This is a genomic window from Myxococcus sp. NMCA1, from assembly GCF_026810205.1.
Lineage (GTDB): Bacteria > Myxococcota > Myxococcia > Myxococcales > Myxococcaceae > Myxococcus > Myxococcus xanthus_A.
On record NZ_CP113950.1, the window covers coordinates 5,485,259 to 5,541,630 of the forward strand.

Genomic DNA, 56,372 nt, shown 5'->3' on the forward strand with positions numbered 1-56,372 from the left:
GTGATTCTGAAGCTGGACCCGGATGTGCTGCCCGAGCTGCCGGAGATGAGTGACTGACGTCCGGGCGTGGCTGTCCAAGCTCCCGGTCCCGAGCTCCCACGCCCATGCGCTGCCCCACCTGCCATCGCCGCGTGGCCGAGCGCTGTCCTCGCCACGGCCCGGTCGAAGCGCGTGCCCCAGGCTCCTTGCCGGAGCCTCCGGATGTGGCGGGCCATGTCCTGGGAGCGCCCTTGGGGCGCGGTGGGTTTGGACGGGTGTTCGCCGCGCGGCGTGAGGTGGATGGGCAGGACGTCGCGCTGAAGGTGCTGGAGCCGCTCGCGGGCGAACGGCTGGGGCGGGAGTTGGAGGCCCTGCGCCGCATCGGTCCCCCCGCCGTGCCACAGCTGCTGGGCGAGGCCACGACCCGCGCCGGTGAGCGGGTGGTCATCATGGAGCGCATCGAGGGCCCGACGCTGGCTCGGCGGTTGGCGAAGCTGCCGGGCGCCGGGGCCCTGCCCTGGGCCGATGCGGCCCCGCTGATGCGAGCCCTGGCGGAGGCGCTGGCCCAGGTCCATGCGGCGGACGTGGTGCACCGGGACCTGAAGCCGGAAAACGTCGTGCTGTCCGAAGGGCGGCTCGTGCTGCTGGACTTCGGGCTCGCGCGGCTGACGGCCCAGGATGATGGGGAGGGGCTCTCGCCAGGGCTCACTCGCACGGGTCAGCGGCTGGGAACCCATGAGTACATGTCACCCGAGCAGTGCCGGGACGCGCGGTACATCGACGCGCGCGCGGACCTGTATGGGCTTGGGGTCATGTTCTTTGAGTTGCTGTGTGGTCGGCCTCCCTTTGTCGGAGAGGCGGCGGCGGTGCTCCAGGCGCATGTCTCGCGGCGGCCTCCGGCGATACGGACGCTCGCGCCCTGGCCGGTACCCGCGGCGGTGGAGACGTTGGTGCAGCGGCTGCTGGCCAAGGCTCCCGAGGACCGGGGGGACAGTGCGCGGTCGCTGGCGGAGGAGTTGCGCGAGCTTCAGGGCGCTGGCGATGTGCTGGGCACACATGCGGTGTCCGGGGCCTTGGCGGAGAACCCGCGCCGCGCCACGGAGGCGTCCCGGACGGACGCAGGCCCTTCAACCGCCCCCACCCCAGACACCAGCCGAGCCACGCACGAGGTGGCGGTGCTCGGTGTGAAGTCCTCACTGGACGCACCGGCCTTGCAGGCCTGCCTCGCCGGAAGCGGCGGCATCCTCGCGCGCGTGGAGCCGGGCCTTTGCCTCTTCGCGTTCCCCCACGAAGTGGCAGTGGAAGCCGGGCTGCGCGCCGCGCTCCGGGCCGCAGAGGTGCTGAAAGCCGCCCTCCCCCCAAACGCAACGCTCGCGCTTCATTGCGCACCGCTGCGCATTCGTGAGCGTGCAGGTCGATTGACGGTGGGTGGCGCGGCGGTGGAGCGGCCCGAGCGGTGGTGGCCATCGTTTGAATCCGCCTCCACCACTGAGACCGTCGCACTGACGGCTAGCGCCCGAGCCCACCTGGGCGACCTGCCCTACAGCACGCCGCATGGGGCCGCGCTGATATCTCCTGACGTCCTCCTGGGCCGGGACACGGAGCGGCAGTGGCTGCGCGAAGCCCTGTCGCGCGTGCAGGCACACGGCGCGCCCGTGCTGCGCACCCTGCTGGCGGAAGAGGGCCTGGGCAAGACACGCCTGCTCACGACGTGGCGGAGCGAACTGGAGGGCACGCCCGGCGTCTCCGTGCGCTTCATCGAGGCGATCCCGGATGAAGGCAGCGCGAGCGAAAGCGGTCTGAGAAGTCTCATCAACACCGTCCTCGGCCTGCCATCTCAGACTCCCTCGGATGAAGCGCTGCGCCGGCTGCTCGCGGACGCGCGTCCCCCGTTGGATGTCGCCACCGTGCACCCGGCGGCGCGCAGGCAACTGGTGGCGAGGGCCATCGCAGCACACCTGTGGCGGCTCGCGGCCGCTCAGCCCCTGGTGCTGCTGGTCGATGACGCGCACACGCTGGACCCCACGGCCCTGGATGCACTGGAACTAGCGACGCTCTCTGGCGAGGGTGCCCCCCTGTGCGTGGTGCTCGCCGGCCGGCACCGGCTGCTAGGCCTACGCCCCTACCTGGGGGAACGCGCACGAGACGCCGAACAGCGAGAGCTTTCTCCCCTTCCGGAACACGATGCGCGCGAGCTGCTTCGCCAGTGGCTGCGCCCCGTAGACCTGATTGCCGAAGGCGTGTTGCGAGAGCTGGTGGAGCGCTGCGGCGGCTCGCCACTGCGCATGATGGAGACGGTGCGAGCCCTCCGAGGCGCGGGCGCCATCCGCACCCGTCCAGATGGGGGTGGCTACCTCGCCGCGGACGCGCTGAACGGGCTGGCTCCGGACCGCCCGGGCGCGGATGAACGGCTCGCCGAGCGCAGCCTCGCGGCCCTGCCCCCTGGCCTGCGCGCCCTGCTCCAGGTCGCGGCGCTCTTGGGAGACGACGTGCGGCTGGAGGAACTCACCGCCACGCTCGCCCACCTGGAGGCAGACCCGTCCCTGGACCTGTCGCTGGACCCGGGCGTCGCGCTGGAGCGGCTGGCACGCGCGGGCATGGTGGAACCCCGAGGGCCGCGGCGCTGGCGCTTCGAACACACCACCCTGCGCGAAGCCTTCACCGCACTGCTCCCTCCGCCCCTGAAGCGGCGCATCTGCACGGCCGCCTTGCGCGCCCTGCCCGCTACGCCCACCGCCCGAAGGGCGCGTCTGGCCGAGGCCGCCGGAGATTCCCTCCAAGCCACGTCCCTCCACTGGAACCTGGCCGAATCCGCTCGCCACGCGCACCGGCTCCTGGAGGCGGAACGGCACTACTCGGCCGCCCTGTCGCTGGTGCCGCGCACCGAAGAGGCCGTCCGGCTGGAGCTGCTGTCGGGACGAGGACGCGTGCGCTACCGCCTCCAGCGCATCGACGATGCCGTGGAAGACCTGCGCGCCGCCCGCCTGCTGGCCAAGGCCCACCGCGATGTGGTGCGCGAGGCGGACTTGCTGCTGGAAGAAGCCACCGCCCTCGACTGGCAGGACGACGCGATAGGCTCCACCGCGCTGCTGGAGCAGGCCCTGCACTGCCTGAAGGACGCGGTCCCCCCGGAGCTGGCCGCGCGCCATGCCCTGGCCCAGGCGCGCGTCTTCGTGCGGCAGGAGGACATCACTGGGGCCGTGCCCGCCCTGGAGCGAGCCGTGGAGGCCGCGCGGTCCGGAGAGGACTCGGAGACGGAGGCCATCGCCCTGGCCATGCTGGGCGCGATGCTGGCGTGGACCGACCGGCTGGACGAAGCCTCGCGCCGCTTCGACGAAGCCATCGCCCTGTGCGAGGCGACCGGCGACACCCTGCACCTGGGCGTGGCCCTCAACAACCGGATGGTGCTGCATGTCCAGCGCCGGGACGCGGCGGGCGCTCACGCGGACCTGGAGCGCGCGGTGACCCTGGGACGCGAGCTGGGCAACGTGCAGATTGAACGGACCTCCGCCTTCAACCTGGCGCTGCTGCTCGGCTACCAGGGCCGGGCCGTGGAGGCATTGCCCCTGGCGCGGCGGGCCGGCGTGCTCAGCCAGCGCTTCTTCCCCCGGTCCATGGCCCAGGATGCCCTGCTGGTGGCGCGCCTGTGCTGCGAGCTCGGAGACATGTCCGAAGTCGCACGTCAGCTCGCCTGGCTCGAGGAGCCGGACACGCGGCAGCGTCTGTCACCTTCGGACGCGCTGATGCTGTCCGTGGTCCGGCGCGTCGTGAACGAGGCTCGCGACGCCCTTCCCTACGGCGCCGATGCCTGGGCCCACCTGGTGGATGAGTCACGCCGGTTGGCCACGCCTGATGAGCGGCTGGAGATTCTCGTCTGGGCGGCACGCGCGGCTCGCAAGGCCGGAGACGCGGTGACGCTGCGGGCGCGGGTCGCGGAGGTCGAGGAGACCGCACGCGAAGCGCCGCTGTGGACGGACCGCGTCCGCGCGCTGGCGGCCCCGGCCGAAAGCCCCTAGCGGGACGGCCACGCCCAGTGCCGGGGCCAAGAACCGTGTTAGCACGGGGTGTCGCCGCAAAGGCACGGAGGGACGTCCCATGGCCGGTGGGCCCCCACGCGAACACGCCATATCGTTATATGGAGACGAACTGGAACCCGGAGCGCTGGTGGGCGACTGGGTCATCGAGTCACGCGTCCACGCGGGTGTGACCGCGTTGCTCTATCGCGCGTCGCACCTGTCCACCCGGGCTCCCGCCGCGGTGAAGGTGGTCCGTGCCGAGTTCAACCACGTCACCAACGTGCTCCGCCGCTTCCAGCAGGAAGCGGACACGCTCCGGGCGCTGCGCCATCCCCACATCGTGGAGGTGCTCGAGCATGGCGACCTTCGCGACGGACGCCCCTGGCTGGCCATGGAATGGCTGGAGGGCGAAAGCGTGGACCAGTGGCTCACGCGCCGAGGCCCCTTCTCCCTCGCGGAGACGCTGACGGTGATGGAGGAACTGGGCGCCGCGCTGCACTTCGCCCATGGCCGCGGCATCCTGCACCGGGACCTCAAGGCCCAGAACGTGATGGTCATCCCCCGGGCGGAGGGCTTCACGGTGAAGCTGGTGGACTTCGGCATCGCCCGCGTGGAGCCACCTGAAGGACTCTCCGGCCTGACGTCCGGCGGCGCAGTGCTCGGCACTCCCGTGTCCATGGCCCCCGAGCAGATTCGCGGGCAGGCCATGGACGCACGCACCGACCTGTACGCGATGGGCGTGCTTCTCTACCAACTCCTCACCGGGAGCCTGCCTTTCGAGGGCACCAGCGTGGTGGAGGTCGAGGAGCAGCACCTCCATGCGCCGCCGCCGCACCTGAATGAACGGGGGCACGCACCGCCAGCACTGGACGCCGTGGTCCAGCGGTGTCTCGCGAAGGCCCCTGGGGACCGCTGGCCGGACGTGCCCGCCTTCCTCGATGCCTTGCGCGCGGCGCTGGCGCCCGCCCCGGATGAGACGTGGGCCGTGGCTGTCTATGTGGACCTCCGCTTCCCAGTGGCCCTGGACGAGCACACCGACGCGGACCTGGATGCCAGGGACGCCGCGCTGGACGCGACGCTCACCGAACTGGAGACCCGTGGATGGGCGCTCGCCATGGAGAGTGGAAACGCCGTGCTCGCGTGGCGGTTGCTGCCTCCCGCGGCCGAGGCCCGTGTCCCCACATTGGTGGAAGCGCGCCATGTGGCGGACGCGCTGTTGCGACAAGCGTGTGAGGCCGCGGGTGACAGCGTGGAAGTCCGCGTCTATGCGCACGCGGCCCTGTGTGAGCTGAACACGGACGCCCAGGGCCTTCCGCGGCTGGCGGGCGGTGAGTTGCTCCGCCTGGAGTCCTGGGCTTCGGGAGGTACCGCGGGCGAAATCCTACTGTCGGATGCACTCGCCAGCCGCTGAGCGAGCTACGTCCGCAGCCGGTGCCGGCGCAGCAGGCGGTACAGGTACACGCGGTCCATGTCCGCGGCGGTGGCGGCCTGCGACACCTTGCCTCCGTGGAGCTTGAGGAGCGCATCCAGATACTCGCGCTCGAAGACCTCCAGCGCGCGGCGACGGGCCTCCGCGTAGGGCTGCTTCGGGTCCACCAGGCTGCGCAGCACCGCTTGCGCGCTCACCTCGTCGGCGTCAGGCGGCATGGCGTCCTGGAAGACGAGGCAACGCTCCAGGTGGTTGCGCAGCTCGCGCACGTTCCCCGGCCACGCGGCGTGCTGGAGCTGCGCGATGAACTCCGGAGTGCTCAGCGCCGCCAGCTGCTCGGAGCCGGCCCCGAAGGCCGTGAGGATTCGCTCCGCGATGAGGGGGATGTCCTCGGGCCGCTCCCGCAGCGCGGGGATGATGATGCGCACCACCGCGAGGCGGAAGAACAGGTCGGAGCGGAAGCGCGCCGCGTTCACCTCGGCGCGCAGGTCCCGGTGCGTGGCGGCGATGACGCGCACGTTGACGGGCTGGTACCCGTTGGCGCCCAGGCGGCGAATCTCCTTGTTCTCCAGGACGCGCAACAGCTTCGGCTGCAGCTCCGCGGGTAGCTCGCCAATCTCGTCCAGGAAGATGGTGCCGCCGTCCGCCTCCTCGAAGGCACCGATGCGGCGCTGGATGGCGCCGGTGAAGGAGCCCTTCTCGTGGCCGAACAGCTCGCTCTCCAGCAGGTTGCCGGGAATGGCGCCGCAGTCCACGGTGAGGAAAGGCCCTGAGGCCCGGGCGCTGGCCTGATGGATTGCGAAGGCCGCGCGGCTCTTGCCCGTGCCCGTCTCCCCCTCCAGCAACACCGTCGCGTCGCTCGCGGCGGCTCGCTCCATGAGGGCGAAACTGGCGCGCGTCACGGGCGACGAGCCCACCAGCTCACCGAACGTCGTGCGGTCGGAGATGAGCAGCCGGTTCGTCTCCGGGCTGAAGTCGAACCGGACGCTCACCCGGCCCAGGCGCAGGATGCTGCCGCCACGAAGGTACGCGTCGCGCACGTGGACCCCGTCGAGCACGGTGCCGTTTCGGCTGTCCAAATCCCGCAGGCGGGCACCGTCGTGGTCGACCTTCACCTCGCAGTGGAAGCGCGAGACGGTGGGCTCCTCGATGACGAAGTCGTTGAGCCCATGCGAACCGATGGAGAACGTGTCCGCGTTGCTGTCCTTGGACTGCCCAGGCTGCGGACCTTCGAGGACGGTGAATCGGAAGCGGCGAACAGCGCCCGAGCTCCCGGGCCTTCCTGTACCTGTGGGCCGCGTCTGCTGGACGGAATCAGGCCCTTCGGCTGGACGGCCCGCCCCCTGGGGTCGCTCGGTGTGACTCATAAGGGATGGACGCTATCACCGTGGACGTCACGCCAGCGGGCCCCGTGGCCACTTGACCTACCGGAGGCCCCATTCGACGACGAAGTCCGGCATGTCCTCCGCGCGGGACAGCCGGGCAAACGACTCCGGGCGTTCGTCCCCCGTCCACAGACCGACGAGGTCGCCCAACAGCCAGTGGGACAGTGAGCGCGCCACCCGCTGCACCCCGTCTCGCGGCACACCCGACAGCGAGCGCTGCGATTCCATCATCGCGCGCACCGTTCGCGACGGAACCACCCAGCACTCGGCCCGAGGAAACGGAGGCGCCAGGAACAGGCAGAACGCGGCATCGGTCCGCAGCAACTGCGCGTCCAGGTGCTCCCGGCCCAGCCGGAAGGCGGGCAGCCACTGGCCTTCTCCGCGCTGTTCGAGCTTCACCACCTGCACGGACACCACGCGCCGCGTGCGCAGGAAGTCGCCCACCGCCACGTCGAGGACGAAAGCCACCTCCACCCCCAGTCGCGCGGCGGCCAAAGGCGGAGGTACGGCGTCCGGAGCCGCCTCGCCGTCCACCGGGACAGGCTCGGGCTCGGGCTCCGGTTCACGGCGCCGAACCGTCATCGACAGCTCCCACGGCGAGGGCTGCCCCTGGGACATCAGCGCGGCGACGTCCGCCTTCACCCGCGCCAGCTCGGCGCGTAGCGCTTCGAGCAGGTCCGCCGCCAGCGTCTCGGTGTCCTCGCGGAAGCGCTCCGGATAGCGAGAAGAGAACTCCGCCTCCACTCGACCGAAAGCGCCCAGCAACAGCTCCTCCAGGTCCCGGTCACGCAGCCACGTCCGGCCGCCGAGCGGCACCGCGCGCGTCACGTGCAGGTGCCGCAACGCCTCCGTCAACGTCGCGGGGCCCGAAGCCTGTGAAGGCTCCACGGGGGCGCCCGGCTTCCCCTTCGCCGACGAGCCCTGGAACCAGGACTGGAGCGTCCGGACGCGGAGGCGAACGCGTGAAGACGGGTGCTCCTTCAGCCGCTTCACCTGTCTCCGGTCGGTCGCGGTGCGCACCAGCGCCAGCACCGTGAGCTCCGCCTCGGACGAAGCGGCATCCGGCGCGCACCAGAGGAAAAACTCGATGGCCGCCTTGCGCAGCACGGGCTTGCGCCCCACGCGGTCGGCGACTTCCTGACGCCACGCCGCCAGCTCGTCCAGACCGGGCCGCACGGCACCGGGCATGAAGCGAGGCCACAGCTCGGCACATTCTTCCGCCAGCCAGTGGAGCTGGTCGAATCCCGGCGCCCCCGGCTTGAGCTTCGACAGCGCGCGCTTGCGGCGGTCGAAAGCATCTGGCGCGCCCTTGCGCACAGCGGCACGGAACAACCGCTCCTCCAGCCACAGCAGCGTGAGCACCAGACCCGGCTCGCCCTTGCGCAGCGTGGCCTGGCAGTGGTCGAGCACGAAGCGCACGGGGCCCAGGTCCGCCGACGCCTCGAAGTCGCCGTTCACCAAAGCGCCCAGCGCCCCGCGCAGGCCGTCCACCGGCGGCGCATCGAAGCGCGCCAGCAGCTCGCACAGGTTCTCCACCACTTCGGGAGGACCGCCGACCTCCAGCGTGCGCGACAGCAGCAGCCCCGCCCGAGCGCACCAGTCCGGCTCCTTGCGTCCACCGGGGTAGCACGCCAGGAAGCCACTCATGCCGCTGCGGCCCTCCGGCGACGTCGCCAGCGAGAAGAGCCGCTCGGCCAGGACCTCCGAAGCTTCCCGCCACGGCAGCCGCGCGGCCCGTGTCCGGATGAACTCCGCCAACCGATCGCGCCCGTCCGCCGCCGTCGCTGGCATCAGCGCGCGCAGTTGCTCCAGCAGCGCGACAGACTTCGCGCCGGTGCCCAACACCTGACGCAGGTCCACCTCCACCGCGCCGTGGAAGCGCAGGGCCCGGCCGTCGAAGGTGCACGGCGCGTCGCCGACGAGGGACTGGAGCGCGTCCGGGTGCCGCTTCAGGATGCGCGTCAGCACCGTGGTGATGGTGGCCTCCGTCTCACGCCGCACCCGCGCGGCCGTGTCCGCGTCCCCCACCTCCAGCAACGCCGCCAGCATCGTCTCCTGCCGAGCCATCAAGCGCGGCAGCAGGCCTCGGGGCGGCGCGGCGTAGGGCCACAGCAACTCACTGCACGAGGAGAGCAGGAACAACAGCTCGCCGAGGGTCCGCTCGCCCTCGTCCAGTCGGCTCCAGGCCGCCGCTTGCGCCAGGGTGCGCTCATCCAGCGAAGCGCCTCGCACCCAGGCCGCGAAGGACTCGCGCCACTGGGCCGACGCGGTCATGGCATCCGCCGCGGGCGTCCCCGTCACCGTCTCATAGAGGGACCGGAGCGACTCCGGCCACCCGGTTTCATTGACGGGCTGCATGCTCTCTCACGCGCCTCATGCCACCGCGCCAGCGGGCAGGGCCCGCGCTTCTCCGGCCGGGGTGATGCTGATGATCACCGACTTCGACGTGGGCGTGCGGCTCTTCTCCGCGAAGCTGTTCACGGGGACGAGGACGTTGGCCTCGGGGAAGTAGGTGGCCGCGCACCCGCGCGGGATGTTGTACGGCACCACGCGGAAGCCACGCGCCAGCCGCGTCTCGCCTTCGAAGTGGCTCCGCAGGTCGACAAGCTGGTCCGCGGCCAGCCCCTGCGCCTTCATGTCGGCGGGATGCAGCAACACCACCCGGCGGCCATTGCGGATGCCCCGGTAGCGGTCGTCCAGCCCGTACACCGTGGTGTTGAACTGGTCATGCGTGCGAATCGTCATCATCAGGAGCTGACCCGGCTCCAGGGCGATTGGCTGCAGCGCATGCACCGTGAAGTGCGCCTTGCCACTCTTCGTGGTGAAGCGTCCCTCGCGCGGACCGTTCGGCAGCGCGAAGCCGCCCGGCTCCCGCACGCGGCGGTTGAAGTCGTCGAAGCCGGGGATGACGCGCGAAATCTGCTCACGGATGCGGTCGTAGTCCTCCACCAGCGTCAGCCAGGGCACGCGAGAGCGCTCCCCCAGCACCGCCGTCGCCAGCCGGGCGACGATGACGGGTTCGCTGAGCAGGTGCTCCGACGCGGGCGCCACCGAGCCCCGCGAAGACGACACCACGCCCATGGAGTTCTCCACGGTGACGAACTGGGCCCCACCGGCCTGAACATCGCGCTCGGTGCGGCCCAGGCACGGCAGGATGAGCGCCCGCCGTCCGTGGACCAGGTGCGAGCGGTTGAGCTTGGTGGACACGTGGACGGTGAGGCGCGTGCGGCGCAGGGCCTCGGCGGTGAACTCCGTGTCCGGCGTGGCGGAGAGGAAGTTGCCACCGAGCGCGAAGAACACCTTCACCCGGCCGTCGTGCATGGCGAGCAGCGTGTCCACCACGTCCATGCCGTGGTGCCGCGGCGGCTCGAACCCGAACTCCCGGGACAGCGCCGTCAACAGGGCCTCGGGCGGCTTCTCCCAGATGCCCATGGTGCGGTCGCCCTGCACGTTGCTGTGACCGCGCACCGGGCACAGGCCCGCGCCCGGCTTGCCGATACCGCCGCGCAGCAGCGTCAGGTTGACGATCTCCTGAATGCACGCCACGCCGTTGCGGTGCTGCGTCAGCCCCATGGCCCAGCAGAAGATGGTGCGCTCGGAGCGCGCGAGGATTTCCGCCGCCGCGAGCACCTGCGCGCGCGGCACCCCACTCCCCTCCTCGACGTCCTCCCACTTCACCGCGCGCATGTGGGCCGCGTAGGCCTCGAAGCCCAGCGTCTTGTCGTCGATGAAGCCCTTGGCCACCACCGAGCCGGCGTTCGCGTCCTCCATCTCGAACAGCGCCTTGGCGATGCCCTGGAGCAGCGCGGCGTCGCCGTTGATGCGGACCTGAACGAACAGGGAGTTGAGCGCCGTCCCGGGCCCGATGAGGTGCAGCACGTCCTGCGGGTGCTTGAAGCGGTTGAGCCCCGTCTCCGGCAGCGGGTTGATGCTGACAATCTGGCAGCCCCGGCGCGCGGCGGCCTCGAGCGACGACAACATGCGCGGATGGTTCGTCCCCGGGTTCTGCCCGATGACGAAGATGGCATCCGCCTTGTCGAAGTCCTCCAGCGTGACGGTGCCCTTGCCAATGCCCACCGTCTCGTTGAGCGCCGAGCCGCTCGACTCGTGGCACATGTTCGAACAATCCGGCAGGTTGTTGGTGCCGAACTGCCGCACGAAGAGCTGGTAGAGGAACGCCGCCTCGTTGCTGGTGCGGCCAGACGTGTAGAAGCTCGCGGCGTCTGGCGTGTCGAGCGCGTTCAGCTCCTCGGCCACCAGCGCGAAGGCTTCGTCCCAGGACAGGGGCTCGTAGTGCGTGGCGCCTTCGCGGAGCACCATCGGGTGCGTCAGCCGGCCCTGCTTGCCCAGCCAATGGTCCGTCTGGAGGGAGAGGTCCGCCACGCTCCATTGACGGAAGAACTCCGGCGTCGCCCGCGCGGCCATGGCCTCTTCCGCCACCGCCTTGGCGCCGTTCTCACAGAACTCCGCCATGGAGCGGTGCCGCGGGTCGGGCCACGCACAGCCGGGGCAGTCGAAGCCCTCCTTCTGGTTCACCTTGAGCAGCAGCTTCGTCCCGCGCACCACGTCCATCTCACCGTAGACGTGCCGCATGGCGGAGATGACGGCGGGGATGCCGCCCGCCACCGTCGCGACGGGCCCCACGGAAGGGCCACGGGCCTCCTCGGGAGGCTGGGCGCAGGGCGTTGCCTTCGCGAGCGCGGACGACGCTTGCGCGCCAGGCCCCTGTGCGTTCCGGCTCCCGTCGTCCATGGCACTCCCTCCAGGCATCGCGCGGCCGGCTGGCTGGCTGGTCGCGGCAGGGGACTCTACCGCGCTCTGGCCGCGCGGGAACGCTCATGGAACGACTGGCACCTCCCCCGGCATACGGCGGCCACTCCAGGGCCCCCATGCCCGGCCGAGCCCCTGGCGGGGCCTGCCTGCGTTGCCAGCAGCGCTCGCGGTCCAGAACGTCAGGAGACAGGCCCTGGGCGAACGCTTAACGAGAGGAGGCCATCCAGATGAACGGCAGGCGCGATGACGACCGGCGATGGGGAGACAGGGAGCGGGAGCAGCGGCCCTCGAGGGGCTGGGAGGACGAACACACCCATCCGAGGGACACCTGGGCCCGCGCCCCGGCCAGGGATGATGAGCACGGCTACGAGCGCGGGTCCGAACGCAGGGGCGACTTCGAGCGGGACGACGCCGGCGCCGAGCGACGACGGGGCGGTCCGCACCGGGGCCACCACCGCCGAGGCGGTTGGGCCTCCGAGGATGATGCGTTTCCACGCTCCTTCGACAGCGAGCGGCACTTCCGGGACGCGGCGAGGGACCGGGACACACGCGACTACCAACAAGACGTGGACTTCGGACGCGCCGCGCGCGCCCTGGACCAGGGCCGGGAGTATGGCCGCGACTTCGACCTGGACCGGGAGCTGGACCGCCGCGCCCGGAACTTCGACCCGGAGCGCATCGCCAGACGGCCCGGCTACAGCCCGAGCGGCACGTTCCGCGAAGTCGAGGAAGACTGGCGCCTGGAGCCTCCCTACCTCGGCGTCCTGGAGGACGTGGGGACGGAGGTAGGACGCCGGGGCGGACACGAGAGGCCAGAGCGCCGGGGGCACGGCGGAAGGCACCATGGCCACCGGGGCGCCGACGACGCCCACGAGCGCCGACGACGGGAAGCGGGCGGCATGGACCGGGGCCGGCCCTGGCGCGCCGCCGGACGCATGGCCGAAACGGATGTCCGCTACGGGGGCACACAGCCCGCGGGCCACGGCCCTGGTGTGGAGAACATGGCGCCACCGTGGGATGGGTACGCCACCAGTCCGTCACGGCCGGACGACCACGATCTGGGGCAAGGTGGCTTCTCGGGTGGGCGCTACCGGCCCGAAGGCCCTGTGAGGGCGCCACCCCGTGGACGCGCGCCGCGAGGCTACCGGCGCTCCAGCGAGCGAATCCTGGCGGACCTCTGCGACCGACTGATGCAGAGCTGGGTGGACGCCGAGGACGTGGACATCCGCGTGCGGGACGGCGTGGTGCTGCTGGCCGGCGTGGTGCGCAGCCAGGATGAGCGGCACGCGACGGAAGCGCTCGCCCGGGACGTGCTGGGGGTGAAGGAGGTCATCAACGACATTCGCATCGACCGCGAGGACGGCGTCGTGGACCGGCCCGCGTCACGCAGCCCCGTCCAGACTCCGGGTATGGACGCCTCCGACGACGACACGCTGCATTCGTGAGGCGGCAGACGCGACGCGACGCGGCGCGACGCGGCGCGACGCGGACATCGCGGTGGCCCGGAAGCACGCTGGTTCAGGTAGTGTGCCGGGCCTTTCCGTCCGCCACACTCTAGGAGTCCGTTCATGTCCCGCGTCATCCGCGCCCCCCACGGTTCCACCCTGTCCTGCAAGGGCTGGGTCCAGGAGGCCGCGCTCCGGATGTTGATGAACAACCTCGACCCGGACGTCGCCGAGCGCCCCGAGGACCTCGTCGTCTACGGCGGCACCGGCAAGGCCGCCCGCGACTGGCCCTCCTTCGACCGCATCGTGTCGAGCCTCCAGAACCTGGGCGACGATGAGACCCTGCTCGTCCAGTCCGGCAAGCCCGTGGGCATCTTCCGCACGCACCCGGACGCGCCGCGCGTGCTCATCGCCAACTCCAACCTCGTGGGCCGCTGGGCCAACTGGGAGCACTTCCACGAGCTGGAGAAGAAGGGCCTGATGATGTACGGCCAGATGACCGCGGGCTCGTGGATCTACATCGGCACGCAGGGCATCCTCCAGGGCACCTACGAAACCTTCGCCGCCGCCGGCCGGTTCCACTTCGGCACCGATGACCTGGCGGGCCGCCTCATCCTCTCCGGCGGTCTGGGTGGCATGGGTGGCGCGCAGCCGCTGGCCGCCACCATGAACAACGCCGTGTTCCTCGGCGTGGAGATCGACCCCACTCGCGCTCGCCGCCGGGTGGAGACGCGCTACCTGGACGTCGTCGCCAAGGACCTGGATGAGGCGCTGGCCCTGGTGAAGGACGCCCAGGAGAAGCGCGTGGGCCGCTCCATCGCCGTCATCGGCAACGCGGCGTCGGTGTTCCGCGAGCTGTACCGCCGCGGCATCAAGCCGGACCTCGTCACGGACCAGACGAGCGCCCATGACCCGCTCAACGGCTACATCCCCACGGACCTGTCGCTGGAGGCCGCCGCCGAGCTGCGCCAGCGGGATCCGGAGACGTACGTCCGCCGTGCGCGCGAGTCGATGATGATGCACGTGCAGGCGATGAACGACTTCCAGAAGGCCGGCAGCCACGTCTTCGACTACGGCAACAACCTGCGCGGCCAGGCGGAGCTGGGCGGCATGGAGAACGCCTTCGAGTTCCCCGGCTTCGTCCCCGCCTACATCCGCCCCCTCTTCTGCGAGGGCATGGGGCCCTTCCGCTGGGTGGCGCTCTCTGGCGACCCGGAGGACATCCGCGTCACCGACCGAGTGGTGCGCGAGCTGTTCCCCCAGAAGGCCTCGCTCCAGCGCTGGCTGAACATGGCCGAGGAGCGCGTGGCGTTCCAGGGCCTGCCCTCGCGCATCTGCTGGCTGGGGTATGGCGAGCGCGCCAAGGCGGGCCTCGCGTTCAACGAGCTGGTGCGCAAGGGCGAGGTGAAGGCGCCCATCGTCATCGGCCGGGACCACCTGGACTGCGGCTCGGTGGCGTCGCCCAACCGCGAGACGGAGGCGATGAAGGACGGCACGGACGCGGTGGCGGACTGGCCCATCCTCAACGCGCTGGTGAACGCGGTGAACGGCGCCTCGTGGGTGTCCTTCCACCACGGCGGCGGCGTGGGCATGGGCTACTCGCTGCACGCCGGTCAGGTCATCGTCGCGGACGGGACGGCGGAGGCCGCGCGCCGCATCGAGCGCGTGCTCACCAGCGACCCCGGCATGGGCGTGCTGCGCCACGCGGACGCGGGCTACCCGGAGGCCATCGAGGTGGCGAAAGAGCGCGGCGTGAAGATTCCCGGCATCACCACCTGAAGATGAAGCAGGAGGCCGCAGTGAAGCGCTTGTGCGCGGCAGGGGTCGGACTGTGGGGCGCCGCCGTCGTGGGACTGGCGGGGTGCGCCCCCACGGCGATGGGCCCCATGGTGATGCGGATGGGGCCCGGGGCGCCGGACCGCAACGTCATGCAGGTCGGCATGCGCTCCGGCCCCCGGCTGAGCGCGCCCATCGCGGGGACGCAGGCCGGCGTCGGAACGGGAAACAGCTTTCGGGGAAACGAGTCGAGCTTCTCCACGCAGCAGTGGGGCGTGGCGTTCGACGCGGCCCTGACGGTGCCCCTGTCCGAGCGGCTGCACCTGCACACCGGACTTCAGGGCGAGTTCCTCCTGCCCATCCCGCTGCCCGGGTACGGGCTGTACGCCGGGGCCTCGTACTACGTGGGCTCGGAGCAGTTGGGCCTGGCCCCGGCGTTGTCGCTGCGAGGCGCCTCTGATTTCGGGCTAGGCACCCCGCGCGGCGGGCCGGGCAGCATCTTCGGCGCGGAGGTGTCGTGCGCGCTCACGATGCAGCCGGAGAAGAACGTGTCCATTGGCCTGGTGCCCTTCGCGTCGTGGCACACGGTGGCATCGCACGGGCGCAACGAACAAGCGTTGTATTACGGCGGCGTGGTGGCGGCGCGCGTCTCCTGGGGCGGAATGAACGACTTCGAGCTGTCGGGCGGGTTTGGCCGCGCGAAGGTTGGCAAGGGTGTGAGCTGGAACGTGCCCATCATGGGCGCACGCGGAGGACGTTGAGACATGGACGTGCTGGACCTGCTGGTGCGCAACACCTCCGAAGTGCTGACGGTGGAAGGCTCGCACCGCGAGCGCGCGGAGGACGCCCTCACGCCGCGCCCTGGCGCCGTGGTGGGTGTGCGAGGAGGCCGCATCGCCTACGTCGGCCCCGAGGCGGAGCTTCCCTCGAGCGCGGTGGGCCCAGGCACCGAGGTGGTGGACGCCCAGGGTGGCTTCGTGGGCCCCGGCTTCGTGGACCCGCACACGCACCTCGTCTTCGCCGGTGAGCGCTCGGCGGAGTTCGACCTGCGCAACCAGGGCGCCACCTACCTGGAGATTGCCAAGGCGGGCGGTGGCATCGCCGGCACGGTGCGGGCCACGCGGGCCGCGAGCGAGGACGAGCTGGTGCGGCTCGCCCTCCCCCGCACGAAGCGCCTGTTGGAGCAGGGCGTGACGACGGCGGAGGTGAAGAGCGGCTACGGGCTCGACCTGGAGACGGAGCTGAAGATGCTGCGCGCGGTGCGGCGGCTCGGCACGCTGACGCCGCTGGAGCTGGTCCCCACGCTGCTGTGCGCGCACGCCGTGCCGGAGGAGTACCGCGGCAAGCGCGAGGACTACGTGCGGCTGTGCATCGAGGAGATTCTCCCCGCCGTCGCGCGCGAGGGGCTGGCGCGCTTCTGTGACGTCTTCGTGGAAGACAGCGCCTTCACCGTGGACGAGGCGCGCCGCATCTTGAGCGCGGGCCGGGCACTGGGAATGGTGCCGCGGCTGCATGCGGACCAGCTCACCGCGTGTGGTGCCTCCGAGCTCGCCGCGGAGCTGGGCGCCGCCACGGCGGACCACCTGGAGCAGGTGACGGACGCGGGACTCAAGGCGCTGGCGGACGCCAACGTCACGGCGGTGCTCGTTCCCACCTCCACGCTGTTCCTGCGCATGCGGCCCTACGCGCCTGGACGCCGCATCCGCGATGCGGGGCTCAACGTCGCTTTGGGTACCAACGTCAACCCCGGTTCCGCCATGAGTGAAAACACAGCGTTGGCGCTGGGACTCGCGTGTCTGGAAAACGGGCTTACTGCGGCAGAGGCGTATTGGGGAGCCACCCGTGGCGCGGCGGTGTCCTTGGGACTGCAACAGCATGGCAGGCTGACCGTGGGTGACCCGGGCGACCTGGTGGTCTTCAGCTGTGCTTCGTACCGCCATCTGCCCTACCATCTAGGGGTAGCGCACGCGCGAGTGGTCGTGAAGGCCGGACGCATCGCTGTCCGGCAGCAGATGGAAGGCTGCGCGTGAACCGGCGTCGCAGAGACACAGCGGCTCCGAGTGGATAAAGACGGGACGACATCCGTCAGGGCCGGACGTTAAGAGTATTCGTTGCTAGCCATGTGCCGACTATTTGGATTCCGTTCAGCGATTCCCGCCGCCGTGCACCCCTCCTTGGTGACGGAGAAGAACTCGCTCCTCATCCAGTCGCGCGAGCACAAGGATGGATGGGGCATCGCGGCCTACGGCGCCGAGCAGGCGCCGGTGGTTGCGCACGGTGTGGGGCCCGCGCACAGCGACCCGGACTTCGAGCGGGTGAGCAGCCGGGTGTCCTCCCATACGGTGGTGGCGCACATCCGCCTCGCTTCGGTGGGCGCGGTGGAGCTGCGCAACTCGCACCCCTTCCTCCATGGCCGCTGGGCGTTCGTACACAACGGTACGGTGCGGGAGTTCGCGCAGCACCGGGCTGCCGTGGAATCGCTCATCTGCCCGAGCCTTCGGATGAACATCCAGGGCACCACCGATAGCGAGCGGTGCTTCTACCTGTTCCTCACCCGCCTGGCGGCCCGGCATCCGATTGACCGGCAGGTTCCGGTGGAGGCCGTGGCGCGCGCGCTGGCGGAGACGATGACGCTGGTGGCCGCCATCACGGATGCCGCGAATCAGGATGGCCGCTCGGCGATGAACTTCCTCGTGTCCGACGGCGAGCTGATGGTGGCCTCGCGGCGTAACAGAACGCTGTTCGTGTCCACGGGCCCGTCGCGCGACGACGTGTCGACGCTGCCGGCGCCAGGGACGAAGTTGGAGCAGCTCGTCGTGGCCAGTGAGTCACTGTGTGGCGGGCCGTACTGGGCACCGGTGGCCGAGGAGGACGTCATCGGCGTGGACGCGAACCTCGTGTTCCACCGCTGGCGCGTGCCGGAACTCGCAGGCCCGGACCTCTGCCCCTCCGTGAAGCCGGACACGTCGCGCGGCGTGGCCTGAGGCCTCCGCTGCGCGCCGAACTCATCGAACGGTGGCAGACGGCCGACGGTCAGCGGCGGCGCTCGGAGCTCCTGCAAATGGGGCTGCGGGGCAACTGGCCCGAGGCCTTGAGCGGTTTCGTGGCAACATCCGAGCTGGGTGACAACCCAAGAGACCTCCGAGGCATCGACTTGTCAGGGCAGGACCTGGCATCCGCAGACTTGGTGCGCGCGCGGCTGGAGGGGGCGAGGCTCGATGGCAGCGGGCTGGAGTACGCCCAGCTCGACCTGGCAACACTCACGGGCGCATCGCTCCGGCTCGCCCGGCTGAACCACGCGAGCCTCCACGCGTGTGTCGCGTTAGGTACTCAATGGGATGACGCTCAGCTGGAAGGCACCCGGCTCACGGCGTCCAACTTGACGGGGAGTTCCTTCCGCCGAGCCCGGTTTCGAGGCGCTCAGCTCGAACAGACCATCTTGCTGAACGCGGACCTCCGCAACGCGGACCTGCGTGACGCGAGGTTGTTCCTCTGCGACCTGGAAGGCGCACTCCTCACTTGCGTCCAATGGAATCCGCCACGAACGTATCCCGTCACGAGCCAACACCTGGCCGAGATTGCTCGTCGTGCCGGATTCCCCTCATTCATCGAGCCGCTCCTGGTGCCCGGCGGCATCATGGACCTTCTCCACATGTCGAACAGGCAGGTTCTGCTCCACGTGGAGGCCGCGATAGAGGCCAGCACGGACGTCCAGTCGGAGCTGCGCGCCATTCTGCACGAGAAGAACTGGCGCATCGTGCTGATGGCGGCTGCAGGCATCGTGCTAGCGGGAGCCGACGAGGTCACGTTGGCGGCGCTCTGGGCGCGGATCGATGAAGGGAGCTGGGTCCACCCTCAGCTCACGGTGGCCGCGGTGCTCCGCGATCCATCCTGCGATGACCGGGTACGCGAGCGACTCATGCATCATGAGTTGCCGCGACGGAACAACATCCGAGAGAGCCTGGAGTGGGCGGCGACCGTTGGACGCAACGTGCTCGGCTTACGCGAGCCCCACTCCGGGCACCACACCTGCCAGGCTCACCGCTGGCTGAGACAACTGCAAGCCTTCGCCCCCCTGAAGGTCCAGGAACAGTGGTTACGCGGAGGCAGCGCCAAAACGTGAACAGGCCACGCGGGCGGCGGGGCCCCGATTGAGATTGAGCAGCTCCTGTTCGGAAATGTCGGGACTTTCGCCGCCGCCAAAACCCCCGACATTTCCTAACAGCACGCGCTCAGACCGCCCAGGGAGGCAGGGCCTGCCTGATGGGAGTCCGGTACCCCGCTTCGAGTCAGCCCATCCACGAGTCAAGCAACGCCGCAGGCCGTACACCAAACGCCTCCGCCATCAGCTCGCGTGCCTCGCCGCCCGCGTGCTTCAGCGTGACGCGCAGGTAGTCACGCGGCGCAGCCTGCGGAATCTTGTCCAGCCACTCCACCAGCATCGCGCTCTCGGTGCCTTCCAGGTCCAGGAAGCCCGTGGCGTACAGGTCGTCGTAGTCCGTCAGCCGGTACAGGTCCGCGTGGTACAGCGGGATACGTCCCGAATACGGATACACAATCGCGAACGTGGGGCTCGCCACCTCGGAGCGAGGAACGTTCGCCCCGTCCGCCACTCCGCGCACCAGGTGCGTCTTTCCCGCGCCCAGGTCGCCAATCAGCCCCACGAAGTCACCGGGCTCCAGCAACTCACCCAGGCGCACACCCAGCCGGTGCGTCTCCTCGGGAGACTCCAGCCGTACCGTCCGCACACGCGCAGCTGACGCTTCTGTGCTCATCGTTCCCACCGCAGCCACACCTCGCACAGCCCCTGCTCCACGATGTCCCCTGCAACCAATCCCAGTTGCCCGCGCTTCGCCGCCGCCAGGTCCCCAGCGAGCCCGTGCGCGTACACCGCCGTCCAGATGGCCGAGGGCACTGGAAGCGACTGAGCCAGGAACGCGCCACAAATCCCGGACAGGACGTCCCCCGAGCCACCCGTCGCCATGCCCGGGTTGCCCGTGGTGTTGAGGTACACGCGTCCATCCGCGCCACTCGTCAGCGTCCGGTCCCCCTTCAGCACGAGCGTCACCTGAAGCCCCTCGGAGAACTGCCGCGCCACGTCCAGCCGGTGCGCTTGGACTTCCTTCGTGGACTTGCCCGTCAGCCGGGCCATCTCTCCCGGGTGCGGCGTCATCACCACCGGGCCCTTCGCGCGTCGCAGCGCCGACAGGTCCGTGGCCACGGCGTTGAGCGCGTCCGCGTCCAGCACCGTGGGCACCTCCACGCGCGACAACAATTCCCCAATCAGCGCCCCCGTCTCCGGGCCCCGGGGAATCCCCGGCCCGATGACGAGCGCGTCCTTGCCCTCCGCCGCCGCAATCAGCGCGTCCAGGTCGCCCAGTCCCAGCGGCCCCGTGGCTTCCAGCGGAATGCCCATGATCTCCGCCGAATGCGACTGGATGGTGTCCAGCGCATCCGCGCGAGCGGCCACCGTGACAAGCCCCGCCCCGGAGCGCAGCGCCGCTTTCGCCACCAGCGCCGCGGCTCCTGTCTTTCCCCGGCTTCCCGCCACCACCAGCACGTGGCCAAAGGTCCCCTTGTGGGAGTCCGCCTTCCGCGTCGGCAACGTGCTGCGCGCGTCCGACTCCTCCACCACGAAGAGTTCGGGTCCGGAGACCTCATTCGAGGACTCGCCGCCCATGCCGATGTCCACCCGGTGCACGCGGCCACACAGCGAGGCCCCCGGCTCCAGCACCTGCCCCGGCTTGAGGAAGCCGAAGGCCACGGTGGCATCCGCCTCCACACACGGAGAGAAAGGCTCCCCCGTGTCGCTCTGGAGCCCGGACGGCACATCCGCCGCCACGACCTTGGCCCCTGCTGCCCGCCAGCCGCGAATCGCTGACACGGCGTCCGCGAAGGCCCCCGCGGGTGCACGACTCAAGCCCGTGCCAAAGAGCGCGTCCACCACCACGTCACCGCGCCTGGCCGGCTCCACGGCCTCCAGCGTGCGCGGCGTCACACCGAAACCCTTCACCGCCTCCAAGTTCCGGCGCGCCTCGGGCGTCAGCTTCGCGGCGTCGCCCACCATCACCACCGACACGCAGGCGCCGCCCTCCCGGAGGAAGCGCGCGGCCACCAGCCCGTCCCCTCCGTTGTTGCCCGGCCCACACACCACCACGAAGCGCCCCCCCGAGCCGATGAGCCCCCGAGCCACCTCCGCGAGCCCCCGCCCGGCGTTCTCCATCAGCAACGCGGAGGGCATGCCGTGGCGGGCTTCGGCGGCCTGCTCGGCCTGACGCATCTGGGCGGCGGTGAGGACGCGCAACATGGCTTCAATCCCCTTTCGATTGGAGCACCACCGTGGCGGCGGCGACGTCCGCATCGTGGGTCAGCGCGAGGAAGGCCTCCAGTCCTCGCGCCTCCATGACCTCCAGGGCCACGCCGGACAGTGCGAAATAAGGCGCTCCGCCCTGCCGCCGGACCTCCATGTCCTTCCAGCGGATGCCCGGCGGCGCGCCCAGCGCCTTCACCAGGGCCTCCTTGGCGGCGAAGCGCGCGGCATAGGCACTGGCCGCGTCACTGCGCCGGCCGCACAGGGCCCGCTCCGCCTCGGTGTAGACGCGGTTCAGGAAGGGCTCCGCGCGAGGCCCGTCCAGGATGCGCTGAATGCGGGAGATGGAGCAGATGTCCAGGCCCAGGCCGCGGATTCCCATGGCGCCCTACCCCGGGTTGCGCATGAGCTCGAGCATCTCGCGCACCGCGCGCTCGAAGCCCACTAGCACCGCGCGCCCCACGATGGCGTGCCCGATGTTCAGCTCGTCGATTTCGGCGATGCGAGCAATCGGCTGCACGTTGTCGTAGTTGAGCCCGTGGCCCGCGGCCACGCCCAGGCCCAGCTTGGTGCCCGCCTTGGCCGCGTCGATGATGCGCGCCAGCTCCCGGGCCCGCTCCTTCTCGTTGCGCGCCTCGCAGTAGCGGCCGGTGTGCAGCTCAATGCGGTCCGCGTTCACCTTGTGCGCCGCCCGCACCTGGTCCAGGTCCGGGTCGATGAAGAGCGAGACGGAAATCTCGCCGTCCTTCAGGTTCTTGATGATCTTCGCGATGTGCTCGCGCTGGTTGGCGACCTCCAGGCCGCCCTCCGTGGTGAGCTCCTCGCGGCGCTCGGGCACCAGCGTCACCACGTCTGGCTTGTGCTCGTAGGCGATCTTCACCATCTCCGCGGTGGCGGCCATCTCCAGGTTCAGGAGCGTCTGCGTCGTCTCACGAAGGATGCGCAAATCCCGGTCCTGGATGTGACGCCGGTCCTCGCGCAGGTGGATGGTGATTTGCTGCGCGCCGGCAAGCTCCGCCAGCGCCGCGGCCGTCACCGGATCCGGATACGTGGTGCGCCTCGCCTGACGCAGCGTCGCCACATGGTCCACGTTGACACCCAGTCGCTGTCCCATCGACCGCACCTCGCTCGTGCGCGGCCATGGGATTGTCGAAGGGCCCCGGTGCGCGCCGGCCCTTCTTCACGCCGGCTGCGTCCGGAAGTCAACCGCCGTTCGCAGCGGCCCTCAGACGCTGAGGGCCTTGGACAGCGCGTCCGCGATTTCCTTCGCGTAGGCCTGGTTGCGGGCGGCGTCCTCGCCCTCGATGAGGACGCGGGCCTTGGGCTCGGTGCCGGAGAAGCGCACCAGCACCCGGCCGGAGTTGCCCAGCCGCTGCTCCACGCTCTTGATGACCTTCATCACCGTCGGGAGCTCGCCCAGCTCCTTCTTCTGCTTCACGGCGACGTTGACCAGCGTCTGGGGCACGGGCTCGAAGATGGAGGCCAGCTCGCTCAGGGGCTTGCCCGCCCGGCACATCACCGCCAGCAGTTGGAGCGCCGCCAGGGTTCCGTCACCCGTGGTGGTGTGGTCCAGGAAGATGAGGTGGCCGCTCTGCTCGCCGCCCAGGTTGTAGCCGTTGCGGCGCATCTCATCGACGACGTAGCGGTCCCCCACGCGCGTGCGCGCCACCTTCACGCCCCAACGCGCCACCGCGCGCTCCAGGCCGATGTTGCTCATCACCGTGGAGACCAACATCTTCTTCTTCAGTTGCTTGCGGGCCACCAGCTCGCCCGTGCAGATGGCCATGATGGCGTCGCCGTCGACGACCTTGCCCTTCTCGTCCACGACGATGAGGCGGTCGGCGTCACCGTCCAGGGCGATGCCCAGATGCGCGCCGTGCTTCACCACCGTCTTGGCCAGGTTCTCCGGGAAGAGCGCGCCGCACTTGTGGTTGATGTTCTTGCCGTCCGGCGAAACGCCGAGCGCAATCACCTTGGCACCCAGCTCCTCCAGCACGGCGGGCGCCGTCTTGTAGGCCGCGCCGTTGGCGCAGTCGACGACGATGGTCATCCCCTCCAGCGTCAGCTCGCGCGGGAAGGTGGCCTTCAGGAAGACGATGTAGCGGCCCCGCGCGTCCTCCATGCGAAAGGCCCGGCCAATCTTCGTGGCCGTGGGCCGGATGGAGTCGATGGAGCCGCTGGACACCAGCTCTTCAATCTTGCCTTCCGTCTCGTCCGGCAGCTTGAAGCCGTCGCGCCAGAAGAACTTGATGCCGTTGTCCTCGTAGGGGTTGTGGGACGCGGAGATGACAGCGCCCGCGTCCGCCCGCATGGAGGTGGTGATGTTGGAGATGCCCGGGGTCGGCAGCGGCCCGACGAGCTCCACGTCCACGCCCATGGAGGTGAGGCCGGCGGCCAGTGCCTGCTCCAGCATGTAGCCGGACAGCCGCGTGTCCTTCCCAACAATGACGCGGTGGCGGTGCGGGCCGTTGCGGATGAGGAACGCGAGCGCCCGCCCGAGCTGCATCGCGACCTCGGCAGTCATGGGATAGACGTTCGCCTTCCCACGAACACCATCCGTGCCGAACAGCTTCTGGGAAGCCTGCGCCTCCTTGGGAGGCATGTTCATCCTGTACGCCATGTGTGCCGCTCCGCCTTTCCCACGCCGGGCCTGCGCCGGCCTCTCGACGTCGGGGCTTATACCCCGCCCACCACGCGGGCTCGAAGTTAGGAACCCACTGCCCCCTGGGCAACCACCCAGGCATGCGGGCCGGCGCAGACTAAAAGAGGTTGCGAAATCAGTACCAACCGAATCGCCGCCGTCCATACACGGCGGCTCGGGGAGCGGCCAGCGGAAGGTGAAGTTTTCGGCCACAGCCTGAGGGCTGTAAGCCACACTTTGTTACCGGGCGTAGAGCGTTCCTCCGTCTTCGCACCGCCGGATGGCGTCCGCGACGGCCAACGCGTCCCGGGCCTCGGTCACGTCATGGACGCGGACCACGTCGGCCCCGCCCAGCGTCGCCATGGAGGCCACCGAGCCCAACGTCGCCGCCAGCCGTTCGGAGGCCGGCTTGCCGCCCGCCAGCCGACCGAGGAAGCCCTTGCGGCTGGTGCCCACCAGCAACGGCAGCCCCAGCACGCGCAGCTCCGGGAGGCGGCGAAGCAGGAAGAGGTTGTGCTCGAAGGTCTTCCCGAAGCCGATGCCGGGGTCCAGGAGGATGTGCCCCCGGGGGATGCCCGCCGACTCGGCCCGGATGATGGCGGCCTCCAGGAAGGCCAGCACGTCCTCGACGACGTCGTCGTAGCGCGGCGCCTGCTGCATCGTGGCCGGAGTGCCCTGGATGTGCATCAGGCAGCAGGCGGCGCCGGCCTCGGCCACCACGCGGGGCAGGTCGGCATCGGAGCTGAAGCCGGTGATGTCATTGATGAGGTGCGCGCCGGCCTTCAACGCCTCGCGCGCCACCGCGGCCTTGGTGGTGTCCACGGACAGGGGCACATCGGTCCGGGCCCGCAGGCCCTCGATGACGGGAACCACCCGCGCCAGCTCCTCGTCGGCGCTCACCGGCAGGGAGCCGGGCCGGGTGGACTCACCGCCCACGTCGAGCAGGTCCGCCCCCGCCTCGGCCAAGGCCAGACCGTGGGCGATGGTGGCTTCCGTCCCGGCATAGCGCCCGCCATCCGAGAAGCTGTCCGGCGTCGCGTTCACCACGCCCATGACGTAGGTGCGGGAGCCCCACTCGAAGCGCCGGGCGCCCAGCGTCAGCACCGCCGGCGCCACACCCGCGGCCAGCGCGGACGCCACCGCCGATGCCAGCGAGGACAAGCCCCGGGCGTCGGTGCGAGCGGCCGTCACCAGCCGCTGGAACTGCTCAGCGCGTCCCGTCAGCAGCCCCGTCCCCGGGCGGGCCTGTGCGTCACCGGGAAGCCATGCGGGGAACGCGTCAGACAGCGTCTGCAGGAAGGCTTCGTCCTGGTGACTCAGCCCGGTGAGGAGGAGCCGTGTGAAGGGCAGCGTCTCCAACAGGGCCCGTTGCGTGGGCTCCGTCAGCCCCATCCGCCGGAAGGCCAGGATGAGGTCCTCCGGGGGCTCGGAAGTCAGGGGGCGGGCGCGAATCATCGGGAGGCTCCAGGGAGGGGGCCGCGTACCGTCACCAGGACGGGACGCGCTTCCCTACCCTACCGCTCCCGAGCGCGCCCGGGGGCGCAGGCTTCGAGCGGCTCGGTCACGATGTCCACCGTGGACGTCGTCATCAGCTTGTGGACGGGGCACTGCGCGACGGCGTTGTACAGCCGCTGCTTGTCCGCCGGTGACAGCGCCCCGTGGAACGCCAGCTTCACCTTCAGCGTGTAGGTGCCCTGCCGCTCCCGCGAGTCATCCCGTTCGACGTGCGTCTCCACGCGCTCCAGGGCCAGGCCGTTGCGCTTCGCGTACCACGTGGCCGTCAGGGCCTTGCATGCCGCCAGCGCGGCGTCGAAGTAGTCGTGCGGGCCGGGCGCGGAGTCCTCGCCGCCCAGCGCGGGGGCCACGTCCGCATGCAGGGTATGGGTGCCGGTCTGCAGGACCTGGCGAAACGCTCCGGGCTTCTCGGTCTGGCTGTGGGTCGTCATGGGGGGCTCCGGGAGAAGAAGGTGGACCGGAGGCCCGGTGAAGGTGCCTCCGGAGCGGTCCGCGTGGGTGGCTCAGGCGGCCTGCTCGGCCTGCGCCTTCACCGCCTGGACCTCGATGGCGATTTCAATCTTCTCACCGACGAGCACGCCGCCCGTCTCCAGCGCCTGGTTCCACGTCAGGCCGAAGTCGCGGCGGTCCACGGACGTCTTCGCCTCGAACGCGGCCTTGACGTTGCCCCACGGGTCCTTGCCCACGCCGAGCTGCTCGGCGTCCAGCACCACCTCGCGGGTGACGTCGCGGATGGTCAGGTTGCCCGTCACCTTCAGCCCGTTGCCGGACGCCTTCTCCACCTTCGTGCTCTTGAACGTGATGCTGGGGAACTTCTCCACGTCGAAGAAGTCCGGCGAGCGCAGGTGGTTGTCACGCTGCTCGACGCCGGAGTCGATGCTGGCCGTCTCGATGGTGACGGCGACGGAGGACTTCGTGACGTCCTGCTCGTCCAGCGAAACGGCGCCGCTGTACTTGCGGAAGCTGCCGCGAACCTTCGCGATGACCATGTGGCGGACAGAGAAGTGGATGCCGGAGTGGGTGGTGTCGATGTTCCAGGTCGTGGTGGCCATGAGGTGCCTTCCTTTTTGTGTGAAGCGGTGTGTTCGACGAGGAGGAAGGTAGCGGTGTCCCCCGGGCTTGATTAGATGGGCCAGACTGGAAGAACTGTTCCACCCACGGAACAACGCTCCGGGAAGGACGGGAGATGGACCTCAACGAGCTGCTCGTCTTCGCACGCGTGGTACAGGCCGGCAGCTTCACCGCGGCGGCACGCGGGCTGCGGATGCCCAAGTCCACGGTGAGCCGGAAGGTGTCGGAGCTGGAGACGCGGGTCGGCGCGCAGCTGCTCCAGCGCACCACGCGCAAGCTGCGCCTCACCGACGTGGGCCGGACGTACTACGAGCACTGCGCGCGCATCGTCGCGGAGGCGGAGCAGGCCGAGCTGGCCGTGACGCGGATGCAGGCCGCCCCCCATGGCCTGCTGCGCGTGACGACGCCGCTGACGTTCAGCTTCATCGGGCCACTGGTGTCCACCTTCATCAAGCAGTACCCCGAGGTCCAGCTCGAGATGGTGTGTACCGACCGCAACGTGGACCTGATGGCGGAAGGCTTCGACGTGGCGATTCGCGCCGGGCGGCTGGCGGACTCGTCACTCATCGCGCGGCGGCTGGGCATCGTGGAGCGCGTCGTCATCGCGGCGCCCAGCTATCTCAAGGCGCGCGGGACGCCCAAGGCTCCGAAGGATTTGGAGAAGCACGACTGCCTCCTCTTCGGCGCGGGCCTGGAGAACAACGTCTGGACGCTCCACTCCGGCAACCGCTCGGTGGACGTCAAGGTGCCCGCCCGAGTCGTCGTGAATGAGCCGGACATGCTCTACGCGGTGGCGCGGGCAGGCTCCGGCATCGCCCTGCTCCCCAACCTCCACTTCACCTCGGAGCTGGCCGCCGGGCGCTTGCAGCGCATCCTGCCGGACTGGAGCTCCACGGGCGCGCCCGTCCACGCCGTCTACCCGAGCACGCGGCACCACTCCCCCAAGGTGATGGCCTTCGTGGAGTGCCTGCGCGAGCACTGGCCCATCCCCGGCTGAACGGGACATCGTTCCATCCGTGGAACGATGCTTCCCATTGTCCACGCCTAGTCCTGAAAGGCCCTCACGCACATCATGACTCTCGAAACAGCGGCCGCCATCCAGGCGCTGCCGCGGAAAGGAACGTCATGATTGCCATTCGCCCCTCGGAAGCCCGCGGTCACGCCAACCACGGCTGGCTGGACTCCCACCACACCTTCTCCTTCGCCGGTTACTACGACCCGGACTTCATGGGCTTCCGAGCCCTGCGCGTCATCAACGAGGACCGCGTCGCGCCCCACCAGGGCTTCGGCACGCACCCTCACCGGGACATGGAAATCATCACCTACCCGCTCAGCGGCGCCATTGCCCACCGCGACAGCACGGGCGGCGAGGGCCTGCTGCGCGCCGGTGAAGTCCAGCGGATGACGGCCGGCACCGGTGTGCTGCACAGCGAGATGAACGGCGCGGATGAGAACCTCCACTTCCTGCAGATCTGGATCATCCCGGACCGCAAGGGCCTGACGCCTGGCTACGAGCAGAAGGCCTTCCCGGAGTCCGAGCGCCAGGGCCGCTGGCGGGTGGTGGCCAGCCCGGACGCCCGCGACGGCAGTCTCACGGTGCACCAGGACGTGGTGCTTCACGCGACGCTGCTGGGCACAGGCGAGCAGGCGACGTACACGCTCGCTCCGGGCCGCCACGCCTGGCTGCAGCTGGCGCGGGGCAAGGCCACGCTCAACGGCGTGGAGCTGAAGGCCGGGGACGGCGTCGCGGTGGCGGACGAGTCGCAGCTCGTCCTCTCCGCCACGGAGCCGGTAGAAGCGCTGCTGTTCGACCTGGCCTGAGGCCACCTCGCTGAACGAAAGAGAGCACGACATGAGCCGGGACGACTTGAACGCGGAGCAGCTTCCCCCTTCGATGGAGACACTCATCGTCGCGCCCTCACGCGACCTTGGCGACGGGTTCGAGGTGCGGCGCGCGCTGCCCTCGGCCCGCCGCCGAATGGTGGGGCCCTTCATCTTTCTGGACCAGATGGGCCCCGCTGGCTTCCAACCCGGCCACGGCCTGGATGTGCGGCCCCATCCGCACATCGGGCTGGCCACCGTCACCTACCTCTTCGACGGCGAAGTCATGCACCGGGACAGCCTGGGCACGGTGCAGCCCATCCGCCCCGGCGCGGTGAACTGGATGACGGCGGGCAACGGCATCGTCCACTCGGAGCGCACCGGCCCCGGCCCACGCGCAGCGGGCAGCAAGCTCTTTGGCATGCAGGCGTGGGTGGCGCTGCCCAAGCGCCACGAGGAGACGGCCCCGGCCTTCGTCCACCACCCCGAGGACCAGATGCCCTGCCACGAGGGTGAGGGCGCGCGGATGCGCGTCATCACCGGCACCGTGCACGGTCAGCGCTCGCCGGTGCGGACGCTGTCGGACATGTTCTACGCGGACGTGGCGCTGGAGGCCGGCGCGCGCTTCGTGGTTCCGGCCGAGCACGAGGAGCGGGCGATGTACCTCGTCCAGGGCACCGTGGAGGTGGACGGCATGGCCTTCGAGCCAGGAGAGCTGCTCGTCTTCCGGCCCGGCAGCGCCGTCACGCTCCACGCCACCGCGGCGGCGAGGCTGCTGGTGCTCGGCGGAGAGCCCATGGACGGGCCGCGCTACATTTTCTGGAACTTCGTCTCCAGCTCGAAGGAGCGGCTGGAGCAGGCCAAGGAGGACTGGAAGGCCGGCCGCTTCGCCGCCGTCCCAGACGAGACGGACTTCATCCCCCTGCCCGAGGCCCCCCTCCCGGTGCGCTACCCGTAGGCGCGCGGGCCCCCGGGAGCCCGCAAAGCAGAAGGCCCTTCCCAGCAGCGTGGGAAGGGCCTTCTTCATTTCAGCTCAACCGCTGGAAGCGCGTGAGGCTCAGGCCTTCTTCGGCTCCATCGCCGGCAGGCCCTCGAGCGCGTCGAGGATCTTCCGCTTGTCCTTCTTCTCCGTCGCCTTCGGGGGCGCATTCACGCGCGGGGGCGGACGCTCACGGGTCAGCTGCCCGCCCTGGAGGAGGATGTTGACGTCCTCGGCGTCCAGCGTCTCGTACTCCACCAGCGCGTCGGTCACGCGGCGCAGGGCCTCGATGTTCTCCGTCAGCAGCTGCTTGCCGCGCTCGTAGCAGCCCACGACGATGCTGCGGACCTCGGCGTCAATCTGCCGGGCGGTGTCCTCGGAGTAGTCCTTGGACGAGTTGAAGTCGCGGCCCAGGAACACCTCACCGTCGCTCTTGCCGAACGCCAGGGGGCCCATCTTCTCGCTCATGCCCCAGCGGCACACCATGGCGCGGGCCGTCTCGGTGGCACGCTCGATGTCGTTGGCGGCGCCGCTGCTCATCTCGTCGAACATGAGCTCTTCGGCGATGCGCCCGCCCATGGCCATGGAGATCTGGTCCAGCATCTGCTTCTTGTAGCCGTTGACCTTGTCCTCGGTGGGCAGGCTCCAGGTGACGCCCAGGGCCTGGCCGCGCGGGATGATGGTGACCTTGTGGAGCGGGTCGCAGCCCGGAAGCAGCTTGGCCAGCAGCGCGTGGCCCGCCTCGTGGGTAGCGGTGTTCCGCTTCTCCTTCTCGGTCATGATCATGGAGCGCCGCTCGGGACCCATGAAGACCTTGTCCTTGGCGGCCTCGAAGTCGCTCAGGTCCACGCGCTCCTTGTTCTGCCGCGCGGCCATCAGCGCCGATTCGTTGACGAGGTTCTCCAGGTCCGCGCCCGTCATGCCCGGCGTACCGCGAGCGATGACCTCCAGGTCCACTTCCGGCGCCAGCGGCACGCGGCGGGTGTGCACCTTCAGCACGCCCAGGCGGCCCTTCACGTCGGGACGCGGCACCACGATGCGCCGGTCGAAGCGGCCGGGACGCTGGAGCGCCGGGTCCAGCACGTCCGGACGGTTGGTGGCGGCAATCAGGATGACGCCGTCGTTGGACTCGAAGCCGTCCATCTCCACCAGGAGCTGGTTGAGCGTCTGCTCGCGCTCGTCGTGTCCACCGCCCAGGCCCGCGCCACGGTGACGGCCCACGGCGTCGATTTCGTCGATGAAGATGATGCAGGGGGCGTTCTTCTTGCCCTGCTCGAAGAGGTCACGGACGCGGCTGGCGCCGACGCCCACGAACATCTCCACGAAGTCCGAGCCGGAGATGGAGAAGAACGGCACGCCGGCCTCGCCGGCCACCGCGCGGGCGAGCAGCGTCTTGCCCGTTCCCGGCGAGCCCATCATCAGCACGCCCTTGGGAATGCGGCCGCCCAGCTTGGTGAACTTCTTCGGGTCCTTGAGGAAGGCGACAATCTCCTCGAGCTCTTCCTTGCACTCGTCCGCGCCGGCCACGTCCGCGAAGGTGACCTTGTTGTGGCTCTCGCTGAGGAGCTTGGCCTTCGACTTGCCGAAGGTCATCGCCTTGCCGCTGCCACCCTGCAGCTGGCGCATGAAGAAGATGAAGAACAGGAACAGGAAGACGACCGGCATCCACTGACCGAGGATGGTCAGCCAGAGGCTGTTCTGCTCCTCCCGCTCGTACTTCACGTCCACGCCATTGCTGCGGAGCTGGTTCAGCATGGCCGCATCCGGCGCCGGCCCCGTCGTGCGGAACTTCTCCGACGTGTCGGTGAACTTGCCGGAATAGGTGTTGCCCTTGACGGCAACCTCCTTGACCTTCTTCTCCTCCACCTTCGTCAGCAACTGGGTGAAGGACGGTTCCTGGACCTGGTCGTTGCCCTGGGAGAAGAAATTGTAGAAGGCGACGAAGAGGACGATCAGGATGACCCAGAGCCCGATGGTCTTGTAAGTCGAACGCACGTGTCAGCTGCCCTTTCGGAACTCGGCGGGATGAGGGCCGCGCTGGGAAGAACCCCAGCTTTATCCATCACTTGGCCGACACCAGGCGAGCTACCCAGCGGCGGACCGTATCAGCAACAGCAAAAAGCCCTCAACTATTTAGGGGGCCGCGCCCATCCCCCGAACTGCGACTCTGCCACTCTATAACGCCGCGGTCCGCTGAATGCTCGAACCGGGGGGAACCGCCCAGAGGTACTCCCTGGCGGCCGCACGCGGAACCACCGGTGGCCAGAGGCCGGGGAGCCACAACACCTGCCCCTCGGCATCCGCCACCACCGGCCGCGTGGCCCGTGCTTCCGCGGGCACCCGAAAATCAACCAACACATCTTGAAGCTTGCGTTGTCCCCCAGCAGTGCACACCCGGTCGCCGGGGCGACGTGTCCGCACGGTCAGCGGCCAGCGCGTCCCGTCCCCGAGCGCCAGCCCGAGCACGCCCGCAGGTGGAGGTCCGAACTCGACGGAAAAATTCCAACCCGTCCCCGCGAGCGCGCCCCGCGCCCCCGCGTGCTCCAGCCGAAGTTCAGCCGGTGGGGGGGGCGGCACCTGCCGCACGCAGCGCACCCGTCCGCTGGTCGCGCGCAGCACATAGCCCCGCCCCAACGTGGCCGTGCCGCCCTGGGCCACCGCGCGCTGCACGCGGGCCAGCGTGGCCTCATCCACCACGGCCTCCGTGCTGGCCACCAGCCGGGCGAGCACCCGCCGGCGCAGCGCGGGCTCCAGCGCGCGCACGCCCACCGCATCCAGGGCGCCATCCTCCAGACGCAGCCGGTCGAAGGCCGCGTCCGCCATGGACGCCAGCAGCGACTCGTCCTCCGCGGCCACCCGCGCGAAGGCGGCCAGGTGCTTCTCCACGGCGAAACCGGCGGCGCGCGACAGAACGGGTAGCACTCCAAGGCGAACGCGCGTCCGGAAGTGGACAGGGTCGGCGTTCATCGGGTCTGTCGTGTAGGCGACACCCTGTTCCGCCAGGAAGGCCACCACGTCCTCCCGCGTGCACGACAGCAGGGGGCGCACCAGTCCGGGGCGCGCTTCGTGGATGCCCACCGCGCCGCGCAGGGCGGTGCCTCGTGCCAGGCGCATGAGCAGCGTCTCCGCCTGGTCCGTGGCGGTGTGCGCGGTGGCCACCACGTCCAGGCCCCGCTCACGGCGGAGCGCCTCCAGCGTCGCGTAGCGAGCCTCCCTCGCGCGCGCCTCGATGCCGGCCCCTGGATGCAGCCGCAGCGCCTGGACGTGGCAGGGTAGCCCGTGAGCGGCCGCCAGGACGGACACCTGGCGGGCTTCCCCCGCGGCTTCGGGGCGCAGGCCATGGTCCAGCGAGGCCACCTCCACGCGAAGCCGGAGTCGCTCGGCGACGTGCGCGGTTCCCACCAGAAGGGCCGTGGAGTCCGCGCCGCCGGAAACGGCGAGCAGCACCGACCCTCCCTCGAGTCCCAGCCGGGTGTACGCCTCTTGAAGCGTCGTCGTCAGCAGCTGCGTGGCGGAATCATGACGGGGCATCGGACCGCGGTGGAATGGAGTGTCGGGTGAGCGGGTTACAGAGGCACGTGCGGTTGAAGGCAGGGGGGCTGATTCTTATGATCGTCACAACATCGAATCGGCGTTGATGCGGTAGCGGAAATACACGCGGCCGCGAACGCTGTTCTTGAGACGGTCGAATTTTGAGCTGTTGGACCTAGGGGTCCCCCCCCTCCCCCTCTGGGTCCACGGGTCCGCCTGGAGATTTCTCCTGGCGGTCCCTCTTTCCGAAGCGCCCCGGACTTCCTCGTGGAGTCCGGGGCGTTTCCTTTTTCGCGCATGGTTGCACAGCTTACGTGCAACTGGACGAGCAAGGGGACGGACCGTGCGACCTCGGAATGAGTCCTTGGAAACCGTTGACCCTCTTGGGAGTCTGTCGGATAACGGCCCAGGTGTGTTCAGGTCGTCACCCCGAATCCGCCCCGGAGACCCAAGTATGGCAGGCACCGACAAGCGCAAGCAGTCGCTGTACTTCCCCGAGGAGATGCTGAAGGAGATCCAGGAAGAGGCGACCCGTCAGGACCGCTCCCTTTCCTGGGTCGTGCAGCAGGCGTGGAAGATCGCCCGCGAGCGCATCAAGTCGTTCCCCGCCGTGAATGACGTGACTGGCGACGAGCGCCAGGACCCTCGGGAGGAGTAACGACGGATGGCTACGACGGACCATCGTAAACAGAGTCTCTATTTCCCCGAGGACATGCTGGAGGAGATCCAGCGTGAGGCGACGCGGCAAGACCGCTCGCTGTCCTGGATTGTCCAGCAAGCGTGGAAGGTGGCGCGCGGGGACATCCGGAAGATGCCGTCGGTCAACGACGTGCTCAGCCCGCCTCTTCGTCCCGCGGCCCCCGCGCCCGCCCCGGCTCAGCCGGTGACGGCCGTCGCGGCGGCGCCTTCCGAAGAGCCCAAGTAGTTCCGGAGGGCCGGCTCCACGCCCGGTCCCCCACCCTCACCTGCCCGCGGGCCTCGCGGGCAGGGCGCAGTTCTGGAAGACGACACGCGACTGCTCGCGCAGCGCCTGCACGGGCGTTGGGTGCTTCGTCTTCATGTACGCTGACGCGAGGTTGGCTTCCATCCCCCCCAGCCTACGCACCTGCACCGGGTTGCGGTCGGGGTTCTGTCCCGCGTTGCCCAGCGCCGCGCCGTAACCGTCTCCGCCCTCCAGGATGTACGCGTTCATGGCCACGCGGTAGCGGATGGACGTGTCGTCGCGCGGCGGCAGTTCCACAGGCACCCCACCCACCGTCAGTTCACGCACGCGCGAACCTCTCGGTTGGGCGCAGTCCACGCGCAGCGAGCTGCCCTCGGACACGTGGAGGAAGGCGCCGGAGGGCGAGGCGATGCTCTGCCCTTCCAGGTACAGCGCGCCCACGGACAGCTCCATCATGTCCACGAGCTCCTTCTCCGTGAGGTCCACCGTCACGACGAGGTTCTCGAAGAGGATGAGCTCATGCAGCACGCCGTCGGTGAGCGCACCCTGGCGCAGCGAGGTCCGCGTGACGCACAAGCCCTCCTGGCGCAGCGAGCCGCCGTTGACGACCCCCAGCACCGCGGGGCGCGTGGATTCATCCTCCGCGTGGAGGAGCGCATCCGCGACGAGCTGGCCCAGCGCGTTGTTGTCGTGCCGGGTGTAGACCTTGTCGAGGAGCACGTCGTGGGCCAGGTAGCCCACGACGGCGTCCGGGTCCTCCACCAGGGGCTGGCACGAATCGTTGTAGGCGATGCAGCCGCCGTGGAAGGCGCCCAGGGCGAAGGTGAGCGCGGTGAAGAGGGAGCGGGAGCGCGGCATCAGTAGTGGGCCCTCACGGTGAGGAATCCGGACATGCCCTCGCGCGGCAGCAGGCCGGGGACGCGGTCCGGACGGGGCACGTCGTCACGAAGGTCGTTGTCGAACAGGTTGTGCGCCACCAGGGCCACCTCGAAGTGCTCCAGGATGGGCTCGGTGCGCAGCTGCGCGGTGATGAGGCTGTAGGACGGAATCTTGTAGCGGCGGATGAGCTCCAGCACGGAGCGGCTGTTGTTGCGCCGCTCCGCGCCCGTGCGCACCACCACGTCGAAGTTCACATAGGCGCCGATGGGCATCGTCACGCCCGCGTTGAAGCGCGCCTGCGGCGTGTCGGTGAGCAGGCGGGACTGGGCGGGCAGCTCCAGGTCCTCCGCGCGGGAGATGCTGGCGTTGAGCCACGCATACGCGCGCTTGGAGGCCTCCAGCCGGGCCTCGCCCTCCACGCCGTACACGCGCACGCCCAGCTCGCGGTTGCGCAGCGGGACGATGTTGCCGGACGTATCCACGGGGACGATGGGCGAGCCGAAGAAGGCCACGTACGCGTTGGCGCGCAGCCGCACACGTGCGTCCCCCGCCGCCTGGATGAGGTCGGCGCCCAGCTCGAAGGTGTCCACCGTGGCGGGCTGGAGGCGCGGGTTCCCCTCGAAGCGGCCCTGGTTGTAATCCGTGTCCGGAATGCGCTCGACCAGCTCCTGCAGCGTGGGGGCGCGGAAGGCACGCCCGTAGAGGGCCTTGAGCACCAGCGCGTCGGTGGCGGCGAACACCAGCCCCACGCGCGGATTGAGGGTGGGCACGAAGCGGGTGCCGTTGATGGCGCCGGACGCATCCACGGTGGGCAACTGGGTGGCGTCCATGCGCACGCCGAACGTGAGCGTGAGCGCGCTGACGACGGTCCACTGGTCCTGCGCGAACAGGCCCACGTTGAGGCGGCGGGACGCGGCACCGCTCGTCAGGTCCACCAGGCCCTCCGGCCGCGCCAGGCCGTCCGGACGCACCTGGGCGTCCAGGGTGTAGTTCGTCACGTAGTCGTATTCGCCCAGCGACTGCTGCTCCACCACCGCGCCCACAGAGAGGCGGTTGTAGGCGCCCAGGGCCACGTCCGCGTCCACGGAACCGGTGAGCGAGCGCACGGAGACGCGCGTCTGCTCCTGCATCCCCTCTTCGAACAGGCGGTTCGTGCCCGTGCCGGTGCTGAAGTCGTGAGGCGTGATCTGGAAGAAGCGGTCGGTGGACTGCTGGTCATACGCGGCCCGCGCGCGGAGCGTCACGTCGGGTCCGAAGGAGCGCTCCCAGGTCAGGTCCGCGAGGAAGACATTCCAGCCCAGCTTGGAGTCCTCGCCCACCGTGTCGAAGAGGCCCACCAGGGCGCTGCGGCGTTCGGTGAGGAAGCGCGCGGAGGCCCCCAGGCGGCCCGCGTCGCCCATGGCGTAGGTGGCGCCCGCGCCCGCGTTGAAGAGGAAGCGCTCGTCGCGGGTGCGCCCCGCGGGGTCCGTCACGTCGCGTAGCCCCTGCGAGCGCGTCTCGTCGTCCAGACCGTCGTTCTCGATGACGGTGGAGTCACCGGCCTGGCTCCACACGTCAATGTCCGCGAAGACGCGCAGGTTCCCGGCGGTGTGCCCCGCGGAGAGGTGTCCGTTCCCCGTGACGGCGAGCCGGTCGTCCTGGCCCGGGTAGCCGCCGACGGACACGGCCGTCCGAACGCCGTCCGACGTGTCCGTGACGATGTTGACCACGCCCAGGAAGGCACCTGCGCCATAGAGAGCGGAGCCGGGGCCGCGGATGACCTCCACCCGCTCCAGGTTCTCCACCGGCAGGTTCATCAGCGCCTTGCCGTCGAAGAAGCTGTTGAGGCGGTGGCCGTTGAGGAGGAAGAGCACCTCCGCGTCGTTGCGCAGGCCACGAATGGCGGTGCGGTGGAAGCCCTGCACATCCCTGCTGACGGACAGGCCGGGCACCACGTCCAGGACGTCCGCCACGGTGCGCGCGCCCAGGGAACGCAGCTGCTGCTGACTGAACGAGGCGCCAATGGCGGGCACCGTCCGCACCGCCGCCTCGTGGCGCGTGGCCAGGGCCAGCGTGTCCTCGGCACTGTAGAGGGCCAAGTCCTCCTCCAGCTCGGAACGTGGGGTCGCCGGCTCACGCGACGCGGGCGCGCTGCCTGCCGCCGCGGAGGTCCGGGACGGCCGTGCCGGCGACGAAGCCTCCGTGGGCGCATCCGCGGGCAGGTCCGCCGCGAGCGCGGCCATGGAGTCGTCCTGCGGCGTCGACGGGGGCGCATCCTTTCGCGGCGCCTCCACCTGCGCCCGGGAGCGCTCAGGCGGCGGCGTGCGCTCGGGAGGCGGCGTGCGCTCGGGAGGAGCGGCGCGCGGGGGCGTCCGGCTCGGCGGGGGCCGGCGCTCGGGAGGCGGCGTGGGCCGGACGATGGACGCACTGGCCGGCGTCTCGCCGCCCACGAGCACGCGCGCGGGGCGCGCGGCGGACTGGAAGAGCGGCACGCGCTGGCCATCCGCGGTGAGGCCCTCGACGTAGTACTCGATGCCGGGGGGGACGACGTGCTCCGCGGGAATCACGGCCCGGTACAGGTCGCCGTACTCCCGCTCCATGGGGCGGCGGGCGTAGGGCTCGCCCGGGCCTCGGTAGCGCACGTACAGCTCGAGGACGCGGCGGCCTTCCACCAGCGTGCCGTCGAGTTGCAGCGCGACACGCGGCTCGGCGCGTTCTGGCGGGGAATGCAAGAGCCCCGGTTCCTCGGCGCGGCCGGGCACCGCCATGATGAGGACCAGGCTGAGGAGGGTCGCGCGAGCGTGTGCGGTCTTCAAGGCTGAGGGCCATGGTCCATTGGCCCTCCGTCCCAGTCAAGGAACGCACCCGACACGCGGACGCGCCGTTTTTTTGCCGGGCCTGCGGTGGCGTGCGAGGGATTGCGGCACTCCATGCGCGATTCGCTCGCCTTGCACCTCGCCCTGTTCCGACGCCAGCGCGCGCAGATTGCCCGAGTGGTTGACGGACAGACGGCATCATTCCGAACCTACGAGGCCCGCTTCCGGCGGCGCACCTCGGGATACCGGAGCGTCACGACGCTGCCCGCCGTGTACCAACAGGTACAGTCGGCGGACGTCGTCTACGTCGGCGACTACCACACGCTCCCGCTCGCGCAGGAGACCTACCTCGCACTGGTGGAGCGGGCTCAGGCCTCGGGCCGCCGCGTCATCCTGGCGCTGGAGTGCGTGGAGGGCCGTCACCAGGCCACCGTGGATGCATGGCGCGCCGGCCGCGTCACCGAGCGCTCCCTGCTGGCGAAGCTGGGACACGGCTCGGGGGTCTGGTCCAATACACGCGCCCTGCTCTCCTTCGCGCGCAAGCAGAAGCTGGAAGTGGTGGGCATCGACCGCCGGGCGCAGGGTGAGCGCTCGCTGGAGCTTCGCGACGCCTACGCCGCCGAACGCATCGCCCGCGCCGCCCGCGCGCCGGACCGGCCGCTGGTCATGGTGCTGGTGGGCCAGTACCACGTGGCGCCCTGCCACTTGCCCGCGCAGGTGGAGCGCGCGCTCGGCACGGAGACGCGCAAGGGGCTGGTCGTGTACCAGAACGCGGAGGGCGTCTGGTGGCGGCTGGCTCGCGAAGGCCGCGTTGGCGCCGCGGAGGCCGTGGAGCTGGCCGACGGCACCCTGTGCCTGATGAACGCCTCGCCCGTGGTGTGCCAGCAGAGCTTCCTGGACTACCTGGAGGCGGAGGCCGGAGACGCCCCGCTGTTGGATCGCGGCGCCGCCGAGCGCTTCCGTGAAATGTCCGCGCTGATCGGCCGGCTCGCCGGCGTGCCCGTGGGCCGTTCCCTGGACACGGTGGACGTGGCCACCGCCGCGGACGGCGACGTCCTGGCGCGAATCCAGCGGCGCGGACGCTTCACCCAGGCCGAGCTGACCCAGCTTCGCCGCCACATCCTCTCCCGCGAGAGCAGCTACATCCCGCGCGCGCGGGTGGCCTACCTGGCGTCGCTGTCACTGAACCACGCGGCGGAGGAAGCGGCGCACTTCGTCCGGCACTGCGCCGTGGGTGACGCCATGGACGCGCCGCGCGGCGCCTCGGAGGCCTTCTACGCGCGCTGTCTGGAAGAGGCGCTGGGCTTCTTCGGCTCGAAGCTGGTGAACCCCCGGCGCACCTGCCTGGGCGTGGCCGAGTGGGCCAAGCGCTTCGGCGAGAGCCGCGGCGTGGAGCGGCAGATCGCCGCCTTCGTGCTGGCCCACAAGGCCACGGAGGCGGAAGCGCCGGAGGAAGCCGTGAAGCTCCTCCCCCTGCGCAAGGACCGGCTGTTCCACGGCGTCAGCCACGCCCTGGGCTATCTGCTCGGAGACCGGCTGTACCAGGCCTTCGACAGTGGCCAGGTGGCCAAGGCGGAGGTGCAGGCCCTGTTCCGCGACCCCTTCGTGGACCCGCGCGCGGCCTACTTCGCCTGGGCGGAACGCCTGGGCATCTGAGCCCGGCTACAAGTCAACCTGTCCCGAGGGAGGCGAAGGCGCGGCTTCCTCCTCCATGTCGAGCGGGCCGAACGTCCCATCCGGCTTCAACATCCGCTGCCGCTCCGGCGCTTCGCTCAGCACCCGGATGGCTCCGTCCGGGGTCAGGAAGTAGGCGATGCGGGACGCGGCGTGGATGACCGTGAGCGCGCCCAGCTCCGGGTAGAGCATCAGCGTCGCCAGCTCCGTCTCCAACGGCCCCCCGAAGAGGACGTGGGAGTGGGCCGAGCCCTGGTACAGCTCACCCTCCGGCCCAGGCTCCAGACTGATGGCGAAGACGTTCTGGTGCAGCCGCACCGCCTCCCGCTGCGTGCGCCCGTCAGGGCCGTAGCGGAACCGGATGTCCCCACCGAGATAGAAGCGCATGGGGTCCCGCGTGCCCTGGAGGACATAGACGGTGAGGTCACCATCCTCCTCCACGAAGACCACCGGATTGATGGTCCCCCGTTCGAAGGCCTCCACCGTGGCCAGCATCGACGTCTTCACCGCTCGGGCGACGGGGCTGAAGTCCCCGGGCAGCTCGTTGAGTGGCAGCGGAGCCATCTGCTCCGCGTCGTCACGCGGAGCCTTGAAGGCATAGGCCGGGGTGAAGGTGCCCGCATCGTCCAAGGTGCCGAAGAGGGCGTACCACCCGTCCTCACGAGGCACCGTGAAGAACCACTCCATGCGCGAGCGGTCCAGCGCGTCCTGGATGAGGAGCCGATCCGTGGCGAAGATGGCGGCGCGCTCCGCATCGAAGAGGTATTTCGCCCGCGTCTGCACCCGGCGCAGCTCCGCGTCATCCGGAACGGCCACCGTGGACTCCGGGCCCTCGGGCTTCACGCGGCCCGAGCGCGCGCCGCAACCGAAGAAGAGAACGGCGACGGCCAGCAATGGGAACACGCGCATGAGGACCTCGTCCGCGAAGGCAGGTCCACGCATTCTGCGCCAGCCGCCCACGACGCGCCACGCCGCGTGCGCCGACACGGTGTCCGCCACCGCCGGAGGGTCGGCGGCACATCCGCCGCCCCCTCCCTGGCGTTTGGCACGGGACTACGTCTTCTGCGGCGCGTTCGCCTGCATGGCCGACTTCACCTTCTCGCGGAAGGCGCGCATCTTCGATCGCATCTCGTCCTTCTGCGCGTCGGAGAGCTGGCCGCCCGAGGCTTCACGCTGGGCCTTCATCTCCTCACGCAGTTGGCGGCCCTCGGCCTTGAACTGGTCGGCCTGGGCCTGGGAGAGCCTTCCCTCGGCCACGGCCTTGTCCATCCGGTGCTCCATACGGGCCATCTTGTTCCCGTGCTTCTTGCCCTTGTGCCGGTGGTGCCCACCGTGCCCACCGTGCCCCTTGCAGTCCGCGGCAGGCGGATTTGCGGACTCGGGCGCGGCCGTCTGGGCCAGCACGGGCGCGGTGATGAACAGCGAGGCGACAGCAACGGAACGCAGGGCGGTCATGAGCTTCATCGTGGTTTGCTCCTCAGGGTGACTGAGGCTTCGGGGGCCGGCCTTCCCGTCGCCTCATGCCCTGAAAAACCCCGCGCGGCGCGAAAGGTTAAATCCGCCCGAGCGGACGCCTTTCGCGCCTGCTTCCCTGCCCCACGCCCTACCGCGCTGGGAGCTTCATCGCGCGGGTGGCGATGAAGCCGTTGTAGTACTGCGACAGGGCATCTTCCGGACCGAACGAGTCCTCGAAGAGGCCAATGATGGCGAGCCCCGCATCCGCCTGACCGCCAAGCTGGTCCTCCAGGGAGTGCCCCACACAGAGCGGCTCGCCCGCGTCCGTGAAGCGGCGGCGCTCCTCGTCGGACAGGCTGGTGAAGTCCGAATAGGGCATCCGGTACTTCAACGTGAAGATGCCCTGCTTCTCCAAGGAGAGGTCGAACAGGTAGTTCACGGGGTTGGTGAAGCCGGACAGAAGCACGCCGCCGGGGCGCAGCACGCGCGCCGCTTCACGCCACACGGGACGCACCGCGTCCACGAAGCCGTTGGAGCACGGGTGGAAGATGAGGTCGAAGCTCGCGTCCTCGAAGGCGGAGAGGTCGCGCATGTCGCCCTCCACCAGCCGCAGCTCCAGGCCCTCGCGCTCCGCCACCATGCGGTCCTGGCCGAGCTGCGCGGGCGAGTTGTCCAGCACCGACACCCGGGCGCCCGCCGCCGCCAGCACCGGGGCCTGCTGTCCACCCGAGCCCGCGAGGCAAAGGATGTCCTTGCCCCTCACGTCGCCGAACCACTCGCGCGGCACCGGCTTCATGGGAGTGAGGACGATGCTCCACTCGCCTTTGCGCGCCGCGGCGATGACCTCTGGGCTGACGGGAAGCGTCCACTTGTTGCCCGTGGCCACCTGACGGTCCCACGCCTCGCGGTTGTACGTCCGCACGTCCAATTCAGTCGTCATGCAGCACCCTTCCTTCCATGCCTCCGGCGACAGTGACGACTTCACCCGTCACATGTCCGGAGATTCGATCCGACGCGAGCGACACCACCGCCCGCGCCACGTCCACCGGCTGCGCCACCTTGCGCAGCGGCATCGTCCGCGTGATGCGTTCAACGAAGCCCGGCTGGGCCAGTTTGTCGCGGCTGCGGTCCACCGCCGTCCATCCCGGGCACACGACGTTGACGCGGCCCAGGGGCGCGATGCGGCCCAATTCGTTCTTGAGGCTCTTGAGGAAGCCACTCGCCAGCGCGCCCTTGGCGGCGGCGTAGTCAGCATGTCCTGCTTCACCGAACAGCCCCGCCGTGGAGCTGATGATGACGATGCTGCCCGTCTTCGTGGTGGCCACGTGCCGAAGGAAGGCGCGGCAGCACAGGAAGACGCTGTCCAGGTTCTCCGCCAGCGTGCGGCGCCAGCGCGTCAAGGACATCTCCCAGACAGGTTCATCCGGGGCGGGCCATACCCCCGCGTTGCACACCAGCACGTCCAACCGTCCCAGCGCGGCCACCGCCGCGGGAACCAGCGCGTCCACGTCGGCCTCCACCGTCAGGTCCGCGCGCAGCGCGGCGCCGCAAACGTCACGCGCCAGCGTCTGGGCCTTCTCGGTACTGGAGTGGTAGTGCACTGCCACCTTCGCGCCTTCTTCCGCGAAGGTATGGACCAGGGCGGTGCCGATTCCTCCGGCGCCGCCCGTGACCAGGACGCCTCTGCCCTGCAGCTCTGTGTCCATCCGGGTGTTCTCCTCGGGTCGTGCTTTCACGGGGCCGCTTCGCGGCGGAGTCCCGGGCACACCGGTGGCGTCCGGCGGCTCACGACGAGAAGAGGCCCCGGCGCCTGACAAGAGCCCGTCCATTGACGTGAAGGCCAGCGGAAAAATCCGCCCTGCCCCCGCGCCGGGACCGGCTTCCTCTCCGCGCCAAATCCATGTTTATCTAGGCATAACCCTTTCAAGTCTACACCAAGGAGTCGCCATTGGCCTCGCACCGCCTCACGCCCACCCCCCAGGACGAACCTTCCATCTTCACGTTCGAACGGCGGCACGTTCTCTTCTCGGTGGAGCACACGCGGTTCGAGTTCGTCCGCATGCTGGAGCGCCGGGCCAACGGCGAGGAGTTGCTCCTGGCCGACCGCTACCAGCGGCACGGGCTCGCCGGCCCCGTCGTCATCAAGCGCGTGCGCAGCCCCGCGAGTTCCGCGCGCCGGCACCGGCTGGTGGAGGAAGTGCAACTGGCCTACCGCCTCCACCACCCCAACGTCGCCCAGGTGCACTACTTCAAGATTCACCGGGGCAAGCCGTACATCATCATGGAGCACGTGGACGGGCCGTCGCTGGAGACCGTGCTGGACCTCATGGCCATGCGGGGGAAGCCCGTGTCCCTGGCCTTCGCGCTCCACGTCGCCGCGGAGCTGGCGGACGCCCTGCACCATGCCCACTCGCTCAAGGACGCGCAGGGCCGGCTCCTGGGACTGATTCATCGCGACGTCAGTCCCCGCAACGTGCGGGTAGCGCGTACGGGCGAGGTGAAGCTGACGCACTTTGGCGTGGCCTATTCACACCTGGTCGGCCGGGAAGAGACGGCGGAGGCGCTGCTCAAGGGCGACGTGGCCTATGCGTCCCCCGAATACCTCGCGGGTAAGACGCTGACCGCCGCCTCGGACCTCTTCTCGCTGGGGCTGGTGCTGTTGGAGCTGGCCACGGGACGGCACCTGTTCGCGGCCGCGGCGGATGCGCTGGAGCCACCGCGTGCGAAGTCGCGTGAGCTGCGCTTGGAGGAGCCCCCTTCCCTGCCGCTCACACAGATGCTGATGCTGCTGGAGGAGCATGGTCCCCAGGACGTGGAGCGAGCCGCCGCGAGCCTGCCGCCCGAGGTGCGCGCCGGCCTTCACGGGATGCTGCACAAGGACGCGACGAAGCGTTTCGGCTCGGCGGGGGCGCTGTGCGAGGCACTTCGGGAATGCCTCGTCCAGGAAGTCCGTCGCACCGGCCGCCCTTTCGGCAGGGCCGACATGGCCGCGGAGCTGACACGGCTCATCAGCGACGCCAGCGCGGTACGCGACGAGGTCGAACTGCTCGACGAGAGTCTCTTCCCATCGGGCCTCGAGGCCCATGAGCTGTCGGGGCGGGGCCCCAAGGACGCTTGAAGCCGGGCCCTGGTGCTAACGGGACAGGGCGCTCGCCATCACGACGAGCGCCTTGAGCTTCTCGTCGTCCAGCGTCTCCGAGAGCGTCATCAGCCGCCGTTGCAGCGAGGACTGCTTCTTCGCGCCCGTGCGGCCCTCCCGGGCGAGGCCCAGCAATTCATCCGTGGAGGTCCGCAGCACCATGGCCACCTTCCGGAGCGTGGACACGCGCGGCAACATCTTCCCCCGCTCCATCCGGCTGTAGACCATGGGGTGCATGTCCAACAGCGCCGCCACTTCCACCTGCGTCAACCCCAGCCGCGCTCGCGCCTCGCGCACGGCCTTTCCAAACGTCGCTCCCAGTTCTTCGTCCATGGCTCGTCCGGAAGCCTAGCCCAAACCCCGGGGACCGCCGAGTGGATGGCACGGCCCTAAACCCTTCAGGACCATGTCAGGCCAAGCACTTTCATCTTCCCTGGCAGTAGCGAGAACGGCATCCTCCCGGCGGGGTCCTGCTGGCGTCTGGTGACACTTCAGGTGGGGCCCGCCGGGTGGGAAGCCCCTGGGAGACGGCATGGCGGAAGCGCAGAGGCGAGAAGATTCGCCGGGGACACGCATCGCGGGCTTCACCCTGGGCAAGCGGCTGGGCAGCGGCGCGTGCGGCGACGTGTACCTCGCGATGCGCGACGGCGAGGAGGTCGCGCTCAAGCTCCAGTACCTCCACCGGATGGCGGGGTGGCCGGAGCGCGAGTGCGCCATCCTCCTGCGCCTGCGCCACCCCAACGTGGTGGCCTTTCGCGCCTGCGGCAAGTTCCCAGGCGTGGAGCCCCGGTTGTTCTACCTGGCGATGGAGTGCGTGCGAGGACGGACCCTGCACCAGTGGGTGGAAGAGGAGAACCCCAGCGCTCGACAGGTGGCACGGCTGCTGCGCGGCATGGCCCTGGGGTTGGAGGCCACGCACGCGGCGGGGGTCGTGCACCGCGACCTCAAGGAATCCAACGTCATGGTGCGGGAGCCGGACGGTGAGCCCGTCCTGGTGGACTTCGGCGTGGGCGACTTCGCCGGAGCCCCCCGCCTCACCCAGGGCGTCCTGCCGCCGGGCACCATGCGCTATCGCAGCCCGGAGGCGCTGGCGTTTCGCAGGGCCAGCAGCGCGGCCACGGACCCCCGATACCGGTGCGGGCCAGCGGATGACGTCTACGCGCTCGGCGTCGTCTTCTACTGGATGCTCACCGGCCGCCCTCCCTTCCTGGAGGTGGTGACCCCCACGGAAATCGAGGCCGTCATTTCCGAGGCGCCTTGCGCTCCCCACACGGTGAATCCGCGCGTGCCACCGGCGCTGAGCGAACTGTGTCTGCGGCTGCTGGCCAAGGCCCCCGAAGCCCGAGGGAGCGCGGAGGCACTGAGCGCGGACGTCGAGCGGGCACTCGCAGCCGCCGACGCGGCATGGGACGCGCCTTTGTGCGACTGGCGGCAGGATGCGGAAACACCCGGCCCCGACTCCGGGTCCGAGGACGACAATGACGCCGCGCTGGCGATGTGGGTCGAGGCAGGTGACGCTCGCTGGGACTCGCCCAGGCGCGGGCCCCTGCCCCACAAGCCACCGCTGGAAATACGTGCCCCCGAAGCCGCGGCGCCACGAACGCCTGCGCGGGGACGTGTGGCTCGCTGGGCCGTGGTGCTCGCGGGGCTGGCGTGCGCGGTGGGTGCGTGGCTCTGGGTGGCGACACCCACGCCGGGTGCCGTGGGCAATCCCATCCGGGAAGTGGCTTTGCCCGGTGGCCCGCCGGAAAGTGAGCAGGCCGCGACCCTGCCCAGTCCCGGGCCCACCCTCGCGGCCGTCACCGCCGAGGTGGCGCACCCGAAGAAGGAAGAGCTCCCCGTGAAGCAGATGCCCGACAGCGTGACGACTCCCCAGCAGCCCGCCTCCAGCGCGCGGGCCCTCAAGGCAGCGGCCCGGACGATGGTGGCTGTCGCCGCCTGCTCGGGCCTGGGCTGCCCCAGCGGCCCGCAGGTGCGGCCGGCGCCTCCCGGCGAACCTTGTCCCCCCGGCGCGGTGGAAGCCATGAAGCGGGCCGGTATTCGCATCGGCGACGCCACCAGCCTCGCCTTCGTCGACGACAAGCGTTTTGGAGAGCCCGTTCCCGTTCGCGAAGGCCGCGTCCAGGTCGAACTCGGTACAAACTTCGGCCCCCTGACCTCGGGAAAAGCAGTGGGCGAACTCATCTTCGCCGACCGCGTCTATGGCCGCTTCACCCAGGCCTACACCCGTGGAGGTGACTTCATCCCCGTGTGCCTGGAGATGGTCGAACAGTACGGAGTACGCGGCATCCGGCGGAAGGGCGGCGACCCAGGCCCAGGCATCGCCACGGTCAGCAACACCGCCGTGCTCTACGCCGTGAATCGCTTCGAATAGTGACCTCCGCCAACGGCTTGTTCCGCCCACCAGGGAAGTGATTGTCCGTGCCCACGCCACTGCCCATTCCTCTTGCTCTCGCTTTCCTGCTGGTGGCGGCGCCCGCGCGCGCCCAGCCCGCCTCCTGTCGGGAGCCGACGGAACGCCCCGTTGAGCTGGGCGCGGAGCGGTGCGGCCGGCCACCCGAAATCCGGGTCGGAGAAGGTGTCGCCACGGTGCTCCGCTTCGACACCCCCCTGGTGCGCGCTGAGGCGTCCGGACCAGGACGCTTCCGTCAGGTGGTGGACCGGGAACTCCTCATCATGGTGCCCGAGGAGCCAGTAGCCGACGAGTCCCGCGCCACGCTGACCGTCTACTTCGCGGATGGAGCGGTCCCCACCCAGGCCACGCTTCAACTCGTCATGGAGACGCCCGCACGGGCAGAACGGCAGGTGGAGATCTTCCGTCGAGCGCGCACGGCAGCCTCCTTCCAGCGAGAGCTGCTGGAGACACGGCGGGTGCTTCAGGAAGTGCGCGAGGAGAATGCGCAGCTGCGAACAGCGCAGGCACGCCCCGGTGGCCTGATGGGGCTGCGGGTGAGTGGAGACATGGGCCGCACCGGCGTCGCTGCAAGAGAGTTCCTGGACGTCCGAGAGCACGCGAGGAACAGCCTGGTGCTCCGTTCCGGCCTGACCTTCCGGGCCAGGAGTATTCTGGTGGCGGTGGGCCTGAAGAACCCACTGGGCGCGAAACCATGGCAGGCCACCGGCGCGGCACTTGTGGGGCCGGATGGCGCGGAGTTGAAAGTCGCGCGAGTGTGGGCACCCGCCATCCTCAACCCCGGCGACGAAATGGACGTCCTGGTGGAGACCGAACCCGTGGAAGGCGCGCCCCGAGGCCCCTTCACCCTGACGCTGTGGGCGGAGGACGGCAAGCGCCCCATCATCCTCGGCAACATCGAGTTCCCGTGAGCTGACGGGGCGGCCAGGTGTTGCCGCGCACGTTTGTTGATGGCCTGGAGCGCCTCCACGGAGAGGTGAAGCGCCGCATCCGCTCCGTGGGTCGAGATGCAACCGAGCGCCGTAATTAGCCCTCAAGTCTTCGCTCACCTGAATCCGGAAGAATCCCCCCACTCTGCCAAGAGGATGAAGCGCAGTCCTTCGGGGGGAGGCGACAGGGACAACACCTTCTCCACCACGGTGCGATGGAATAGGTGGACCACGGACTCCGCGAGGCGGAAGGCCAAGCGCTCTTCGAGAGGAACCTCTCCAAGCACCGCCTCGTCGAGCACCAGTTTGTCAAGGCTCAGGAGGAAGTGGCCGTCCGCGTCTTCCTCGAAGACTGAATTGCCCCGGTCCATGCATGCAAGCCGCCGCCACATGTGGACAAGCCAGTATCGCAATACGGATTCCCCTACCTGAACGTCCGCGGGAACCAGTTGAACACCATGAAGACGCTCCCGCGCGAGCGCGTCCTTGACTCGGCCGGACACCACGGGCGAGGGCAAACTGTGGTAGTCGGCCATGACGAGCTTTGGTGGCACCGGCTCGCTCAGCTTCAACTTCACAGGCGCAACTACCTGCACGGGCTTCCCTTTCCGAAATGCGGAGGCCGACTGGTCCCACGCCAGCAGAGGGTGCTGCTGGGAGCGGGCGCGAATGAGGACAAAGTAGTCGTCTTGCATGGCCTACTCCCCCACCTGAAGCGCACGCCGCTGTAGCGGTTCCCTGGTGTCGCTGTGACTGCGCCCGACGGGGCATGCACGGCGCGGCTTGTCCTGGATTCTCGTGGCGCCGGCACAACCTCTCCCCCCAGGCAGGTAGTCCAGCCCATCGGTGGTGAGCGTCCACTTCCCGCTGGCCAGCTTCGTGAGAATCTGGCGACTGATCCGGTCCAAGGACTGCGTCAGCGCCGCAGGCTTTTGGCAGTAGTCGCCCCGCTCCACGGCATCAGCGACAGCTTCCAGCGCTCCCTTCACCGCATCTGGGTACGCCATGTCCATGTCGAAAGCCCACCCTCCTGAATGAGGACCGATGTGGACAGGGACGTGGAGTTCGCATGCCACGGCCATGACCATGGGCAGCATGACGCCATTCTCCCGCCGGTTGATGTCGTAGCCGAACTCCCGACAGAACCGGGCCCAGTTCTCGTCATCCGCCATGGCCTCCGAGCAGATGAGGTGGTGGGCGGCGATGGACCAGCGCCCCGTGTACCAGGGGTGCTCGCTGGACTCCCGGCCCGCGAGGATGTTCTCCCGCAACTCCGTTGAGTTCCCCACGTGCCAGCCCCACGCGGCGGCGAACTTGTGCCACGCCTTCCCGCAGTACTCACACGGTGGGCGCGGAGGCGGCTTCGGCCCCTCGCCCGGCTTCGTTTTCAGAAATCGGACTCGGGCACCACGGATGATGACGGGCATGCCTGGAAGCACACACCCGCCACGCCGACTAATGAATGGCACGCGGGCGCAGGCGAACACGCACTTTCCTACAGGAGTCCTGAGCCACACCAAGCGCCTACCAGCAAGCAGGCTGCCCTACACACGATTCGGGCCTGGACCCTTCCGCGTCGGCTGCGTAGGCAATGGGCTCACGGTCAGTGACTCACTCCGGATAAGAGCTCTTCGCCGCTTCCGTGCGAGCGCGCTCCGCGGCCTTGCGCTCCTGCCACATGCGCTCACTCTCCGCGTTGCGCTGGATGGAGCGAGCAAGCGCCTCGGGATACTTCTCCACGATGAGGGGCGCGAGCCGTTCGAGCGACTGCTTGAGGTCGGGGAACGCGGTCTGATCCTTGTCGACCAGGATCTTCCAGGGCGCGGAGACGGAGCTTCGCGTCATGTCAAAGGCGACTTGAGACGACTGAAGCTCCTCCGGAACGCTGATGGAGACATAGGAAACCGACGCCCCACTGCACGGCGTGACGGAGGCGGACTTCCGGGAGCCCGTCGAGCGGTGCGGCAGCGCGCCTGACCGCACTCCGTACTCAATGTGGCATGCATTCAGGGGCAGCAACTGCGCCTGGACCGCGGCGAGTTCCTGAAGGCCGCTGACGTCGGTATTCAAGCCGCCCCGGCCAAACCCTCCCCCCACGACCAGAAAGGCCCCGCCGCCCATGAGACCAACCACCATCACCACCGCGACGATGATGATGATGGCGGAGTTGCCGGACTTCCGCGCCGACTGCGTAGACGATGGATTCATTGAGGCACGAGCCTAAGTGGAGCGAGCGCACACCGAAAATCCGTCAACAGGCGGCACGCCAAGAAGGCGAGACATTCACTCCGGATAAGAATTCTTCGCTTCTTCTTTGAGAGCGCGCTCAGCGTCCTTCCGCTCCTGTCTCTCGCGTGCCAGTCGCACCTTCAAGTCGGCGTCTTCCTGGCGCTCGATGGGGTACTGCGTGAGCAAGAAGGGGGCGAGTTGTTCGAGCGACTGCTTGAGCGCGGGGAACGCGGTCTGATCCTTGTCGACCAGGATCTTCCAGGGCGCGGAGACGGAGCTTCGCCTCATGTCGAAGGCGACGTCGCGCACCTGCCGCTCCGATGGCACACGGACGGAGATACGATAGGAGGACGGAGTCCCGCAGGGCGTGACGTAGGCATATTCCTGGGAGCCAATCCAACGCCTCCCGCCCGCCCCTTTCCGCGCTCCGTATTCGACCTCGCATGCATCCAGGGACGACAACTGCGCCTGGACGGCGGCCAACTCCGGAAGCTGTCCCACGTTCGTGGTCCGCATCCAGCCCATGGACGAGAGGCCCACCATCACCACCCCGGTGAGCGCCGCGACCAGCGGCCCAACGGAAAGACCGATGAGGATCTTCTTGCCCTGCGACATCCGCGCGGGCGGCGTAGGCGATGGCTCCATTGCCGCCGCAACCTAGCCGGGCCCTCGCAGCCTGGACAAGCCGTCAACTGCCTTCAGGACGGGGGAACGTTCCGTCAGTCGCGCACCGCGGCCGTTCTACGGCTCGTCATCCACTGCCTGAAGGTACGTGTTCAGGATGTCCACGTAATGAGGCACGACCTCCACGGCCAAGACGTCCTGGATCAGTCGGCGAGCCCCCTCCAAGTCCCCAGCATCCCGGCGTCTGTCGACTTCAACCAAGGTGCGAGACAGGCGCCTCGAACCGGTAGAGATGCGGGATGCAATCTCCCTCACAAGAACTGCGGCGCTTTCGTCATCCTGGAGCGCACGCGCTGTTTCGCTTGGCGAAATCCCCACGTCGTGCGCCGTGGCCAGAACAAGGGCGCGCGTTTCGGTGGTGAGGAAGGGCTGAACCGGATCTGTGATGCGGCGGCTCAGGTCTTTGACCGCGTCCCAATCCCGTTGGGTGGTCATGTCGTTCTCCTAGCGAGGGTGACAGTCACGGAAGGGCCACTCTCGTTGCCCCTCGCAGTATCGAAAGCAGGCGTAGCAGTCCCCAACCCATCGAGGCTTCTTCTGGTCTCGACACCGGACATACTGGTCAGTGCAGTGCGCCCGCCATCCGTCGTCGGCGCCAGCCTCCTCTCCCTCCTTCACCTTCTCGCTCGCGAACCTGACCGCGGCATCCATGGTCGCAAGGTGCGCGGCGGCCTCGCCCGCCGTGAGGCCGCACGCTTCGGGCATGCCGGGGTTGCGCTGGACGCGGCACGACACCGTGTCGGTGCAGGACGCCAGCGCATAGACGTCGCGGCGGCTGGCCGCGCCAGTGGCACTGCTGGCGCAGCCCAGCGACACAACGGCCAGGAGGACGGACAGGCCCGTCAAAGATCTATTCTTCTACATGGAGAACAGGCTTTACCCGGACGTGCGGCACCAAGAGCCAGCCCCACACTCCGAAGACGGGCGCCGCCCGGCAGGACTCGGGCGGCGGCCGTCACGAAACGTCCGGCGGTGCTACGACAACCGCAACAGCTTGCGCGCCTGTTCCGGAGTGGCCGGCTCGCGGCCATGGGCCCGCGCGCGCTTCACCGCCTCGGCGACGAGCTCCCAGTTGCCCTTCGCGAGCACGCCCTTGGACACGTAGATGTTGTCCTCCAGGCCCACGCGCGCGTTGCCGCCCCGCTTCGCCGCCTCGTCCACGTAGGCCAGTTGGTGCCGGCCCACGCCCGCCACCGTCCAGGTGGAACCTTCGGGCAGCGAGGCGATCATGAAGTCCAGCACCTCCGGACGCGGCTGCAACGTACCCGGCACCCCGAGCACGAAGTCGAAGTGCGCCGGCAGGTCCACCAGGCCTTCCTTCGCCAGGTAGCGGGCCTCGTCAATCATGCCCACGTCGAAGCACTCCAGCTCCGGCCGCAACCCGGCTGCGCGGATGCGCCTGGCGATGTCACGCACCAGCGGCCGGGGATTCCAGAAGACCTCCTCGCCGAAGTTCACCGTGCCCGTCGTCAAGGTGGCCATGTCCGGCCGGTCCTCGCCGGTGAGCGTCAGCGGCCCGCAGCGCTGGTCCACCGTCATGCCCACCGCGCCGCCCGTGGACGTCTGGATGAGCACGTCCGTGCGCTTGCGGATGGCGCGGATGGCCGCGCGGAACAACTCCGCGTCCTGCGACGGCTTGCCGTCCGCCGTGCGCACGTGCAGGTGCACCATCGCCGCGCCGGCCTCGCGGCAGCGCGCGGCGTCCTCGGCGATCTCCTCCGCGGTGATGGGCAGGTGCGGCGTCTGCTCGCGCGTCGTCTCCGCGCCCACCATGGCCGCGGTGATGACCATGGGCGTGCTCATTTCTGGCCTCGCTGCTTGTCCTTGGGCACCACGCACGTCCCCGTGGCCCGGCACACAACCACCGGCTCCGTCAGGACGTCCGCCGCCGAGTCATTCACGTCCGGCCGCGGCTTGATGACCTTGCGCGCCTCGAAGCGCATCTTCCGCGACGTGTTGCCCGCGCTGACGATTTCGCCTTCCGCCTCGATGAAGTCGCCCGCGTACACCGGGGCCAGGAACTCCACGGAGTCATAGGCGCGGAAGAGGCCCTCGTCCCCGTCGCTGCGGATGCACAGCTCCGTGGCCACGTCGCCAAAGAGGCCCAGCATCCGCGCGCCGTCGACCAGGTTGCCGCCGTAGTGCGCGTCGTGGCTGCTCATGCGCAGCCGGATGACCGCCTTCGTTCCCGTGCTCACTGAGGCTCTCCCTGATAGTGCGCGTCCTTCGGCTCCTTGCCTTCCTTCTTGAGGAGCGCGTGGACGATGTAGTTGGCCACGTCGGACGGCTTGGTACCGGGCCCAAAGCCGGCGTCGAAGCCCAGCTCCAGCGCCAGCTTGTGGTCCACGCGGGGCCCGCCCAGCAGCAACTGGACCTTGCCGTGGATGCCAGCGGCCTTCGCCGCGTCGATGAACTGCCGCGAGTTGTCCTTGTGCACGTCGCGCTGGGTGACGACCTGGCTGACCAGGATGGCGTCCGCGTTGCGCGCCATGGCCTTCTTGATGAGGTCCTCGTTCGGCACCTGGCTGCCCAGGTTGAAGGCCTCGAACCCGGGGTAACGCTCCAGGCCGTAGTCGCCCGCGTAGCCCTTCATGTTGAGGATGGCGTCGATGCCCACGGTGTGCGTGTCCGTGCCCGTGCAGGCGCCGAACACCACGATGCGCCGCTTCACCTTCTCCTTGATGAAGGCGTTGAGGTCGTCGAAGGACATCTTCTTCACGACGACTTCGGGCACGTCGATTTCGGCGTAGTCCAGCGTGACGGCTGAACGCGCGTAGACGATGAAGAAGGTGTAGGTGTCCGCGGCGCGCTCGGCGGCGGCCACCTTCACGTCGGTGAAGCCCATCTTCTTCGTGAAGACGGCGGCGGCCTCCTTGGCCTTCTCGGACAGCGGCACCGGCAGGGTGAACGACAGCTGCACCACGCCGTCGTCCCGCCGGTCGCCGTAGGGACGGATGATCTGCTTGCTCGGCTTCACCATCGGCTCACTTCCCCCCGGCCCGCTGAATCTTGACGCTGGAGCCCACCTTCTGGGCCAGCGGCGCGAACCGCTCCTTCTTCGTCTGCTCCAGGTAGAAGACGACGGACCACGTCGTCTTTCCGTCGCAGCCCACATACGTCACGGAATCCACCGCGCCACTGCCATCCGGCGCCACGTCCGTCTCCTGACGCTTCGCCGCTGGCTGGGCGCCCACCTTCAGACGCTCCCAGCCCCTGCCGCCAATGGACGCGACAATCTTGTCCACGCACGTCTGAGCCTTCATGCCCGCCGTCTGCACGGCGCCCACGTCAACCAGGAAGTAGGCGTCCCCGCTGGGCGCCTGGAACTTGAACGTCCCCGCATCCTCGGAGCGGTTCCACGAAGCGGGAACCTGGAGGGAGACGTTCTTCACCTGGACCTGCGCCAGCGCATCCGCGGAGCCGCCCGCGGAGAGCACCATGGCAAGGATTGAACCGAGCATCACTGCGCCTCCAGGAGTTCCAGGAACGGGTTGAAATAGTCCGGCGCCTTCTCCAGCACGCCGTCGAGGCCCTTGCCGCCGGTCTCCTCGCGCTTCACGTCACCGAAGTGGCCCCGGCCGATGGCGGTCACCATGCCCTCGTCGCGGCACTCCTGGAGCAGCTGCTCCGCCCGGGCGAACACCTCGCGGGCCCGGTTGGCGATCTTCCCGTCCTCGCGGACGGTGAACTCCTCGTCGATGCCTCGCGCCGCGCGGTGGATGTAGGCCGCGGACTTGAGTGCCACGTAGCGGTCCGCCAAGAGCGGCGTGTGCATGGCCTCCGTCATCATGCCCAGCAACTGGATGCCCTGCCGCGTCCACATGGCCACCAGGTTCGCCATCACGTCGTACGCGTGGCTGAAGAAGATGTCCGTCTCCTTGTGCTTGGTGGGCGGCATGTACTTCAACGGCGCGTCCGGGAAGCAGCGGCGCACCAGCATGGCCTGGGACAGCTCGAGCAGCAGCGTGTCCTCGCGGTACGGGTCGATTTCGTACGCGTGGCCGATGCCCAGCTGCCAGTCCTTGAGGCCCGCGCGCTTGGCGAAGCACTCGTTGATGAACTGGCTGGCGATGACGGTGTGGGCCGCGTCGTACGCGTCCGCGGTGGTGATGTAGTTGTCCTCGCCGGTGTTGATGATGATGCCGGCCAGGGCGCAGATGCGGCGGCTGAAGTACTGGTCGATGAACGTGCGCCGCATGTTGATGTCACGGAAGAGGATTCCGTACATCGCGTCGTTGAGCAGCATGTCCAGCTTCTCGTAGGCCGCGCAGAAGGCGATCTCCGACATGCAGAGGCCGGACGAGTAGTTGGTCAGCTGGATGTAGCGCTTGAGCTTGCGGCTCTCGTCATCCAGGGCCTCGCGCATGATGCGGAAGTTCTCCTGGGTGGCGTAGGTGCCGCCGTAGCCCTCCGTCGTCGCGCCGTGGGGCACGTAGTCCAGCAGCGACTGCGCCGTGGACCGGATGACGGCGATGACGTCCGCGCCCGCCTGGGCCGCCGCGCGCGCCTGGTCCACGTCGTCGTAGATGTTGCCCGTGGCCACGATGACGTACTTGTGTGGCGCGGGGGGCATGGGGAACTGCTTGCGGAGCTCTTCGCGCTGGGCGATGCGGGCCTTCAAGTCATCGAGCGCGGCGCGGGCTTCCGCGCGGACCTCCTCACGGAGGTTGTGCTCCTGCTCGGGAGACAGGGGGGCCAGCTTCTCGGTGGGGAGCGCCGTCAGCCGCTCCACGGCCTCCAGCGGGCTCTTCGCGCCCAGATGCAGCGCGCGGCCGTACCAGTAAGCGGCGCCCTTGTTGAGCACCCCGGCGGCCTTCAGCTTGTCCACCATCAGGTTGGCGAGCGGCACGCCCCGCGCGCCAGCTCCAGAGAGGCCGAAGAAGCGCAGCACGGTGCGCTCGGTGGATACAGTGGTGTTACGGCGGATGAGGTCGAAGATCGGGTTGACGATTTCGTCCGCCAGCTTGCGCGCATGATCAATCCGCGCGTCTTCAATGAACGGGCCTGGCATGGGCGCACCTTACCCGCCCGAACGACAGCCGGTAGCGCCGATGCGCACCTGTATGACGTTGCCGCACCGCATTATCGGTTCCGAGTTCAAAGCACCGAAGGGCCGGTGAGTCCCTCCACCGACAGGACGGTGATGCCACCGGCTTTTCGGTGGACTCTCTTGAACACAACGCTCAACTCACTGGAATCATTCAGACTCTGACGGTGGCATGGGGCCTGCTTAGGACGGGACTGCCTTACCCCCTGAGACAAGGAGAATCCCTTGCAAGCCCGCTCCCTGCTTCTAACCGCCATTCTCTTTGGCGGATCGGCCGCCGTTGCCGCGACGCCCCCTCCCCTGACGACGGACACCGGCTCCCCCGTGGGGAGCAACCAGAACTCCAAGACGGCCGGCCCTCGTGGCGGCATCCTCTTGGAGGACTTCCACCTCATCGAAAAGCTGGCTCGCTTTGACCGTGAGCGGATCCCCGAGCGCGTGGTCCACGCGCGCGGCACCGGCGCCCACGGCACCTTCGAGAGCTACGGTGACTTCTCCAAGCTGACGCGCGCGTCCGTCTTCTCCGCGAAGGGCAAGAAGACGCCGATGTTCGTGCGCTTCTCCACGGTCATCCACCCGTCGGGCTCGCCGGAGACGCTGCGCGACCCTCGCGGCTTCGCGCTCAAGTTCTACACGGACGAGGGCAACTGGGACCTGGTGGGCAACAACCTGCCCATCTTCTTCATCCGCGACGCCATCAAGTTCCCGGACATGGTGCACTCGCTGAAGCCGTCGCCCATCACGAACAAGCAGGACCCGAACCGCTTCTTCGACTTCTTCTCGCACCAGCCCGAGTCGACGCACATGCTCACGCAGGTGTACTCGGACATCGGCATCCCGGCGAACTACCGCCAGATGAACGGGCACGGCGTGCACGCCTTCAAGTTCGTCAACGCGAAGGGCGAGTACAAGTACGTGAAGTTCAACTGGAGCTCGCAGCAGGGCGTGAAGAGCCTCACCGCCGAGGACGCCGCCCGCGTGGTCTCCGAGGACCACCAGCACGCCACCACGGACCTCTACGCCACCATCGGCGCGGGCAAGTTCCCTTCGTGGGAGCTGAGCGTGCAGGTGCTGGACCCCAAGGAGCTGGACAAGTTCAGCTTCGACCCGCTCGACGCGACGAAGATCTGGCCCGAGGCGCAGGTGCCGTCCATCAAGCTGGGCAAGTTCACGCTCAACAAGATGCCGGACAACTTCTTCGAGGAGACCGAGCAGGCGGCCTTCTCGCCCGGCGTGCAGCCGCCGGGCATCGAGCCCTCCGAGGACCGCCTCCTGCAGGGCCGCCTGTTCTCCTACGCCGACACCCAGCGCTACCGCATTGGCGCCAACTACCAGTCGCTGCCCATCAACCGGGCTCGCGCGACGGTGAACAGCAACAACCAGGCGGGCAGCATGAACTTCGCCAACACGAAGTCGGACGTGAACTACGAGCCCAGCGTCACCCGTGAGACGCAGGACGCGCCGCAGTACCTCTTCTCCAACGCGCCGCTCAGCGGCACCACGCAGCAGCGCGG

50 protein-coding genes (2 of these 50 running past the window's edge) are annotated in these 56,372 nt (G+C 69.3%); 19 read left to right on the forward strand and 31 right to left on the reverse strand.

What is annotated here, in order from left to right; genetic code table 11:
* The 3 genes from OZ403_RS22575 to OZ403_RS22585 all read left to right on the forward strand — a co-directional run.
* Window positions 1-57, forward strand: partial view of a helix-turn-helix domain-containing protein gene (locus OZ403_RS22575; RefSeq protein ID WP_013940940.1) — the 3' portion only. The gene continues 180 nt to the left of window position 1, outside the view; 57 of the gene's 237 nt are visible here — the last part of the coding sequence; its start codon lies off the left edge, out of view; its stop codon occupies window positions 55-57.
* Window positions 58-203: 146 nt separating this feature from the next.
* Window positions 204-3,995 carry a serine/threonine-protein kinase gene (locus OZ403_RS22580; protein WP_268781707.1) on the forward strand — a complete coding sequence of 1,264 codons (3,792 nt, stop codon included), beginning with the start codon at window positions 204-206 and terminating at the stop codon, window positions 3,993-3,995.
* A 148-nt stretch (window positions 3,996-4,143) separates the two neighbouring features.
* Window positions 4,144-5,406, forward strand: coding sequence for a serine/threonine-protein kinase (locus tag OZ403_RS22585; protein WP_268781708.1), 1,263 nt, complete (start codon window positions 4,144-4,146; stop codon window positions 5,404-5,406).
* 5 nt (window positions 5,407-5,411) lie between these two features.
* Here OZ403_RS22585 and OZ403_RS22590 read toward each other — a convergent pair whose 3' ends face one another.
* The 3 genes from OZ403_RS22590 to OZ403_RS22600 are packed head-to-tail and all read right to left on the reverse strand — an operon-like array spanning window position 5,412 to window position 11,561.
* Window positions 5,412-6,791, reverse strand: coding sequence for a sigma 54-interacting transcriptional regulator (locus OZ403_RS22590; protein WP_140855555.1), 1,380 nt, complete (start codon window positions 6,789-6,791; stop codon window positions 5,412-5,414).
* Window positions 6,792-6,848: 57 nt separating this feature from the next.
* Window positions 6,849-9,167, reverse strand: coding sequence for a hypothetical protein (locus OZ403_RS22595; RefSeq protein WP_268781709.1), 2,319 nt, complete (start codon window positions 9,165-9,167; stop codon window positions 6,849-6,851).
* A gap of 15 nt (window positions 9,168-9,182) precedes the next feature.
* On the reverse strand, window positions 9,183-11,561 hold the full coding sequence (locus tag OZ403_RS22600) for an FdhF/YdeP family oxidoreductase (protein WP_268781710.1): 2,379 nt from the start codon (window positions 11,559-11,561) through the stop codon (window positions 9,183-9,185).
* 248 nt (window positions 11,562-11,809) lie between these two features.
* Between OZ403_RS22600 and OZ403_RS22605 the strand changes: the two genes are divergently transcribed.
* The 6 genes from OZ403_RS22605 (at window position 11,810) to OZ403_RS22630 (ending at window position 18,926) form a co-directional block, all read left to right on the forward strand.
* Entirely contained in the window at window positions 11,810-13,027 is a 1,218-nt protein-coding gene (locus OZ403_RS22605; protein ID WP_140855561.1) for a BON domain-containing protein, read from the forward strand.
* 123 nt (window positions 13,028-13,150) lie between these two features.
* A complete protein-coding gene (gene hutU, locus OZ403_RS22610; RefSeq protein WP_140792892.1) occupies window positions 13,151-14,806 on the forward strand; it encodes a urocanate hydratase in 1,656 nt (551 codons plus the stop codon).
* 2 nt (window positions 14,807-14,808) lie between these two features.
* Window positions 14,809-15,564, forward strand: coding sequence for a hypothetical protein (locus OZ403_RS22615; RefSeq protein WP_268781711.1), 756 nt, complete (start codon window positions 14,809-14,811; stop codon window positions 15,562-15,564).
* Between the two features lie 3 nt (window positions 15,565-15,567).
* The gene (hutI, locus tag OZ403_RS22620) at window positions 15,568-16,833 is read left to right on the forward strand and encodes an imidazolonepropionase (protein ID WP_268781712.1); all 1,266 of its coding nucleotides are present in this window, start codon (window positions 15,568-15,570) and stop codon (window positions 16,831-16,833) included.
* Between the two features lie 90 nt (window positions 16,834-16,923).
* The gene (locus tag OZ403_RS22625; protein WP_268781713.1) at window positions 16,924-17,787 is read left to right on the forward strand and encodes a class II glutamine amidotransferase; all 864 of its coding nucleotides are present in this window, start codon (window positions 16,924-16,926) and stop codon (window positions 17,785-17,787) included.
* A 119-nt stretch (window positions 17,788-17,906) separates the two neighbouring features.
* Entirely contained in the window at window positions 17,907-18,926 is a 1,020-nt protein-coding gene (locus OZ403_RS22630) for a pentapeptide repeat-containing protein (RefSeq protein ID WP_237079755.1), read from the forward strand.
* Window positions 18,927-19,092: 166 nt separating this feature from the next.
* Here the strand turns inward: OZ403_RS22630 and tsaE are convergent, their stop codons facing one another.
* The 8 genes from tsaE to OZ403_RS22670 form a co-directional block, all read right to left on the reverse strand.
* Entirely contained in the window at window positions 19,093-19,578 is a 486-nt protein-coding gene (tsaE, locus tag OZ403_RS22635) for a tRNA (adenosine(37)-N6)-threonylcarbamoyltransferase complex ATPase subunit type 1 TsaE (protein WP_268781714.1), read from the reverse strand.
* Complete coding sequence (locus tag OZ403_RS22640) at window positions 19,575-21,110, reverse strand: NAD(P)H-hydrate dehydratase (protein ID WP_268781715.1); 1,536 nt, start codon at window positions 21,108-21,110, stop codon at window positions 19,575-19,577. The genes tsaE and OZ403_RS22640 overlap by 4 nt, the downstream gene beginning before the upstream one ends.
* 4 nt (window positions 21,111-21,114) lie before the next feature.
* Window positions 21,115-21,495: a holo-ACP synthase gene (gene acpS / locus OZ403_RS22645; protein WP_011554351.1), complete on the reverse strand. Its 381-nt coding sequence runs from the start codon at window positions 21,493-21,495 to the stop codon at window positions 21,115-21,117.
* Window positions 21,496-21,501: 6 nt separating this feature from the next.
* Entirely contained in the window at window positions 21,502-22,227 is a 726-nt protein-coding gene (locus OZ403_RS22650) for a pyridoxine 5'-phosphate synthase (protein ID WP_140792904.1), read from the reverse strand.
* A 111-nt stretch (window positions 22,228-22,338) separates the two neighbouring features.
* The gene (gene glmM / locus OZ403_RS22655; RefSeq protein WP_140792906.1) at window positions 22,339-23,733 is read right to left on the reverse strand and encodes a phosphoglucosamine mutase; all 1,395 of its coding nucleotides are present in this window, start codon (window positions 23,731-23,733) and stop codon (window positions 22,339-22,341) included.
* 261 nt (window positions 23,734-23,994) lie between these two features.
* The gene (gene folP, locus OZ403_RS22660; RefSeq protein WP_140855569.1) at window positions 23,995-25,209 is read right to left on the reverse strand and encodes a dihydropteroate synthase; all 1,215 of its coding nucleotides are present in this window, start codon (window positions 25,207-25,209) and stop codon (window positions 23,995-23,997) included.
* A 59-nt stretch (window positions 25,210-25,268) separates the two neighbouring features.
* Window positions 25,269-25,700 carry an OsmC family protein gene (locus tag OZ403_RS22665; protein WP_268781716.1) on the reverse strand — a complete coding sequence of 144 codons (432 nt, stop codon included), beginning with the start codon at window positions 25,698-25,700 and terminating at the stop codon, window positions 25,269-25,271.
* A 72-nt stretch (window positions 25,701-25,772) separates the two neighbouring features.
* Entirely contained in the window at window positions 25,773-26,321 is a 549-nt protein-coding gene (locus OZ403_RS22670; RefSeq protein ID WP_140792913.1) for a YceI family protein, read from the reverse strand.
* A 134-nt stretch (window positions 26,322-26,455) separates the two neighbouring features.
* Between OZ403_RS22670 and OZ403_RS22675 the strand changes: the two genes are divergently transcribed.
* The 3 genes from OZ403_RS22675 (at window position 26,456) to OZ403_RS22685 (ending at window position 29,119) form a co-directional block, all read left to right on the forward strand.
* Window positions 26,456-27,337 carry a LysR family transcriptional regulator gene (locus tag OZ403_RS22675; RefSeq protein WP_140792915.1) on the forward strand — a complete coding sequence of 294 codons (882 nt, stop codon included), beginning with the start codon at window positions 26,456-26,458 and terminating at the stop codon, window positions 27,335-27,337.
* A 128-nt stretch (window positions 27,338-27,465) separates the two neighbouring features.
* Window positions 27,466-28,161 carry a pirin family protein gene (locus tag OZ403_RS22680; RefSeq protein WP_140792917.1) on the forward strand — a complete coding sequence of 232 codons (696 nt, stop codon included), beginning with the start codon at window positions 27,466-27,468 and terminating at the stop codon, window positions 28,159-28,161.
* A 31-nt stretch (window positions 28,162-28,192) separates the two neighbouring features.
* The gene (locus tag OZ403_RS22685; RefSeq protein ID WP_140792919.1) at window positions 28,193-29,119 is read left to right on the forward strand and encodes a pirin family protein; all 927 of its coding nucleotides are present in this window, start codon (window positions 28,193-28,195) and stop codon (window positions 29,117-29,119) included.
* Between the two features lie 99 nt (window positions 29,120-29,218).
* Here the strand turns inward: OZ403_RS22685 and ftsH are convergent, their stop codons facing one another.
* Together ftsH and tilS are read right to left on the reverse strand one after the other, a co-directional pair.
* Entirely contained in the window at window positions 29,219-31,135 is a 1,917-nt protein-coding gene (gene ftsH, locus OZ403_RS22690; RefSeq protein WP_140792921.1) for an ATP-dependent zinc metalloprotease FtsH, read from the reverse strand.
* A 180-nt stretch (window positions 31,136-31,315) separates the two neighbouring features.
* A complete protein-coding gene (tilS, locus tag OZ403_RS22695; RefSeq protein ID WP_140855575.1) occupies window positions 31,316-32,671 on the reverse strand; it encodes a tRNA lysidine(34) synthetase TilS in 1,356 nt (451 codons plus the stop codon).
* A 454-nt stretch (window positions 32,672-33,125) separates the two neighbouring features.
* Between tilS and OZ403_RS22700 the strand changes: the two genes are divergently transcribed.
* Both OZ403_RS22700 and OZ403_RS22705 read left to right on the forward strand, forming a co-directional pair.
* Window positions 33,126-33,329, forward strand: coding sequence for a TIGR04563 family protein (locus OZ403_RS22700; RefSeq protein WP_002638649.1), 204 nt, complete (start codon window positions 33,126-33,128; stop codon window positions 33,327-33,329).
* A 6-nt stretch (window positions 33,330-33,335) separates the two neighbouring features.
* Window positions 33,336-33,596 (forward strand): TIGR04563 family protein, encoded by a 261-nt coding sequence (locus OZ403_RS22705; RefSeq protein ID WP_140792925.1) that lies wholly within the window; start codon window positions 33,336-33,338, stop codon window positions 33,594-33,596.
* A gap of 36 nt (window positions 33,597-33,632) precedes the next feature.
* Here the strand turns inward: OZ403_RS22705 and OZ403_RS22710 are convergent, their stop codons facing one another.
* On the reverse strand, window positions 33,633-34,472 hold the full coding sequence (locus OZ403_RS22710; protein ID WP_268781717.1) for a 5'-nucleotidase C-terminal domain-containing protein: 840 nt from the start codon (window positions 34,470-34,472) through the stop codon (window positions 33,633-33,635).
* On the reverse strand, window positions 34,472-37,288 hold the full coding sequence (locus OZ403_RS22715; protein WP_268781718.1) for a TonB-dependent receptor plug domain-containing protein: 2,817 nt from the start codon (window positions 37,286-37,288) through the stop codon (window positions 34,472-34,474). The genes OZ403_RS22710 and OZ403_RS22715 overlap by 1 nt, the downstream gene beginning before the upstream one ends.
* Before the next feature lie 114 nt (window positions 37,289-37,402).
* On the opposite strand from OZ403_RS22715, the gene OZ403_RS22720 reads away from it, so the two are divergent.
* Window positions 37,403-38,944: a ChaN family lipoprotein gene (locus OZ403_RS22720; RefSeq protein WP_268781719.1), complete on the forward strand. Its 1,542-nt coding sequence runs from the start codon at window positions 37,403-37,405 to the stop codon at window positions 38,942-38,944.
* Between the two features lie 6 nt (window positions 38,945-38,950).
* Here OZ403_RS22720 and OZ403_RS22725 read toward each other — a convergent pair whose 3' ends face one another.
* The 4 genes from OZ403_RS22725 to OZ403_RS22740 all read right to left on the reverse strand — a co-directional run bounded on the left by OZ403_RS22725 (window position 38,951) and on the right by OZ403_RS22740 (window position 42,123).
* The gene (locus tag OZ403_RS22725; RefSeq protein WP_268781720.1) at window positions 38,951-39,871 is read right to left on the reverse strand and encodes a hypothetical protein; all 921 of its coding nucleotides are present in this window, start codon (window positions 39,869-39,871) and stop codon (window positions 38,951-38,953) included.
* A gap of 144 nt (window positions 39,872-40,015) precedes the next feature.
* Window positions 40,016-40,426, reverse strand: coding sequence for a hypothetical protein (locus tag OZ403_RS22730; protein ID WP_140792932.1), 411 nt, complete (start codon window positions 40,424-40,426; stop codon window positions 40,016-40,018).
* Between the two features lie 139 nt (window positions 40,427-40,565).
* Window positions 40,566-41,357: a class I SAM-dependent methyltransferase gene (locus OZ403_RS22735; RefSeq protein ID WP_268781721.1), complete on the reverse strand. Its 792-nt coding sequence runs from the start codon at window positions 41,355-41,357 to the stop codon at window positions 40,566-40,568.
* Window positions 41,347-42,123, reverse strand: coding sequence for an SDR family NAD(P)-dependent oxidoreductase (locus tag OZ403_RS22740; protein WP_140792935.1), 777 nt, complete (start codon window positions 42,121-42,123; stop codon window positions 41,347-41,349). The genes OZ403_RS22735 and OZ403_RS22740 overlap by 11 nt, the downstream gene beginning before the upstream one ends.
* Before the next feature lie 242 nt (window positions 42,124-42,365).
* Here OZ403_RS22740 and OZ403_RS22745 point away from each other — a divergent pair, with 242 nt between their 5' ends.
* Complete coding sequence (locus tag OZ403_RS22745; protein WP_268781722.1) at window positions 42,366-43,535, forward strand: serine/threonine-protein kinase; 1,170 nt, start codon at window positions 42,366-42,368, stop codon at window positions 43,533-43,535.
* A gap of 15 nt (window positions 43,536-43,550) precedes the next feature.
* Here the strand turns inward: OZ403_RS22745 and OZ403_RS22750 are convergent, their stop codons facing one another.
* A complete protein-coding gene (locus OZ403_RS22750; protein ID WP_268781723.1) occupies window positions 43,551-43,889 on the reverse strand; it encodes a helix-turn-helix domain-containing protein in 339 nt (112 codons plus the stop codon).
* Between the two features lie 199 nt (window positions 43,890-44,088).
* Between OZ403_RS22750 and OZ403_RS22755 the strand changes: the two genes are divergently transcribed.
* Complete coding sequence (locus tag OZ403_RS22755) at window positions 44,089-45,930, forward strand: serine/threonine-protein kinase (RefSeq protein ID WP_140792940.1); 1,842 nt, start codon at window positions 44,089-44,091, stop codon at window positions 45,928-45,930.
* 47 nt (window positions 45,931-45,977) lie between these two features.
* A complete protein-coding gene (locus tag OZ403_RS22760) occupies window positions 45,978-46,880 on the forward strand; it encodes a DUF2381 family protein (protein ID WP_237077328.1) in 903 nt (300 codons plus the stop codon).
* 134 nt (window positions 46,881-47,014) lie between these two features.
* Here OZ403_RS22760 and OZ403_RS22765 read toward each other — a convergent pair whose 3' ends face one another.
* The 11 genes from OZ403_RS22765 to OZ403_RS22815 all read right to left on the reverse strand — a co-directional run bounded on the left by OZ403_RS22765 (window position 47,015) and on the right by OZ403_RS22815 (window position 54,822).
* Entirely contained in the window at window positions 47,015-47,593 is a 579-nt protein-coding gene (locus OZ403_RS22765; RefSeq protein ID WP_140855586.1) for an imm11 family protein, read from the reverse strand.
* Between the two features lie 3 nt (window positions 47,594-47,596).
* The gene (locus OZ403_RS22770) at window positions 47,597-48,187 is read right to left on the reverse strand and encodes an AHH domain-containing protein (protein WP_268781724.1); all 591 of its coding nucleotides are present in this window, start codon (window positions 48,185-48,187) and stop codon (window positions 47,597-47,599) included.
* Between the two features lie 322 nt (window positions 48,188-48,509).
* Window positions 48,510-49,106, reverse strand: a complete 597-nt coding sequence (locus OZ403_RS22775; protein WP_140792948.1) for a hypothetical protein — start codon at window positions 49,104-49,106, stop codon at window positions 48,510-48,512.
* A 75-nt stretch (window positions 49,107-49,181) separates the two neighbouring features.
* Window positions 49,182-49,772 (reverse strand): hypothetical protein, encoded by a 591-nt coding sequence (locus tag OZ403_RS22780; RefSeq protein WP_237077330.1) that lies wholly within the window; start codon window positions 49,770-49,772, stop codon window positions 49,182-49,184.
* A 96-nt stretch (window positions 49,773-49,868) separates the two neighbouring features.
* Window positions 49,869-50,246, reverse strand: a complete 378-nt coding sequence (locus tag OZ403_RS22785) for a DUSAM domain-containing protein (protein ID WP_140792949.1) — start codon at window positions 50,244-50,246, stop codon at window positions 49,869-49,871.
* 9 nt (window positions 50,247-50,255) lie between these two features.
* The gene (locus OZ403_RS22790) at window positions 50,256-50,657 is read right to left on the reverse strand and encodes a hypothetical protein (RefSeq protein ID WP_140792950.1); all 402 of its coding nucleotides are present in this window, start codon (window positions 50,655-50,657) and stop codon (window positions 50,256-50,258) included.
* Window positions 50,658-50,786: 129 nt separating this feature from the next.
* Window positions 50,787-51,614: a 3-keto-5-aminohexanoate cleavage protein gene (locus OZ403_RS22795; protein WP_140792952.1), complete on the reverse strand. Its 828-nt coding sequence runs from the start codon at window positions 51,612-51,614 to the stop codon at window positions 50,787-50,789.
* Window positions 51,611-52,009, reverse strand: coding sequence for a hotdog fold domain-containing protein (locus tag OZ403_RS22800; protein ID WP_201799732.1), 399 nt, complete (start codon window positions 52,007-52,009; stop codon window positions 51,611-51,613). The genes OZ403_RS22795 and OZ403_RS22800 overlap by 4 nt, the downstream gene beginning before the upstream one ends.
* Window positions 52,006-52,791 (reverse strand): OAM dimerization domain-containing protein, encoded by a 786-nt coding sequence (locus OZ403_RS22805; RefSeq protein ID WP_140792954.1) that lies wholly within the window; start codon window positions 52,789-52,791, stop codon window positions 52,006-52,008. The genes OZ403_RS22800 and OZ403_RS22805 overlap by 4 nt, the downstream gene beginning before the upstream one ends.
* Window positions 52,792-52,795: 4 nt before the next feature.
* Window positions 52,796-53,275: a hypothetical protein gene (locus OZ403_RS22810; protein WP_140792956.1), complete on the reverse strand. Its 480-nt coding sequence runs from the start codon at window positions 53,273-53,275 to the stop codon at window positions 52,796-52,798.
* Entirely contained in the window at window positions 53,272-54,822 is a 1,551-nt protein-coding gene (locus OZ403_RS22815; protein WP_140792958.1) for a lysine 5,6-aminomutase subunit alpha, read from the reverse strand. The genes OZ403_RS22810 and OZ403_RS22815 overlap by 4 nt, the downstream gene beginning before the upstream one ends.
* A 261-nt stretch (window positions 54,823-55,083) precedes the next feature.
* On the opposite strand from OZ403_RS22815, the gene OZ403_RS22820 reads away from it, so the two are divergent.
* A protein-coding gene (locus OZ403_RS22820; RefSeq protein ID WP_442929608.1) for a catalase crosses the window boundary here: on the forward strand, window positions 55,084-56,372 show its 5' portion. It continues 247 nt past the right edge of the window; 1,289 of the gene's 1,536 nt are visible here — the first part of the coding sequence; its start codon is at window positions 55,084-55,086; its stop codon lies off the right edge, out of view.

What these genes read in the sequence shown, in the direction of transcription:
- OZ403_RS22590 (WP_140855555.1), bottom strand. Translation starts at nt 6,791, where the DNA reads ATGAGTCACACCGAGCGACCCCAGGGGGCGGGCCGTCCAGCCGAAGGG.
- OZ403_RS22595 (WP_268781709.1), bottom strand. Translation starts at nt 9,167, where the DNA reads ATGCAGCCCGTCAATGAAACCGGGTGGCCGGAGTCGCTCCGGTCCCTC.
- OZ403_RS22600 (WP_268781710.1), bottom strand. Translation starts at nt 11,561, where the DNA reads ATGGACGACGGGAGCCGGAACGCACAGGGGCCTGGCGCGCAAGCGTCG.
- OZ403_RS22605 (WP_140855561.1), top strand. Translation starts at nt 11,810, where the DNA reads ATGAACGGCAGGCGCGATGACGACCGGCGATGGGGAGACAGGGAGCGG.
- hutU (WP_140792892.1), top strand. Translation starts at nt 13,151, where the DNA reads ATGTCCCGCGTCATCCGCGCCCCCCACGGTTCCACCCTGTCCTGCAAG.
- OZ403_RS22615 (WP_268781711.1), top strand. Translation starts at nt 14,809, where the DNA reads ATGAAGCAGGAGGCCGCAGTGAAGCGCTTGTGCGCGGCAGGGGTCGGA.
- hutI (WP_268781712.1), top strand. Translation starts at nt 15,568, where the DNA reads ATGGACGTGCTGGACCTGCTGGTGCGCAACACCTCCGAAGTGCTGACG.
- OZ403_RS22625 (WP_268781713.1), top strand. Translation starts at nt 16,924, where the DNA reads ATGTGCCGACTATTTGGATTCCGTTCAGCGATTCCCGCCGCCGTGCAC.
- tsaE (WP_268781714.1), bottom strand. Translation starts at nt 19,578, where the DNA reads ATGAGCACAGAAGCGTCAGCTGCGCGTGTGCGGACGGTACGGCTGGAG.
- OZ403_RS22640 (WP_268781715.1), bottom strand. Translation starts at nt 21,110, where the DNA reads ATGTTGCGCGTCCTCACCGCCGCCCAGATGCGTCAGGCCGAGCAGGCC.
- acpS (WP_011554351.1), bottom strand. Translation starts at nt 21,495, where the DNA reads ATGGGAATCCGCGGCCTGGGCCTGGACATCTGCTCCATCTCCCGCATT.
- OZ403_RS22650 (WP_140792904.1), bottom strand. Translation starts at nt 22,227, where the DNA reads ATGGGACAGCGACTGGGTGTCAACGTGGACCATGTGGCGACGCTGCGT.
- glmM (WP_140792906.1), bottom strand. Translation starts at nt 23,733, where the DNA reads ATGGCGTACAGGATGAACATGCCTCCCAAGGAGGCGCAGGCTTCCCAG.
- folP (WP_140855569.1), bottom strand. Translation starts at nt 25,209, where the DNA reads ATGATTCGCGCCCGCCCCCTGACTTCCGAGCCCCCGGAGGACCTCATC.
- OZ403_RS22665 (WP_268781716.1), bottom strand. Translation starts at nt 25,700, where the DNA reads ATGACGACCCACAGCCAGACCGAGAAGCCCGGAGCGTTTCGCCAGGTC.
- OZ403_RS22670 (WP_140792913.1), bottom strand. Translation starts at nt 26,321, where the DNA reads ATGGCCACCACGACCTGGAACATCGACACCACCCACTCCGGCATCCAC.
- OZ403_RS22675 (WP_140792915.1), top strand. Translation starts at nt 26,456, where the DNA reads ATGGACCTCAACGAGCTGCTCGTCTTCGCACGCGTGGTACAGGCCGGC.
- OZ403_RS22680 (WP_140792917.1), top strand. Translation starts at nt 27,466, where the DNA reads ATGATTGCCATTCGCCCCTCGGAAGCCCGCGGTCACGCCAACCACGGC.
- OZ403_RS22685 (WP_140792919.1), top strand. Translation starts at nt 28,193, where the DNA reads ATGAGCCGGGACGACTTGAACGCGGAGCAGCTTCCCCCTTCGATGGAG.
- tilS (WP_140855575.1), bottom strand. Translation starts at nt 32,671, where the DNA reads ATGCCCCGTCATGATTCCGCCACGCAGCTGCTGACGACGACGCTTCAA.
- OZ403_RS22700 (WP_002638649.1), top strand. Translation starts at nt 33,126, where the DNA reads ATGGCAGGCACCGACAAGCGCAAGCAGTCGCTGTACTTCCCCGAGGAG.
- OZ403_RS22705 (WP_140792925.1), top strand. Translation starts at nt 33,336, where the DNA reads ATGGCTACGACGGACCATCGTAAACAGAGTCTCTATTTCCCCGAGGAC.
- OZ403_RS22710 (WP_268781717.1), bottom strand. Translation starts at nt 34,472, where the DNA reads ATGCCGCGCTCCCGCTCCCTCTTCACCGCGCTCACCTTCGCCCTGGGC.
- OZ403_RS22720 (WP_268781719.1), top strand. Translation starts at nt 37,403, where the DNA reads ATGCGCGATTCGCTCGCCTTGCACCTCGCCCTGTTCCGACGCCAGCGC.
- OZ403_RS22725 (WP_268781720.1), bottom strand. Translation starts at nt 39,871, where the DNA reads ATGCGCGTGTTCCCATTGCTGGCCGTCGCCGTTCTCTTCTTCGGTTGC.
- OZ403_RS22730 (WP_140792932.1), bottom strand. Translation starts at nt 40,426, where the DNA reads ATGAAGCTCATGACCGCCCTGCGTTCCGTTGCTGTCGCCTCGCTGTTC.
- OZ403_RS22735 (WP_268781721.1), bottom strand. Translation starts at nt 41,357, where the DNA reads ATGACGACTGAATTGGACGTGCGGACGTACAACCGCGAGGCGTGGGAC.
- OZ403_RS22740 (WP_140792935.1), bottom strand. Translation starts at nt 42,123, where the DNA reads ATGGACACAGAGCTGCAGGGCAGAGGCGTCCTGGTCACGGGCGGCGCC.
- OZ403_RS22750 (WP_268781723.1), bottom strand. Translation starts at nt 43,889, where the DNA reads ATGGACGAAGAACTGGGAGCGACGTTTGGAAAGGCCGTGCGCGAGGCG.
- OZ403_RS22755 (WP_140792940.1), top strand. Translation starts at nt 44,089, where the DNA reads ATGGCGGAAGCGCAGAGGCGAGAAGATTCGCCGGGGACACGCATCGCG.
- OZ403_RS22765 (WP_140855586.1), bottom strand. Translation starts at nt 47,593, where the DNA reads ATGCAAGACGACTACTTTGTCCTCATTCGCGCCCGCTCCCAGCAGCAC.
- OZ403_RS22775 (WP_140792948.1), bottom strand. Translation starts at nt 49,106, where the DNA reads ATGAATCCATCGTCTACGCAGTCGGCGCGGAAGTCCGGCAACTCCGCC.
- OZ403_RS22780 (WP_237077330.1), bottom strand. Translation starts at nt 49,772, where the DNA reads ATGGAGCCATCGCCTACGCCGCCCGCGCGGATGTCGCAGGGCAAGAAG.
- OZ403_RS22785 (WP_140792949.1), bottom strand. Translation starts at nt 50,246, where the DNA reads ATGACCACCCAACGGGATTGGGACGCGGTCAAAGACCTGAGCCGCCGC.
- OZ403_RS22795 (WP_140792952.1), bottom strand. Translation starts at nt 51,614, where the DNA reads ATGAGCACGCCCATGGTCATCACCGCGGCCATGGTGGGCGCGGAGACG.
- OZ403_RS22805 (WP_140792954.1), bottom strand. Translation starts at nt 52,791, where the DNA reads ATGGTGAAGCCGAGCAAGCAGATCATCCGTCCCTACGGCGACCGGCGG.
- OZ403_RS22815 (WP_140792958.1), bottom strand. Translation starts at nt 54,822, where the DNA reads ATGCCAGGCCCGTTCATTGAAGACGCGCGGATTGATCATGCGCGCAAG.